This is a genomic window from Pseudomonas sp. fls2-241-R2A-110 (assembly GCF_030209165.1).
In the GTDB taxonomy this organism is placed as follows: Bacteria; Pseudomonadota; Gammaproteobacteria; order Pseudomonadales; family Pseudomonadaceae; genus Aquipseudomonas.
In genome coordinates, this window is the sequence record NZ_JARVSN010000026.1 from 1 (window position 1) to 57,671 (window position 57,671).

At 59.7% G+C, this 57,671-nt stretch carries 53 protein-coding genes (1 of these 53 running past the window's edge); 27 read left to right on the top strand and 26 right to left on the bottom strand.

The window, feature by feature from the left end:
- Window positions 1-193 precede the first annotated feature (193 nt).
- From QRN31_RS21935 to QRN31_RS21975, 9 genes are all read right to left on the bottom strand, one after another.
- Entirely contained in the window at window positions 194-3,790 is a 3,597-nt protein-coding gene (locus QRN31_RS21935; RefSeq protein WP_285434529.1) for a glycosyltransferase, read from the bottom strand.
- A gap of 116 nt (window positions 3,791-3,906) precedes the next feature.
- Window positions 3,907-5,484 (bottom strand): flagellar hook-associated protein 3, encoded by a 1,578-nt coding sequence (locus QRN31_RS21940; protein WP_285434531.1) that lies wholly within the window; start codon window positions 5,482-5,484, stop codon window positions 3,907-3,909.
- Between the two features lie 13 nt (window positions 5,485-5,497).
- A complete protein-coding gene (flgK, locus tag QRN31_RS21945) occupies window positions 5,498-7,537 on the bottom strand; it encodes a flagellar hook-associated protein FlgK (protein ID WP_285434532.1) in 2,040 nt (679 codons plus the stop codon).
- A 23-nt stretch (window positions 7,538-7,560) separates the two neighbouring features.
- Window positions 7,561-8,853 carry a flagellar assembly peptidoglycan hydrolase FlgJ gene (gene flgJ, locus QRN31_RS21950; protein WP_285434533.1) on the bottom strand — a complete coding sequence of 431 codons (1,293 nt, stop codon included), beginning with the start codon at window positions 8,851-8,853 and terminating at the stop codon, window positions 7,561-7,563.
- 11 nt (window positions 8,854-8,864) lie between these two features.
- Window positions 8,865-9,953, bottom strand: coding sequence for a flagellar basal body P-ring protein FlgI (locus QRN31_RS21955; RefSeq protein WP_167360535.1), 1,089 nt, complete (start codon window positions 9,951-9,953; stop codon window positions 8,865-8,867).
- A gap of 27 nt (window positions 9,954-9,980) precedes the next feature.
- On the bottom strand, window positions 9,981-10,676 hold the full coding sequence (flgH, locus tag QRN31_RS21960; protein ID WP_222585212.1) for a flagellar basal body L-ring protein FlgH: 696 nt from the start codon (window positions 10,674-10,676) through the stop codon (window positions 9,981-9,983).
- 51 nt (window positions 10,677-10,727) lie between these two features.
- The gene (gene flgG, locus QRN31_RS21965) at window positions 10,728-11,513 is read right to left on the bottom strand and encodes a flagellar basal-body rod protein FlgG (protein ID WP_222585211.1); all 786 of its coding nucleotides are present in this window, start codon (window positions 11,511-11,513) and stop codon (window positions 10,728-10,730) included.
- Between the two features lie 46 nt (window positions 11,514-11,559).
- A complete protein-coding gene (locus QRN31_RS21970; protein WP_222585210.1) occupies window positions 11,560-12,300 on the bottom strand; it encodes a flagellar basal body rod protein FlgF in 741 nt (246 codons plus the stop codon).
- A 227-nt stretch (window positions 12,301-12,527) separates the two neighbouring features.
- Entirely contained in the window at window positions 12,528-14,090 is a 1,563-nt protein-coding gene (locus QRN31_RS21975) for a sigma-54-dependent transcriptional regulator (protein WP_259151162.1), read from the bottom strand.
- Between the two features lie 311 nt (window positions 14,091-14,401).
- Here QRN31_RS21975 and phhA point away from each other — a divergent pair, with 311 nt between their 5' ends.
- The 7 genes from phhA (at window position 14,402) to QRN31_RS22010 (ending at window position 19,770) form a co-directional block, all read left to right on the top strand.
- Entirely contained in the window at window positions 14,402-15,187 is a 786-nt protein-coding gene (gene phhA / locus QRN31_RS21980; protein WP_222585208.1) for a phenylalanine 4-monooxygenase, read from the top strand.
- A 105-nt stretch (window positions 15,188-15,292) separates the two neighbouring features.
- On the top strand, window positions 15,293-15,649 hold the full coding sequence (locus QRN31_RS21985; protein ID WP_064679132.1) for a 4a-hydroxytetrahydrobiopterin dehydratase: 357 nt from the start codon (window positions 15,293-15,295) through the stop codon (window positions 15,647-15,649).
- Complete coding sequence (locus QRN31_RS21990) at window positions 15,649-16,842, top strand: amino acid aminotransferase (protein WP_502942517.1); 1,194 nt, start codon at window positions 15,649-15,651, stop codon at window positions 16,840-16,842. Before QRN31_RS21985 ends, QRN31_RS21990 begins: the two co-directional genes overlap by 1 nt.
- 553 nt (window positions 16,843-17,395) lie before the next feature.
- Window positions 17,396-17,779 carry a DUF6124 family protein gene (locus QRN31_RS21995; protein WP_285434538.1) on the top strand — a complete coding sequence of 128 codons (384 nt, stop codon included), beginning with the start codon at window positions 17,396-17,398 and terminating at the stop codon, window positions 17,777-17,779.
- 296 nt (window positions 17,780-18,075) lie between these two features.
- Window positions 18,076-18,207, top strand: coding sequence for a hypothetical protein (locus QRN31_RS22000; protein ID WP_010461912.1), 132 nt, complete (start codon window positions 18,076-18,078; stop codon window positions 18,205-18,207).
- A 76-nt stretch (window positions 18,208-18,283) separates the two neighbouring features.
- A complete protein-coding gene (locus QRN31_RS22005) occupies window positions 18,284-18,466 on the top strand; it encodes a hypothetical protein (protein WP_285434584.1) in 183 nt (60 codons plus the stop codon).
- 104 nt (window positions 18,467-18,570) lie between these two features.
- A complete protein-coding gene (locus tag QRN31_RS22010) occupies window positions 18,571-19,770 on the top strand; it encodes an MFS transporter (RefSeq protein ID WP_285434539.1) in 1,200 nt (399 codons plus the stop codon).
- Here QRN31_RS22010 and arfB read toward each other — a convergent pair.
- From arfB to QRN31_RS22025, 3 genes are all read right to left on the bottom strand, one after another.
- Entirely contained in the window at window positions 19,767-20,180 is a 414-nt protein-coding gene (arfB, locus tag QRN31_RS22015; RefSeq protein WP_090181465.1) for an alternative ribosome rescue aminoacyl-tRNA hydrolase ArfB, read from the bottom strand. The two genes, QRN31_RS22010 and arfB, sit on opposite strands and share 4 nt — an antisense overlap.
- 126 nt (window positions 20,181-20,306) lie before the next feature.
- Window positions 20,307-21,722: an amino acid permease gene (locus QRN31_RS22020; RefSeq protein WP_285434541.1), complete on the bottom strand. Its 1,416-nt coding sequence runs from the start codon at window positions 21,720-21,722 to the stop codon at window positions 20,307-20,309.
- 299 nt (window positions 21,723-22,021) lie between these two features.
- Window positions 22,022-22,159 carry a hypothetical protein gene (locus QRN31_RS22025; RefSeq protein WP_285434543.1) on the bottom strand — a complete coding sequence of 46 codons (138 nt, stop codon included), beginning with the start codon at window positions 22,157-22,159 and terminating at the stop codon, window positions 22,022-22,024.
- A 491-nt stretch (window positions 22,160-22,650) separates the two neighbouring features.
- On the opposite strand from QRN31_RS22025, the gene QRN31_RS22030 reads away from it, so the two are divergent.
- Both QRN31_RS22030 and QRN31_RS22035 read left to right on the top strand, forming a co-directional pair.
- Window positions 22,651-22,788, top strand: a complete 138-nt coding sequence (locus QRN31_RS22030) for a hypothetical protein (RefSeq protein ID WP_167360483.1) — start codon at window positions 22,651-22,653, stop codon at window positions 22,786-22,788.
- Between the two features lie 68 nt (window positions 22,789-22,856).
- Window positions 22,857-23,822, top strand: coding sequence for a M29 family metallopeptidase (locus QRN31_RS22035; RefSeq protein WP_285434544.1), 966 nt, complete (start codon window positions 22,857-22,859; stop codon window positions 23,820-23,822).
- Between the two features lie 200 nt (window positions 23,823-24,022).
- Here the strand turns inward: QRN31_RS22035 and rluB are convergent, their stop codons facing one another.
- The 6 genes from rluB to QRN31_RS22065 form a co-directional block, all read right to left on the bottom strand.
- Window positions 24,023-25,291, bottom strand: a complete 1,269-nt coding sequence (gene rluB / locus QRN31_RS22040; protein ID WP_285434545.1) for a 23S rRNA pseudouridine(2605) synthase RluB — start codon at window positions 25,289-25,291, stop codon at window positions 24,023-24,025.
- Between the two features lie 143 nt (window positions 25,292-25,434).
- Complete coding sequence (locus tag QRN31_RS22045) at window positions 25,435-25,626, bottom strand: DUF1289 domain-containing protein (RefSeq protein WP_285434546.1); 192 nt, start codon at window positions 25,624-25,626, stop codon at window positions 25,435-25,437.
- 131 nt (window positions 25,627-25,757) lie between these two features.
- Window positions 25,758-26,744, bottom strand: coding sequence for an SMC-Scp complex subunit ScpB (gene scpB / locus QRN31_RS22050; RefSeq protein WP_285434547.1), 987 nt, complete (start codon window positions 26,742-26,744; stop codon window positions 25,758-25,760).
- Between the two features lie 11 nt (window positions 26,745-26,755).
- Window positions 26,756-27,574 carry a segregation and condensation protein A gene (locus QRN31_RS22055; protein ID WP_090181454.1) on the bottom strand — a complete coding sequence of 273 codons (819 nt, stop codon included), beginning with the start codon at window positions 27,572-27,574 and terminating at the stop codon, window positions 26,756-26,758.
- The gene (locus tag QRN31_RS22060) at window positions 27,575-28,204 is read right to left on the bottom strand and encodes an L-threonylcarbamoyladenylate synthase (protein WP_285434549.1); all 630 of its coding nucleotides are present in this window, start codon (window positions 28,202-28,204) and stop codon (window positions 27,575-27,577) included.
- Window positions 28,205-28,217: 13 nt separating this feature from the next.
- Entirely contained in the window at window positions 28,218-29,081 is an 864-nt protein-coding gene (locus QRN31_RS22065; protein ID WP_222585199.1) for a PHP domain-containing protein, read from the bottom strand.
- 87 nt (window positions 29,082-29,168) lie between these two features.
- On the opposite strand from QRN31_RS22065, the gene QRN31_RS22070 reads away from it, so the two are divergent.
- From QRN31_RS22070 to QRN31_RS22095, 6 genes are all read left to right on the top strand, one after another.
- A complete protein-coding gene (locus QRN31_RS22070) occupies window positions 29,169-29,765 on the top strand; it encodes a septation protein A (RefSeq protein ID WP_090181450.1) in 597 nt (198 codons plus the stop codon).
- A gap of 1 nt (window position 29,766) precedes the next feature.
- On the top strand, window positions 29,767-30,066 hold the full coding sequence (locus tag QRN31_RS22075) for a YciI family protein (RefSeq protein WP_285434551.1): 300 nt from the start codon (window positions 29,767-29,769) through the stop codon (window positions 30,064-30,066).
- 109 nt (window positions 30,067-30,175) lie between these two features.
- Complete coding sequence (locus QRN31_RS22080) at window positions 30,176-30,589, top strand: translation initiation factor 2 (protein ID WP_285434552.1); 414 nt, start codon at window positions 30,176-30,178, stop codon at window positions 30,587-30,589.
- Between the two features lie 7 nt (window positions 30,590-30,596).
- Window positions 30,597-31,274 carry a response regulator transcription factor gene (locus tag QRN31_RS22085; protein ID WP_285434553.1) on the top strand — a complete coding sequence of 226 codons (678 nt, stop codon included), beginning with the start codon at window positions 30,597-30,599 and terminating at the stop codon, window positions 31,272-31,274.
- A 125-nt stretch (window positions 31,275-31,399) separates the two neighbouring features.
- On the top strand, window positions 31,400-31,858 hold the full coding sequence (locus tag QRN31_RS22090) for a Spy/CpxP family protein refolding chaperone (protein WP_285434554.1): 459 nt from the start codon (window positions 31,400-31,402) through the stop codon (window positions 31,856-31,858).
- Window positions 31,859-32,032: 174 nt separating this feature from the next.
- Window positions 32,033-33,367, top strand: a complete 1,335-nt coding sequence (locus QRN31_RS22095) for a sensor histidine kinase (protein ID WP_285434555.1) — start codon at window positions 32,033-32,035, stop codon at window positions 33,365-33,367.
- 132 nt (window positions 33,368-33,499) lie between these two features.
- On the opposite strand, the gene QRN31_RS22100 is transcribed toward QRN31_RS22095, so the two are convergent.
- Window positions 33,500-34,063, bottom strand: coding sequence for an NAD(P)H nitroreductase (locus QRN31_RS22100; RefSeq protein ID WP_285434556.1), 564 nt, complete (start codon window positions 34,061-34,063; stop codon window positions 33,500-33,502).
- Between the two features lie 122 nt (window positions 34,064-34,185).
- Here QRN31_RS22100 and QRN31_RS22105 point away from each other — a divergent pair, with 122 nt between their 5' ends.
- Window positions 34,186-35,640 (top strand): TrkH family potassium uptake protein, encoded by a 1,455-nt coding sequence (locus tag QRN31_RS22105; RefSeq protein WP_285434558.1) that lies wholly within the window; start codon window positions 34,186-34,188, stop codon window positions 35,638-35,640.
- On the opposite strand, the gene QRN31_RS22110 is transcribed toward QRN31_RS22105, so the two are convergent.
- Window positions 35,597-36,658, bottom strand: a complete 1,062-nt coding sequence (locus tag QRN31_RS22110; protein WP_285434559.1) for an AraC family transcriptional regulator — start codon at window positions 36,656-36,658, stop codon at window positions 35,597-35,599. The two genes, QRN31_RS22105 and QRN31_RS22110, sit on opposite strands and share 44 nt — an antisense overlap.
- A gap of 163 nt (window positions 36,659-36,821) precedes the next feature.
- Between QRN31_RS22110 and QRN31_RS22115 the strand changes: the two genes are divergently transcribed.
- Together QRN31_RS22115 and QRN31_RS22120 are read left to right on the top strand one after the other, a co-directional pair.
- Complete coding sequence (locus QRN31_RS22115) at window positions 36,822-37,133, top strand: Mpo1-like protein (protein ID WP_285434560.1); 312 nt, start codon at window positions 36,822-36,824, stop codon at window positions 37,131-37,133.
- A 99-nt stretch (window positions 37,134-37,232) separates the two neighbouring features.
- Window positions 37,233-37,823, top strand: coding sequence for an HD domain-containing protein (locus QRN31_RS22120; RefSeq protein WP_285434562.1), 591 nt, complete (start codon window positions 37,233-37,235; stop codon window positions 37,821-37,823).
- 146 nt (window positions 37,824-37,969) lie between these two features.
- On the opposite strand, the gene QRN31_RS22125 is transcribed toward QRN31_RS22120, so the two are convergent.
- The gene (locus QRN31_RS22125) at window positions 37,970-38,785 is read right to left on the bottom strand and encodes a UDP-2,3-diacylglucosamine diphosphatase (RefSeq protein ID WP_285434563.1); all 816 of its coding nucleotides are present in this window, start codon (window positions 38,783-38,785) and stop codon (window positions 37,970-37,972) included.
- A 129-nt stretch (window positions 38,786-38,914) separates the two neighbouring features.
- Between QRN31_RS22125 and QRN31_RS22130 the strand changes: the two genes are divergently transcribed.
- Window positions 38,915-39,679, top strand: a complete 765-nt coding sequence (locus QRN31_RS22130; RefSeq protein WP_285434564.1) for a helix-turn-helix transcriptional regulator — start codon at window positions 38,915-38,917, stop codon at window positions 39,677-39,679.
- Window positions 39,680-39,772: 93 nt separating this feature from the next.
- Complete coding sequence (locus tag QRN31_RS22135) at window positions 39,773-40,666, top strand: DMT family transporter (protein ID WP_285434565.1); 894 nt, start codon at window positions 39,773-39,775, stop codon at window positions 40,664-40,666.
- On the opposite strand, the gene QRN31_RS22140 is transcribed toward QRN31_RS22135, so the two are convergent.
- From QRN31_RS22140 to recQ, 4 genes are all read right to left on the bottom strand, one after another.
- Window positions 40,660-40,947, bottom strand: a complete 288-nt coding sequence (locus QRN31_RS22140; protein WP_285434566.1) for an Rdx family protein — start codon at window positions 40,945-40,947, stop codon at window positions 40,660-40,662. The two genes, QRN31_RS22135 and QRN31_RS22140, sit on opposite strands and share 7 nt — an antisense overlap.
- Before the next feature lie 44 nt (window positions 40,948-40,991).
- Complete coding sequence (locus QRN31_RS22145; protein ID WP_285434567.1) at window positions 40,992-42,761, bottom strand: motility hub landmark protein FimV; 1,770 nt, start codon at window positions 42,759-42,761, stop codon at window positions 40,992-40,994.
- Between the two features lie 128 nt (window positions 42,762-42,889).
- On the bottom strand, window positions 42,890-43,324 hold the full coding sequence (locus QRN31_RS22150) for a MarR family transcriptional regulator (RefSeq protein WP_285434569.1): 435 nt from the start codon (window positions 43,322-43,324) through the stop codon (window positions 42,890-42,892).
- Between the two features lie 119 nt (window positions 43,325-43,443).
- The gene (gene recQ / locus QRN31_RS22155; RefSeq protein ID WP_285434570.1) at window positions 43,444-45,570 is read right to left on the bottom strand and encodes a DNA helicase RecQ; all 2,127 of its coding nucleotides are present in this window, start codon (window positions 45,568-45,570) and stop codon (window positions 43,444-43,446) included.
- Between the two features lie 401 nt (window positions 45,571-45,971).
- Between recQ and QRN31_RS22160 the strand changes: the two genes are divergently transcribed.
- The 7 genes from QRN31_RS22160 (at window position 45,972) to QRN31_RS22190 (ending at window position 54,781) form a co-directional block, all read left to right on the top strand.
- The gene (locus tag QRN31_RS22160) at window positions 45,972-46,559 is read left to right on the top strand and encodes a UPF0149 family protein (protein WP_222585182.1); all 588 of its coding nucleotides are present in this window, start codon (window positions 45,972-45,974) and stop codon (window positions 46,557-46,559) included.
- A 10-nt stretch (window positions 46,560-46,569) separates the two neighbouring features.
- Complete coding sequence (locus QRN31_RS22165) at window positions 46,570-46,965, top strand: YbaN family protein (RefSeq protein ID WP_285434573.1); 396 nt, start codon at window positions 46,570-46,572, stop codon at window positions 46,963-46,965.
- Between the two features lie 120 nt (window positions 46,966-47,085).
- Window positions 47,086-47,793 carry a cysteine protease LapG gene (lapG, locus tag QRN31_RS22170; protein ID WP_285434574.1) on the top strand — a complete coding sequence of 236 codons (708 nt, stop codon included), beginning with the start codon at window positions 47,086-47,088 and terminating at the stop codon, window positions 47,791-47,793.
- A gap of 22 nt (window positions 47,794-47,815) precedes the next feature.
- Complete coding sequence (gene lapD / locus QRN31_RS22175) at window positions 47,816-49,756, top strand: cyclic di-GMP receptor LapD (RefSeq protein ID WP_285434576.1); 1,941 nt, start codon at window positions 47,816-47,818, stop codon at window positions 49,754-49,756.
- A gap of 129 nt (window positions 49,757-49,885) precedes the next feature.
- Window positions 49,886-52,954 (top strand): Ig-like domain-containing protein, encoded by a 3,069-nt coding sequence (locus QRN31_RS22180; RefSeq protein ID WP_285434577.1) that lies wholly within the window; start codon window positions 49,886-49,888, stop codon window positions 52,952-52,954.
- A 498-nt stretch (window positions 52,955-53,452) separates the two neighbouring features.
- Window positions 53,453-53,809, top strand: coding sequence for a DUF6124 family protein (locus QRN31_RS22185; protein WP_285434578.1), 357 nt, complete (start codon window positions 53,453-53,455; stop codon window positions 53,807-53,809).
- A 615-nt stretch (window positions 53,810-54,424) separates the two neighbouring features.
- Entirely contained in the window at window positions 54,425-54,781 is a 357-nt protein-coding gene (locus tag QRN31_RS22190) for a DUF6124 family protein (RefSeq protein ID WP_285434580.1), read from the top strand.
- Between the two features lie 195 nt (window positions 54,782-54,976).
- On the opposite strand, the gene QRN31_RS22195 is transcribed toward QRN31_RS22190, so the two are convergent.
- The coding region annotated (locus QRN31_RS22195; protein WP_285434581.1) for a beta strand repeat-containing protein crosses the window boundary (this coding region is incomplete at its 5' end): on the bottom strand, window positions 54,977-57,671 show 2,695 of its 4,738 nt. The annotated region continues 2,043 nt past the right edge of the window.

Genomic DNA, 57,671 nt, shown 5'->3' on the forward strand with positions numbered 1-57,671 from the left:
GGCCGATGGCGGCGGGCCCACGGAGCAGGACCGGAGTGAGGGAATGCCGAGCCTAGGCGAGGCACCGTACGTCAGGGGCGCAGGCGCTTGGTTACTTGGCGCTTCTCCAAGTGACCCGCCGTAAAGGCGGAACCAATAGCCGCCATGACCGCAGAAACGGATATGCACCCAACTGGCAGGGACCGGCCGATGATCAATCCGCCAACCAGCCATTTTCCCAGTAGCGCAGATTGTCACCGCGCAACACGTAGTCGCGCAGAACCACCTCGCGCAACTCATCGCCCATGCGGTAGCTGGCGTCCGGGTCGGCCAGGTGCATGCGGATCGCTTGCAGCCACTCATCGGTGGAGTTGGTTTTGATCCGGGTACAAGGCAGGTACCCGCGATAAGCCTCGGTGTCAGTGCAGATCACCGGGTAACCGCAAGCCCCGTACTCCAGCAGACGCAGGTTGCTCTTGCAGTCGTTGAAGATGTGGAACTCCAACGGTGCCAGCGCCAGGTCCAGGTTCAGACTGGCCAGCTTCGCCGGATAGACGTCCAGCCCGATCACACCATGGAACTCATGCATGTAGGGGCGCAAATCATCCGGACACATGCCGAAGAACACCCAGTCGACTTCGTTGGCCAGCTCGCGAACCACGTCGGCAATCACCGCCAGGTCGCCGTGGTGACTGGTGCCGCCGCCCCAGCCGACCCGAGGTTTTTTTGAAGTGCGGCGCTGGCTGCGCATGTCGCTCCACAAGTGCTTGGCCAGCATGTTTGGCACGACACGAATGTCGTCATGCATGTCCGACAATGCGTTACCCAGCGCGTCGGTGGAGACCACCACGCGGTCACACATGCCGATCGCGCGCCGTACCAATTTCTCCATCTCGTCCTTGCCCGGCATGTTGCGGATATGCGCATTGCGATGGGGGACGTTGATGACATAGTCATCCAGCTCGTAAATCCGTCGGGCGCTGGAATAGGTTATCAGGCCCGGAATCTCGTTGATCGGTCCTTCGGAGTAACGACCCTGCAGGATGATCACGTCAGGCGACTGACGCTCGACCTCAATGATCGACGGCAAGTTGTAGTGAATACGTCCGTGAGCCCTGCCCGCCGCTTCCAGTTCGATCAAGGGCTGCGTCACGCGGTAGTGACCGATGGCCGAGGCATTGACTGGCAGTGCAAGAATTGTCGGCAACTGAGATTTCGAGAACGGGCTCCAGCCGGCACGCAGGCCCGGCTCAAGGCTGAAGCTCGAACCGCCCAACCCGTGCAACGATAAATTGACGTTGTAGGCTGGATCGCGAGCCACGATCGGCAGCCAGCGCTTGTAAAACACTTGCTGTTCCTGAGTGCGCGAGGCCTGCTCGGCCTCCGACAACGTTACCGCCGGCTGAGCGCCCAAGGCCAGTTTGGCAAAAGGTGTCCAGACCACCAGATAACCGTCCTGACCCACACGCAGGCACAGGTCCACTTCGTTGAGGCTCTGGCCCAGGTTCTGCTCGTCCAGGCCACCAACCGCGTCAAATACGGCTTTGCGGATCATCAGGCAATCAGCGCCGACGGCGCTCAAGTCATGGGCTACCTGCAGGCGATACATATAGCCCGCGGCGTTCAGCGACTCGCCGTAAAACGGCACGCCGGCCGGCCCTTGCAAACCAAGAATCAGGCCCGCGTGCAGAACTCGTCCATCCGGGTTGAACACCTTCGCCCCCACCACGCCGACTTCCGATCGTTGTGCGTGATTGAGCAATTCATCCAGCCAGTCGCTCTGGGTGATCACGGTGTACGGGTTAAGCATCAGCACGTAGTCGCCAGCAGCCTGCTTCACGGCGAAGTTGCGCACCGCCGCGCCATTGCCTTGCTGTGGATACGTCAACACGCGAATCCGCTCGCTGCCCAACTGCGCCATACCCGCCAGCCACGCGAGGGCCTCGGCGCTTTCGCTACCGTTGTCGACAAGCAGCAACTCATAGTCGGTGTAGGCGGTTTTTTCCAGCAGGCTCTCGACACAGCGCTGCATGGCGATGGTCTGATCCTTGCCAACGATGACGATCGACACTAACGGACGATCCTCATGGTGATAGTCGACTCGGTTAAGCAGCGTCGAACCCGCATCGCGAATCACATGCGCGATGCCCATGCGGTCCAGGTGCGCTTGCAGCAACAGCGGATTGTTATTGACCACTTCGGGCTGGGACAGCCACTTGGCAAGATCGAACGGCGACTCCAGCAGGATTTCGGCAACGTGTCCGATCACTTGCGGGCCGTCATTTTCGACCAGACGCCAGAGCACATCATGAGGGGCCAGTTCGCCAAAGACGGAATCAAAACCGCCCAACGCCAGAAACGCTTCACGGTCAAACGCCAGCGCACGCCCCACATAAGGGTAGCTGCGCATCAAGTCCAGGTTAAAGTCTGGCTTGAACGCCGGCTCGGCCGACTCGCCCTGCCGCAGGCCACCTTCATCGCTGTACAGGCACTTCAGCGTGCGCGAGAGGGCAATCCGCTCAGCCATTACCAGCAAGGCCGGCGCCACCAGGCGATCGCCGGCACGCAGCAGGTAGAACCAGTCAGCCCCGTCCAGTTGCGGCAACAGTTCATTGATCTGCTGCTGCCAGTCATCTTGCAGCGGCAAACGGAAAATCCGCTCATCCAGCTCGGCTTCCATGCACGACGAGGACAACACCAGTGTCAGTTCAGGTGGATAGTCTTGCGCGGCAAGGGATTGCAACGTGTGGTCCAGCGCTGAGCGGCTGCCCTGCTCATCAATAATGATCGGGACGATTTTTGGCGTGCGCGGCCAGCTCACCAATGTTTCGGGCAACAATGTGCGCTGACCGTCGGTGAGGCAGCGGCACGCCAGCCACTGGGCGTACAGCTCGGAGAAACTGACACTGGCAATGCCGACATGCCAGTCCTGGGTGGTCTGCTTGGTGCCCAGGGTTCGGCTCAGCGGTAACTCTTCCCAAACCCGGGGCAACTCGTCGGCCTTGGTCAGCGGCAGGTAGCGAACCCAACCCGGCGCTGGCGCAGATTCGCCGCTGCGGGCCTTGAGCATCTGCAACAGCCATTGCCGCTCGGCCTCGACCGAATCCCTCATCGATTGTTGACTGCTCAAACGCTCCGGGTACAGGCGCTCGACACTCAACACATGATTGGATACCACCAGATTACCGCGCCGCAGCAGGCACATGTACAAGGCGAAATCCAGGGTCGCGACAAAACAATGACCTGGTTGAGTCAAGGCCGGCAACAGCTCCAGTACATCGGCACGACGGAACATGGCATTGCTGAAACCGCCGAGGATATTGACCGGGAAATTCTCGAAGATCGCCAGCAGGTCTTCACCCTTGAACAGCCCGCACACCGGGGAAAGCGGTGTGTTTTCAAGCCGCGAAGGCAAAGGCAAATCATCGGCATCCCAGAACAACCGCTGGGCCAGTACCAGATTCACATCTTCACGATCGATGAGCACTTGTGCCTGACGCTCGATGCACGTGGCGAACAATTGGTCATCATCGCAAAGAAACTTGATGAACTCGCCTTGCGCTTCTTCCAGGCAGACTTGCAGGTTTCCCACCAATCCGAGCGTGCGGGGATTGCGCACATAGTGCACGACGACATCCGTCTGCCCGCTCAACGAATTGACCATCTCTTCGATTTCAGTGCCACGGCTATCGTCGCAAACAATGACCTCGAGATTGCCATAGTCCTGGCTCACGGCACTGTGCAACGCCCGACCAAAAAAGCGCGGATTGAAGGCGGGAATGACGAGGCTGACAAGAGGGAGTGAATTCACGGCGGACTCGCAGGCGGCGAGAGCTCGCCCAGAAAAGCGAGCCCTTGGAACCGCGGAAAAAGACAGTAGATATGGGAGGGTCAGCGGTCACCGGACGCTTGCGCGCCCGGCTGCCGTCAGATCTTGTTGAACAGCCCCAGCGAAGTGATCTTGCTGAACGCCAGTTGCGCGGCTTGCAGCATGGTCTGCTGCAGGGTCAGGCGCGTCATGACTTCGGCAGGGTCGGAGTCACGAATCGACGACTGGGTCGCCGTATTCGCCAGGCTCAGGCTCTGGTTAGTCGTGGTCTGATCGTCCAGTGACTGACCGCGCGCACCGATCGACGTAATGGCCGAGCCCAACTGGTTACTGGCGCTATCCAGATTCGCGAGGCCCGATTCCATGGCCGCCTGGAATTGCTGCTTGGCGTTCGTGTTGCCATCGACTGGCAAGCTCATCGCGCTGATCATCTTGCCCAATGTGTCGAGCACGTTCTGGGTCTGGTGATTGTTGGACTGGACCGCGAACTGATCGTTGGCGGCGGGTGCACCACCGCCCAGGGTGAATGTCACGCCCGCAGCAGTGGCGGTGGACGGAGGACCGGCCACCACGGCGCCCGAAGACACTGGGCGACTGTCGACGGTCACCGGCGCAGCGTAGAGGTCGAAGGCTGTCGGACTGGTGAACTTGAGGACCGCCCCACCCGTCGGGAACGCAGCATTGTAGGCCGCCGGGTTAGTGATGGCGGAACCGGTGATGACAGCTGTGGACGCGTTGCCGGCGCTGCGCGTGGCGTTGAACGAGTCCTGCGAGGCCGACAGCTGGAAGGTGTGACCGGCAATCACTGTGTCCGGTACATCGCCCGGCTTGAGGTTGATGTTCAGGTTCAGGTCGACGCCACGAAAGTTGACCACCTGGTTGGCGCCGTTGCTGTTGCTGAACGCGCCGTTCTGGCTGGCCTCGGTCGTTACGTCGTTGCCCAGTCCATCGGTGATCTTCAGCTGGGTGCTGCTCAAGAAGGTGACCGTGTATGGCTGGCCGCTGGCGAACTTGGCGTCGTAGGTTGCGCTATTGCTGACCTGACCATTGGACAGGACCACGCGACCATCATCCACCGCCGGAGCGGTCATGGTGGCCTGGGTGCGGCTGGTATTGATGGTCTGCTGGAACGCGTCCCAGCCAGTGGTGTTGGACGCCACCGTCAACCCATCGCCGATGCCCAGGTTGATGCTGGTCTGGTCGCCGTTGTAGGTGTAGGTGCCGTCGGAATTCTGTGAGTAAGGCGGGGTGTCGGTTTTCGAACCGGAGAACAGGAAGTTGCCGGCGGCATCCTTGGAGTTCATCAGGCCCAGCACTTGTTGCTGGATCTGGCCCAGTTCCGAGGCATACGCTTTACGGTCGTCGTCGGTGGCGATGCCGTTGTTGGCACTGAGGGCGATTTCCTTGGCGCGCTGCAAGGCGGTGCCAATGGAATCCAGGGTGGTTTCCTGCAGGCTCAGTGAACTCTTGGTCGAACTGATGTTGGTGTTGTACTGATCCAGCATTGCGCTCTGCTGACCGAGCTGCAGCAAACGACCGGCACCGAGCGGATCATCAGCGGCAGTGTTGACGCGCGTCAGGCTGCTGGCTTCATTGCTGGTCGCGATCGCCTTGTTGAAGTTGCGCTGATAGTTGGCAGCGGTTGTCTCGTAATACTGGGCGGTAGAAATGCGCATGAATTACGACTCCTTAAAGGCTGTTGATCAGCGTGCTGAAAATTTCCTGCGCAGCCTTGATGATCTGCGAAGACGCGGTGTAGTACTGCTGGTATTTGACGAGGTTGCCGGTTTCCTCATCCAGGTCGACCCCGGACAGGGAGTCACGGGCGCCCTTGGCCTGGGTCAGGATCGCCGAGGTGGCGGCGCTGTCAGACTTGCCTTGCGCGGCTTTGGTGCCGACGTTGGTCACCAGCGTGTTGTAGGCGTCGGTCAGGCTGATGCCCTTGCTCGCCGAACCGGTGTCCACGGTCTGTTTGGTTTGCAAACCGACCAGCGCTTGAGCGTTGCGGTTGTCCGAGGATGCCGCACCGGTCAGGGAGATCGAGAAGCTTTCGCCGTTGGTGGGCGAACCACCCACCGTGGTTTGCACGGTGAACGTTTTCTGCACCGGCGGAGCGCCACCCATGATCGGGTTGCCGCTGGCATCGATCATGGGCACTGTCAGGTTCAAGGTGTTGTTCTGACCCGGAACAATGGTGCCGCTACCCAACGGGTTGCCTTGTGCATCACTCAGGCTGTAAGTCTGGCTGCCACCGCTCGGGGAACCGAACGTCAACTTGACCGGCGTCGAGTACTTGAGCCCGGTCTGCATGTCGGCCTGGGCCGTCGGGCTGTAGATATCCAGCGTGCTGGTCAGCGTCGGCTGGGTGTAAGTGCCCGTGGCTTTGGAGCTGGCCACACCGCTCAGTGGCGCTGCCGCCGCGATCTTTTTCGGGTCGGTCAGGACTGTCTGGATACTGGTTGCCGCGCCGCGAGTCGGGGTCACCTTGAAGGTATCGCCCGCGCTCAAGGCACCGCCGTTCAGGGACAGGCTGAAACCATCGATCACCGGAGGCGGCGTGGTCAAGGTGCTGAAGGCGCCCATGGCGGTGCCGTCAGAACGCTTGACGGTGTAGTCGGTGGGCGTGCTGAACGTCACCTGATAATCGCTGGTGGTCAGCTTGCCGGTGTCCTTGATTGTGACATCGAGGTTGCCCGAGCCGGCGCTATTGCCCGCCTGGCCGATACTGCGCTGACTGATCAGTGCGGCGCTGTTGATGTTGTTGAAAATCGCCGCGCCGAAATCACCGTTCTTGTCGATGCCCTGCGCCTGCTGACTGTTGATCTGGTCAGCCATCACCAGGGCCACACGCCCCAGCTCGTTGAGCGACGGGTCGAGCACTTCCTTGCGGTAAGTGAGCAGGCCGCCGATTTCGCCACCACTGACCACCGACGTGATGTCGATGGTGCTGGAGCCGCGATCCATTTGCAGCGCCATGCGCGACGGATCGTCTTTGCTCGGCACGGTGCCCAGGGTGTTGGTGGTGTTGCCGATCACCAACGGCTGGCCGCTGCCGACGTAAATGTCGTAGCTGGTGCCGCGCTCGACCACTTGGGCGCCGACCAGTTCGGACAGCTGACGTACCGCTTCGTTACGGTTGTCGAGCAAGTCGTTCGGCTGACCGCCGCTGGTGGAGACCTCACCGATTTTCTGGTTCAGCGACGCAATCGACGTGGCCAGCTTGTTCACCTTGGTCGCCATGTCGGACAGGCTGCCATTGAGGGTGGTGTTCTGGTCATTCAATTGCTTGGCGACGGTGTTGAAGCGATTGCTCAACGCCTGGGCACCGGTCAGCACCGACTGGCGCGACGTATCGTCGGTCGCCGATGACGAAACACCCTGCAGGGAGGTGAAGAACTTCTGCAGAACGCCGGTCAATCCGGTGTTGGTATCGGACAGCGTGGCGTCCAGTGGAGTGGCCTGAGCCTGGTACGCCGAGGCTTCGCTGTTGAGCGAGGTGGCGGTGCGCAACTGAGCATCGAGGTAGGAGTTGTAGACCCGGCGAACGTCCGCCAGGGTCGTCCCGGTGCCGATGAACACATTACCGAACTGCTGCGAAGCCTTGGTGCTCTGCACGGTTTGCTGACGCGAATAACCGGCGGTGTCGACGTTGGCAATGTTGTTGCCTGTCACAGACAAAGAGGATTGGCTAGCCGCCAGACCCGACATCCCGATATTGAGCAAACTCATGGTTCAGACCTTATGCCTTGTGCCTATAAAGGCGTGGTGGTAGCGCCCGCCGCAGCGTAGTTTTGGTAACTCGTCATCTGCTTGGCTATCTGCGAAATCTTGCTGGCGTAGGCCGGGTCGGTTGCATACCCGGCTTTCTGCAACTCGCGTACAAACTGTTCTGGGTTATCGGCAGACTTCACCACATCTTGATAGCGATTATTGGTCTGCAGCAAAGTCACCAGGTCATGGAAGCTGTCTTTGTACGAATCATAGGAACGGAACTCGGCCGTCTCCTTGACCATCTCGCCATTACGGAATTCGCTGGTGATCGCTCGCGCCGAATCACCCTTCCAGCTGCTGCCTGCCTTGATGCCGAACAGGTTGTGGCTGCTGCTGCCATCCTGGGCGCGCATGACCGATTTGCCCCAGCCGGTTTCCAGTGCGGCCTGAGCCACCAGGTAACGTGGATCGACGCCAATGCGGTCGGCGGCTTCCTTGGCCAGTGGCAACATCGTGTTGACGAATTCGTCGGCGGAGCTGAAGGCTTTTTTCGCGGGTGCCAAAGGAATCTGCGCCATGGCCCGACCATAAATCTGCATTTGCCCCTTTGACGATGTGTCCGTCTGCGAGGCCAGCCAATCGCCATTGAACAGCGGGCCGGCACCGGTCTTGCCGCTCTGCGGCAACTGGATCCTGGTCTGTGCGGTCGCGGCAGTGGCCGCGGTGTTGGAGACCGACGGCACCAGCCCGGCGAGCAAACGGTCCGCCAGTTTCGGCGGCAGCGCCAGGCGGCGCTGATTGAGCATCGCCACATCATTCGTGTGATCGGCGGTGTGCGCCGGCACCCTGCCCGAGCGCGACGTCCACAATGGACGCTGGCCATTGAGGCGCGACAACGGACCATTGGTGCCCGTCGTGCCTGCGTCTATCGGGGTTTGTACGGCTGCTTTCGCCGCCGCCTGTTTCGCCGCAGAGGCAGCCTCAGCCTCACCTGGCGCCAGCGGTTTGTTCTTCGACATCTGGCGCATCAGCACATCCGCCAGACCAATACCACCGCCTTCGCGGGACATGGAAATCGCCAATTGCTGGTCGTACATTTCCTGGTATTGCTTGGCGGCCGGCGTGTTGAGCGGGTTGTCCTTGCCCAGCGCTTCGGTGGCCGAACGCATGGACTTGAGCATTTCACCGAGAAACAGCGATTCGAACTCCTGCGCGACCTTGCGCATGTTGCCGTCGCTGTTCTTGTCGCCGACCTTGAGCTGGTTCAGGCGATTGAGGTCCGAATAGGACCCCGAATCGCTGGTACTGAGTGTGCCGGCCTTGCGCATGTCCATGGTCGCCGTCCTCAGATCACGATCAGGTCGGCTTGCAGCGCGCCGGCCTGTTTCAGTGCTTCGAGGATGGCCATCAAGTCACCCGGCGCCGCGCCGACCTGGTTCACCGCACGCACGATTTCGTCGAGGGTGGTGCCCGGGCCGAACTTGAACATCGGCTTGGCTTCCTGCTGGGCGTTGACCCGCGAGCGCGGCACGACGGCTGTCTGCCCGTTGGACAAAGGGCCGGGCTGGCTGACGATCGGGTCTTCGGTAATGGTCACGGTCAGGCTGCCGTGAGTGACGGCGGCCGGGGACACTTTCACGTTCTGGCCAATGACGATGGTGCCGGTACGGGAGTTGATGATGACTTTCGCCACCGCCTGGCCCGGATCGACTTCGAGGTTTTCAAGGATCGACAGATAGTCGACCCGCTGACTCGGGTCCAAAGGTGCCGTGACGCGAATCGAGCCGCCGTCGATGGCCTGGGCAACGCCAGGGCCGAGCATATCGTTGATCTTGTCGACCACGCGCTTGGCGGTGGTGAAGTCCGAACGGTTGAGGTTCAGGGTCAGGCTGTTGCCCTGGTTGAAACCGCTCGGCACTGAACGCTCGACCGACGCACCACCCGGGATACGACCCGCCGACGGAACGTTGACGGTGATCTTCGAACCGTCACGACCTTCAGCATCGAAACCGCCGACCACCAGGTTGCCCTGGGCGATGGCGTAGACGTTGCCATCGATACCCTTGAGCGGCGTCAGCAGCAAGGTGCCGCCGCGCAGGCTTTTGGAGTTACCGATGGAAGAAACGGTGATGTCGACCTGCTGACCCGGCTTGGCAAACGCCGGCAATTCGGCACTGATCGACACCGCGGCGACGTTCTTGAGCTGCACGTTGCCCGAACCTGGCGGCACCTTGATGCCGAACTGCGAGAGCATGTTGTTGAAGGTCTGCAGGGTGAACGGGGTCTGGGTCGTCTGGTCGCCGGTGCCGTTAAGCCCGACCACCAGGCCGTAACCGATCAATTGGTTGGTCCGCACGCCGGAAATGCTGGCGATATCCTTCAGGCGCTCAGCTTGAGCGTTGAAGGCTGCGGACAGCAACAGGGCGGCCACCATGAGACTTTTGAAGTTCAACGTAGCCACCTAGAAAGGGAACAGCGGGCTGAGGAAGAAACGGTCGAACCAGCCTGGCTGACTCGCATCGGCAAACGAACCGGTGCCCGAGTAGGTGATGCGTGCATCGGCAATGCGCGTCGACGAAACCGTGTTATCAGTGGCGATGTCATCGGCACGAACCAGGCCGGCAATCCGTACCAGCTCATCACCGGTATTGAGGGTCATCCACTTCTCGCCGCGCACCGCAATGATCCCGTTGGGCAACACGTCGGCGACGGTCACGGTGATCGAACCGGTGAGGCTGTTGCCCTGCCCGGCCTTGCTATCGCCCTTGGTTGCGCGGTCGCCGCTGTAGCTGGCATCCAGAGTCAGATCGCCGCTGCCGACCGGGTTATTCACGTTGGGCGTACTGCCAAACAGTGAGGACAGGCCAATGCTGGTCTTGCTGGTCTTGCCGACCTGGGAGTTGGCGTTCTTGCTGGCCTGGGTCTTCTCGTTCAGGGTGATGGTGATGATGTCACCGACCCGGAATGCCTTGCGGTCGCTGTACAGGTTCTGTTCGAAACCGGCCTGATAGATCGAGCCGTTGTTGGCGGCAGCCGGCAACGGCGTGCGCGGCAACACCGGGGCGTAATAAGGGTCATTGGGCTTGGGCGTCGGCGCGACGCAGCCTGCAAGCGAGACCACCCCACTCAGTGCCAGAACAGATACAAAGCGATTCATGACCCTACCTCACGGTGCTGCAGGCGGCTTCATGCCGCCTCATAGACTTGATTACAGATTCTGCGTTACGAACGAGAGCATCTGGTCGGCGGTGGAGATCACCTTGGAGTTCATCTCGTAAGCGCGCTGAGTGGTGATCATGTTGACCATCTCTTCAACGGTGCTGACGTTGGACCCTTCCAGGGTGTTCTGCAGCGTGGTACCGAAACCGTTCAGGCCCGGGGTGCCGACTTGTGGCGCGCCGCTGGCCGCGGTTTCCTGGAACAGGTTGTTACCGACCGCTTGCAGACCGGCCGGGTTAATGAAGTCGGCGGTTTGCAGGTTGCCGATCACCTGAGAGGCCGCGCTGCCGGGAACGGTGATGGACACCGTGCCGTCCGTACCGACCGTAAAGCTCTGGGCGTTGTTCGGAACGACGATCGCCGGTTCCAGGGCGAAACCGCTGGCATTCACGACCTGACCGTTGGAATCGAGGTGGAACGTGCCGTCACGGGTGTAGGACGTGGTGCCATCCGGCTGCAGGATCTGGAAGAACCCGCGACCGTTGACCGCCAGGTCGAGTGGCTGCTCAGTGGTCTGCAGGCTGCCGGCGGTGAAGTTTTTCTGGGTGCCGACAATGCGCACACCGGTACCCACTTGCAGACCGGTCGGCAGTGCGCTGTCCTGGGTCGACTGGGCGCCAGGCTGGCGTTTGATCTGGTACAGCAAGTCCTGGAACTCGGCGCGGTCACGTTTGAAACCCGTGGTCGATACGTTCGCCAGGTTGTTGGAAATGGTGGTCAGGTTGGTGTCCTGGGCGGACAGACCTGTTTTGGCAACCCATAGAGCCGGAAGCATTTCGATTCTCCTCGTGCGCCTGTTTTACGGCGCGACGTTCTGGTAATTAGCTGATCTGCAAGACCCGAGCCATGGCCTGGTCATCGTCTTTGGCGGTGTTCATCATCTTGATGTGCAGCTCGAATTGCTTCGACAAGGCCAGCACCGAGGTCATTTCTTCCACGGCATTGACGTTGCTCGACTGAAGGAACCCAGACACCAGCTTGACGCTCGCATCGGCTTGCGCCGGCTTGCCGTCCTTGGTGTGGATTGAACCATCCAGGCCTTTGGTCATGTTCTTCGGGTCAGGGTTGACCAGTTTGATACGGTCGACTTGAGCGATCACCCGTGGGCCTTCACCCATCGAACGAATACTGATGGTGCCGTCCTCGCCCACTTCGATTTTCTGCTCGGGCGGCACGGCGATCGGCCCGCCATTGCCCATCACCGGCATACCGTTGCCGGCCCGCAGCACGCCCAAGGCGTCAACGTCCAGGCTACCGGTGCGCACGTAACTTTCGCTGCCGTCAGGGCTTTGCACGGCAATCCAGCCATCGCCGGTCACTGCCACATCCAGATCACGGCCGGTTTCTACCATCGAACCTGACGAGAAGTCGGTGGCCGGACGCTCGGTCATGGCAAAGGCACGCGCCGGAAAGCTGTCACCAAACACCGGCATCGAACGAGCCTGCTCCAGGTCTTTCTGAAAACCGTTGGTGGAGATGTTTGCCAGGTTGTTGGCATGAGCCTTCTGCGCCAGTGCATTCTGGCTGGCGCCGGTCATTGCCACATAAAGGTACTTGTCCACAGTCTTTCCTCTGCATGCCGGACGTTTGCCGCCCACCGCTGTACTGTTGAGCGACAAGCAATTTGCAGACCAACTTTTTTCTGGCGGTGCCGGGCCCGGCAAACAAAGGACTTTAGGGGTTTCAGAGGGGAATGGAGGATTGTGTCAAAGTCGAAAAACCGGCGGTGTTATGCCGCCAAGAGGCAAGGATCGGCCTGAACACTGAAGACGCGCAGCGCTCTGATCGGTCAGGGGCCGGGCTCTTTGCCGACTTCGTACTCACGCAATTTATTGGCAATGGTGGTGTGCGAAACCCCCAACCGCTTGCCCAGTTGCCGGCTGCTCGGATGCTCGGAATACAGGCGCTCCAGCACGGCTTTCTCAAAGCGCCCGACAATCTCGTCCAGCCCGCCCTCAAGCGAAAAATCGCCGAGCGGCTGACGCACACCGTAGTCCGGCAGCCGAATATGTTCGGCCTTGACCGTCCCGCCCTCACACAACGAAACCGCCTGGAACAACACGTTTTCCAATTGCCGGACATTGCCCGGCCAGTGGTAATGACTAAGCCGCTCCATCGCCGCTGGCGCGAGCTTCGGCAGCGGACAACCAATCTGCCGGCTGGCCTGATCGAGGAAGTGTTCCACCAGCGGTGTCAGTCCATCGAGGCATTCACGCAGCGGAGGGATGTGCAACGAGAGCACGTTCAAACGGTGATACAAATCCTGGCGAAACTCACCGCGCGCGCACAACTCGGACAGGTCCACCTGCGTTGCGCAGATCACCCGCACATCCAGATAAACCTCTTCGTCGCTGCCCACACGACGGAAGCAACCGTCCTGCAGGAAACGCAGCAATTTCACCTGCAAGCGCGGGCTCATTTCCCCGACACCATCCAGAAACAGCGTGCCGCCCGCCGTCAATTCCAGCAGCCCAAGCTTGCCTTCGGCCCGTGCGCCTTCGAAAGCGCCGGGGCCGTAACCGAACAATTCAGTCTCGGCCATCGATTCCGGCAGACCAGCGCAATTGAGCGCCATCAAGGGTGACTGCCCTCGCGGACTGGCAAGGTGACAGGCCCGCGCCAACAACTCTTTGCCCGTGCCGGTTTCGCCTTCGATCAAGAGCGGCGCATCCAGTGGCGCCATGCGTCGTGCCTCGCGCACCACCGCCGCCATCACCCTGGAGCTTTGGAAGATGCTGTCGAACCCGCGCAACTCCTGCTTGCGCACGTTATAAATGCGCTCGCCGACGCGGTCGGCGCGGTGCAGCGTCAGCACCGCACCCGCCATCGCCTCGCTGTCGTCATGCTCCGATTGCAGTGGCGCGATATCGGCCAGAAACACATCGCCCTTGACCTTCACCCGTAAGCCATTGATCCGCGATTTGTTGGCGCGCACCAGTTCCGGCAAGTCGAAATCCTCGGCGTAACGCGACAGCGGAATTCCCGGCACCTCATCCACCCGTACTCCGAGTAGCTGCGCCGCCGCACGGTTGGCCGCGACAATCGAGCCGCCCATGTCGATCGACAACACCGGAAACTCCAAGGCACCAAGCAAGGCATTGAGCTCCATGTGCCGACGTTCGCTGGGCATCAGTCCTACGCGCTTGACGCCGAATACGCCGGCAATCGATTCAAATTTCGGACGCAGGGCCTGGAACTGAATGTTGATCAGGTTCGGGCAATGCAGGTAGATCGCGTTGCCGTGTTCACCACCGACCTCGCCGCGAGCGACGTTGATTCCGTACTCGACCAGCAAGTTGAGAATGTCGCGCAGAATGCCGATGCGGTTCTGGCAGTGGACTTTGATACGCATATAAAAGGCCCGAAAAAGCGGTGAATGAGGTTTTGTGCTGGACGCATAACCTGTGGGAGCGCTCTCGGCCCTAATTATTTGCCGAGCCACTCAGATAGTTGTCAAGATTATGTGACACCTGTGGGCCAATTCAACCCCGCAAATCGCAATACCTGCGCCATAGCGGACAAACCGTAACGAATTATTTACGGAAATTGACGAATTTTCCTACTCTCGACGTCCGGCACCTGCTGCAACGCGTTACACCTTGGGGTATTTCTAGGTCCATAGCAGGACATAACAAGAACGAAATCCCCTAGCAGGAGAGCAGCATGAAGCAGACGCAATACGTGGCTCGCGAGCCCGATGCGCAAGGTTTTATCGACTACCCCGCCGAAGAACATGCGGTGTGGAACACGCTGATCACTCGTCAACTGAAAGTGATCGAGGGTCGTGCGTGCCAGGAATACCTGGACGGTATCGAAAAACTCGGTCTGCCCCACGACCGCATTCCGCAACTTGGCGAGATCAACAAAGTCCTCGGCGAAACCACCGGGTGGCAAGTTGCCCGTGTGCCGGCGCTGATTCCCTTCCAGACCTTCTTCGAATTACTGGCCAACAAGCAGTTTCCGGTGGCGACGTTTATCCGCACCCGTGAAGAGCTGGACTACCTGCAAGAGCCGGACATTTTCCACGAGATCTTTGGCCACTGTCCGCTGCTGACCAACCCCTGGTTCGCCGAATTTACCCACACCTACGGCAAACTCGGCCTACAGGCTTCCAAGGAAGAACGCGTGTATCTGGCGCGCCTGTATTGGATGACCATCGAGTTCGGCCTGGTTGATACCGAGCAAGGCTTGCGTATCTACGGCGGCGGCATTCTTTCTTCGCCGAAAGAAACCGTTTACTGCCTGTCGGACGAGCCTGAACATCAAGCCTTCGATCCGCTGGAATGCATGCGTACGCCGTATCGCATCGACATTCTGCAACCGCTGTACTTTGTCTTGCCGAACCTCAAGCGCCTGTTCGATCTGGCCCATGAAGACATCATGGGCATGGTCAAGCAAGGCATGCAGTTGGGCCTGCACACCCCCAAATTTCCGCCCAAAGCTGCTTGATCCGCAGCTTTTAGAATCAAGTGAGTCTGTCAGGACCCGACGCTTTGGTTTAGCGTGGGGGTACTGACGGCCGAATTCCAATAATCAGATTTCAGGAATCTCATCATGTCCACTTTGAACCAAGCCCACTGCGAAGCCTGCCGCGCCGATGCCCCTCAGGTCAGCGACGAAGAATTGCCGGTGCTGATCAAGCAGATCCCCGACTGGAACATCGAAGTTCGCGACGGCGTCATGCAGCTGGAAAAAATCTTCCTGTTCAAGAACTTCAAACATGCGCTGGCGTTCACCAACGCGGTCGGCGAAATCTCCGAGGCCGAAGGTCACCACCCTGGCCTGCTGACCGAGTGGGGCAAAGTCACCGTGACCTGGTGGAGCCACTCCATCAAAGGTCTGCACCGCAACGATTTCATCATGGCCGCGCGCACTGACGAAGTGGCCAAAGACGCCGAGGGCCGCAAATAATGCATTTTGACGCCATAGGTCGAGTGCCCGGCGACCCGATTCTCGGCCTGATGGAGGCCTATGCGCAGGACCCTAATCCGCGCAAATTCGACCTTGGCGTGGGTGTCTATAAAGACGCCCAGGGCCTGACCCCGATTCCCCAGTCCGTGAAGCTCGCCGAGCAGCGCCTGGTGGATCGCCAGACCACCAAGACCTACATCGGCGGCCACGGTGAACCCGCCTTCGGCAAAGCGATCATTGAACTGGTGCTCGGCACCGATTCGCCGCTGATCGCTGAACAACGCGTTGGCGCCACCCAGACACCGGGTGGCACCGGCGCGCTGCGCCTGAGTGCGGACTTCATTGCCCACTGCCTGCCCGGCCGTGGCGTGTGGCTGAGCAACCCGACCTGGCCGATCCACGAAACCATTTTCGCGGCGGCCGGGGTCAAGGTCAGTCATTACCCGTACGTCGGCAGCGATAACCGCCTCGATGTCGACGCCATGCTGGCCGTCCTCAACGAAGCGCCGAAGGGCGATGTGGTGCTGCTGCACGCCTGCTGCCACAACCCGACCGGTTTCGACCTGTCCCATGACGACTGGCGCCGCGTGCTGGACGTGGTGCGCAGCCGCGACCTGGTGCCGCTGATCGACTTCGCTTACCAAGGCTTCGGCGATGGCCTGGAACAGGATGCCTGGTCGACCCGTCTGTTCGCCGACGCGTTGCCGGAAGTACTGATCACCAGTTCCTGCTCGAAGAACTTCGGCTTGTACCGCGACCGCACCGGTGCGCTGATTGTCTGTGCGAAAACCGCTGAGAAACTGGTGGATATCCGCAGCCAGTTGGCCAACATCGCCCGCAACCTGTGGTCGACGCCACCGGATCACGGCGCCGCTGTGGTCGCGACCATCCTTGGCGATCCGGAGCTGAAAAGCCTCTGGGCCGACGAGGTGGAAACCATGCGCTTGCGCATCGCCCAATTGCGCAGCGGTCTGCTGGAAGCGCTTGAACCGCACGGCTTGCGTGAGCGCTTTGCGCACATGGGCGTGCAGCGCGGGATGTTTTCCTACACTGGCTTGTCGCCGGCGCAGGTCAAACAGCTGCGTGATCACCACAGCGTTTATATGGTTGGCACCGGCCGGGCCAACGTCGCCGGAATCGATGCAACCCGCTTGGATCTGCTGGCCGAGGCAATCGCCGAAGTCTGCAAGTAACCCAAGCCATTGCACTTACCCTGTGGGAGCGAGCTTGCTCGCGATAGCGGTGAGTCAGTCGACAGATGTATCGACTGACTCACCGCTATCGCGAGCAGGCTCACTCCCACATTTGTTTTGTGTTGGCGCTTCCAACAAGCCAATCGCTGAAATCGCTCCCGACTACGTAAGACCTTTCTCAAAAAATCCAAATCCAATAAACACGATCAGCCACGGCTGTTTATCGACACGTCGTGATACGTCCCAAGGGCTACAAAACCTTGCGCCGTTGCCTACGGCTACGCCAGAATCCGCTGGCTTGTGCGCCTGGTGCTTGCTGGGTAATTTGATTGCGTCACTGATTCCAGTGATCGAGCTTAGCGGCTCGGCTAGTCGTCTACGGTTGCACATGTCGAATCCAGTCAGGCACTCGCCTGCACTTGATGGTGGCTGTGCGCATGGCACCTTCGGGTGCACCGGGTTTTAGGTGACTACCGGTCCGCTAACTTGCGCACAGCTGCCACCCCTTGCTTAGCGGCGAGAAGGTCGCAGCCTCATCAGAGGTTAGTCACCCATGTTCAAGGTAACGCCAAACCCGCCAGTCACCGAACCGGCCTCCATCACCGATCCAGCATCTCCCTACGAATGCCCTGACTCGAAAAAATTCAACGAAGCCGCCGAGCGCGCCCTCGACTATTATCTGGGTCCACCAACCGCCCGAATCATGGCGGCGCCCTATTGCCCCAATCGCCTCTACATGACCAATCCGAAGTCCAGCAACGAATCCCTGCTGGTCGACGCCAGCGAGATCCTCGGCTCAGCCAACGTCATGCTCAACGGCTTCGCCGCCCTGCTCGAAGGCACCCATCGCAAAACGCTGTTAGGGATCGCCCAGATCGTCATGTTGGGAGAGTTGGCGGTTAATCAGGTGCTGGATAACCTGGTACCGACTGAGTAATACCGGCTGGATCACGCCATTTTCCTAGTCTGCAAATAACGAAATGGGAGAGAGAGCCCGCTCGCGAATGCGCAGTGTCAGTCGACATCATCATTGACTGACACACCGCTATCGCGAGCAAGCTCGCTCCCACATTGTTTTTGCGTCACTGCTGTAGACCTGTCTAGACAATCCCATCCGTCGAAACAAATGGATATAAAAGTCTATTTGTCATTTCTCCTGCTGTATCCTGCCCAAGCTTTGTAAAAGCGCGGATCTACCAGATCTATCAACAGACTTTGCGAGGAGCGCGAAACATGCACGAGATCCCTAATCTCCCCTTCCCAAGCCTGCACGAAACTGAGCAGACAACCACGCAACAAGCCGGTGCCCAACAGCCCGAGCCGAAAGAAGCCACTGAACGCCGCCAGGCTGACAGCGAAGACTGAAACACCCGCAATGCCAGACCGTGTGGAAAGCGCTAACATGCGCTTTCCACACCGCCTGAACCGCGAGTTCGACACCATGAGCGATGATTTCACTGAAACCCAAGCCAGCGTCCTGATCGGCACCGCCGAGAAAATGATCGAGATCTGGAATCGCCTTTCCCCCGAGAAACAAGCCGCGTTGCTCGCCCGTTTCGGCAGCGAAGAAAACGCCTTGGCCGCCCTGGTCACGACACAACTGGTCGCCCCCGCCAAACCCTGACTTATGCCACCCGGCAAATAGTTTTACTTTTTCCACGCCCCTCGGCCGCCCGCGCCGGTATCATAAGCAGCCTATCTATCCTGCTTTCCCGTGGACCTTTACCCATGTCTGAAAACCAGCGCCCCCTGGCGGTCACGCTGCAAGTCGTTTCCATCGTCCTGTTCACCTTCATCGGCTACCTCAATATCGGCATTCCCCTGGCCGTATTGCCCGGCTACGTCCACAGCGACCTGGGCTTTGGCGCCGTGATCGCAGGGCTGGTGATCAGCGTGCAATACCTGGCCACCCTGCTGAGCCGGCCTTACGCCGGGAAAATCATCGACAACAAAGGCAGCAAGCTGGCGGTAATGTACGGCCTCGCCGGCTGCGGCTTGAGCGGTGTGTTCATGCTGATCTCCGCCTGGACCCAAAGCTTGCCGATGCTGAGCCTGATCAGCCTGTTGATCGGCCGACTGGTGCTCGGCAGCGCTGAAAGCCTGGTGGGTTCCGGTTCGATTGGCTGGGGGATTGGCCGGGTCGGCGCGGCGAACACCGCCAAGGTGATTTCCTGGAACGGTATCGCCAGCTACGGCGCGCTGGCGGTTGGCGCGCCGCTGGGGGTGTTGTTGGTCAGTCAGTTGGGCTTGTGGAGCATGGGGGTGAGCATTGTGCTGCTGGCCATTATCGGTCTGGTGCTGGCCTGGCCGAAAACCGCCGCGCCGATAGTGGTCGGCGAACGGCTGCCGTTCATGCACGTGCTCGGCCGCGTACTGCCACACGGTTGCGGCCTGGCACTGGGGTCGATTGGTTTCGGCACCATCGCCACTTTCATCACCTTGTATTACGCCACGCAACACTGGAACAACGCCGTGCTGTGCCTAAGCCTGTTCGGCGCCAGTTTCATTGGCGCGCGGCTGCTGTTCGGCAACCTGATCAACCGCCTCGGCGGCTTTCGCGTGGCAATTGCCTGTCTGTCGGTGGAAACCCTGGGCTTGCTGCTGTTGTGGCTCGCACCGGATGCGCATTGGGCGCTGGCCGGCGCGGCATTGAGCGGTTTCGGCTTCTCGCTGGTGTTTCCGGCGTTGGGGGTTGAAGCGGTCAACCTGGTGCCCGCCTCCAGCCGTGGCGCAGCGGTCGGTGCCTATTCGTTGTTCATCGATTTGTCGCTGGGGATCACCGGACCGCTGGCCGGTGCGATTGCCGCAGGCTTTGGTTTTGCCTCGATCTTCCTGTTCGCCGCGTTCGCTGCGTTGAGCGGATTGGCGCTCAGCGTGTACCTGTACCGGCAGGCGCCAAAATATCGGGAAGAACGCGACGCCCGCTAGAAATCCACCTTGCCGCGCCCGGCCTTGATGCTGCCGCGCTTGGTCTTGGATTCGAGCCGACGCTTCTTCGAACCGAGGGTCGGCTTGGTCGGACGACGTTTCTTTTCGACCTTGGTGGCGCTGAGAATCAACTCGACCAGCCGCTCCAGCGCATCCGCGCGATTGGCCTCCTGCGTGCGGTATTGCTGGGCCTTGATGATCAACACCCCGTCACTGGTGATGCGACTGTCACGCAGCGCCAGCAACCGCTCCTTGTAGAACTCGGGCAAGGACGATGCCGCAATGTCGAAGCGCAAGTGCATGGCGCTGGAGACCTTATTGACGTTCTGCCCACCGGCGCCCTGGGCGCGAATGGCCGTCAACTCGATCTCGGCATCCGGCAGATGCACATTGTTGGAAATCACCAGCATGGAAAAGCGTCCGTATTCAGAACGTGCAGGATACCGCGAATGGACTGAACGAATGCGGCCCTTGTGGGAGGACTGAAAACAACAAACCCGGCACATGGCCGGGTTTGTTGTTTCTATGTGCCGCGCTTACTTCGCGTTTGCCGCGTGCAGCGCATGTTGCGCACTGCGCTTGTTCTTGATGCCGTAGCAAACCCACATGAACGCCACCCACACCGGGATCGCGTACACAGAGATCTGAATCCCCGGGATCAACAGCATCACGCAGAGAATGAAGACCACGAACGCCAGGCAGATGTAGTTCCCGTACGGGTACCACAGGGCCTTGAACAGCGGCGTCTGCTGGGTCTTGTTCATGTGCTGGCGGAACTTGAAGTGCGAGAAGCTGATCATCGCCCAGTTGATCACCAGGGTTGCAACCACCAGCGACATCAACAGTTCCAGCGCGTTTTGCGGAATCAGGTAGTTGAGCAACACCGCAATCAGCGTCACCGCCGCCGACGCGAGGATCGAACGCACCGGCACGCCGCGCTTGTCGATTTTCGACAAGACTTTGGGCGCATCACCCTGCTCGGCCATGCCCAGCAGCATGCGGCTGTTGCAGTAGGTGCCGCTGTTGTAGACCGACAACGCCGCGGTCAGCACCACGAAGTTGAGGATGTGCGCGGCGGTGTTGCTGCCGAGCATCGAGAACACCTGAACGAACGGGCTGCCGCTGTAGGAGTCGCCGGACGCGTTCAAGGTAGCCAGCAGGCTGTCCCAAGGGGTCAGCGACAGCAGAATGACCAGCGCACCGATGTAGAAAATCAGGATCCGGTAGATCACCTGGTTGATGGCTTTGGGGATCACGGTTTTCGGTTTGTCGGCTTCGGCGGCGGTGAAACCGAGCATTTCCAAGCCACCGAAGGAGAACATGATGATCGCCATCGCCATCACCAGACCGCTGACGCCGTTCGGGAAGAAGCCGCCGTGGGACCACAGGTTACTCACCGAGGCTTGCGGGCCGCCATGGCCGCTGACCAGCAAGTAGCTGCCCAACGCAATCATGCCGACAATCGCCACGACCTTGATGATCGCGAACCAGAACTCGGCCTCGCCAAAGACTTTGACGTTGGCCAGGTTGATCAGGTTGATCAAGACGAAGAAGCCGGCTGCGGAGACCCAGGTCGGGATGTCCGGCGCCCAGTAGTGGATGTATTTGCCGACAGCAGTCAGCTCCGACATGCCCACCAGAATGTACAGGATCCAGCAGTTCCAGCCCGACAGAAAGCCGGCGAAACCACCCCAGTATTTGTGCGCAAAGTGGCTGAAGGAACCGGCCACGGGCTCTTCGACGATCATTTCGCCGAGCTGGCGCATGATCATGAACGCGATGAAGCCGCAGATGGCATAGCCGAGGATCATCGACGGGCCGGCGGATTTGAGTACGCCAGCCGAGCCGAGGAACAACCCCGTACCGATCGCGCCACCAAGGGCGATCAGTTGAATATGGCGATTTTTCAGGCCGCGTTTCAGCTCGCCTGAATGCGAGTTTTGTCCACTCATGAAAAGGGTCTCACGCAAGGTTTGATGATGTTCAGTCGACGTTGCTGCTCAGTTGCACTTTCAAGCAGCGCCGATCAAACCCCAGCGCAAGCACCAGGAGTTCAGCGTATTTACTAAGGTCATGCGTCACCTGTTTGTTTTTATCTGTGACGAAATCGAACCCGACACGCTCGTGACGCGACGGAGTGAACAAGGCGGATAGCCTCGAAATTTGCGCATTTGCGCAGGAGGTCACAGGTAAAACGCGGCGCATTGTACACCTGTAACCCCCTGCTGCCAGACACCACTGGATCAGCGTGTCATTTGCCGGGATTGCCTGTGTCCGCCCCGAGCTTCTCGGGCGGCTGCATACATAAGGTCTGACCTTTGCGGGTCATCGACGGGAGCAACGAAAAATCGCCCCACGGGGAGAGATGAAAATGCGTCACGGCGTTCATTGCGCCTCCTTCTTGTTATGCACCTGCACGACAGGCATGGGGCGCATCTCACCCTTCCAGCGCGCCTGAAACAAGCCAGCCAGAGCCCTGCCTTCGGGTTCAACGGTGTCAGGGCGGCAGGTTTTCCTTACAAGCTTGCCGTGCACGTCAATCCAAGGGGTTTGAAGGGCATTTTCGTAAGCTTTTCTTTACAACCCGTAACGTAAAAGTTCCAGACCAGATCTCTACGCAGGACGACTGCAAATTGACGGTAGGACGCTTCCTACGGAAAGGTCGAGTTAGTTTTTTGTTTTTTATTAATAAATCCGTCGTTTAAAAACAGAATAAAAAGTTCAAATAAATCTTATTTAATTATTTTTTTGCAATTTAAAAAACCCTGAACTAGGTTTTCAGCGACTTGCCGAGACGCATCAACCGGCAAGTTGGCGCGTTATTCAATGACTGAAAAATGCGCCGTTGCACTTACCGAAAAGTCATCTAGGAGATTCACAATGCAAGCACTTGAAAAAGACTTGGACACTGAACTGCAACTGGACGATTGGTTTGAAGCACCGACCCATGAAGCCGCCGTTGAAATGATGCAAGCCGATGCGGTTGTTCCGTTCGGCACGGCGATGTGGCCTTTGTAAGCCATCCTGGCGGGCATAATCCGGCCGGTTGTGCCCGCCACTTTTCTCGGTTTGTCAGGGAGGACTACATGGATAAGCAACGCGCCATTTCGCATTTCCTTTACTACCTCGAACATCACCCTGCCGTCGCCGGCCTTCATCCGGCGAAGGTCTTGCTGGGCCATACGGCTGATTACGAGGCGCTGACCGGCGCCATCGCCGAACAGGCCACTGGCAGCCAGCCCTTCCGTTTCAGCACCCTGCGACTGGACCTCGAACCGACAGAAAGTCTCGCCCAGGCGATTGTCGACAGCGACCTGTACATTTTCTTCTATGACTCCTCCACCCTGCCCAATCCACGGCCAGAAGGCCCGGAGTTTGTCCGCGCGCTGCAAGGCGTAATGGCCGAGAACTGGAAGAAGTCGCTGCTGTTCAAGGATTACGGCGATTACTTCTACGACACCTTCAGTGTCACGCCGCAACGTATTGCCGGGTTGAACAGCCACTTGATCCAGCGCATGTCGCAGGCGACAACCCTAAGTTTCAAAGATGATCGTGGCTCGTGGTTTGAAACACCGCTGAGCAGCATCAAGAAGTGGACCGATATTAACGGCGTCGGCAACTTTGACCTGGCCCCTGGTGAAATCGCAACGCACAGCGAAGCCATTAATGGCCGGGTAAAGTTTATGGGGACGTTCCTCAGCACCATTCCCTTTGCCCGCAAATACGGCGTATTGGATTCGCCGCTGGAGTTGTGGATCGAGAACTCGACCATCAGCAAGATCGCCACGGACGTGCCGGGGCTGGAACATGACTTCAACAAATACCTGCAAGCCAACCCATCGAATCGGCGGATCGAGGAGCTGGGGATTGGCACCAACGAAGGCGTGAAGGCGCTCTACGCGCGCAACGCCGGGTTTGAGGAGCGACATTGCGGGTTGCATCTGGGGTTGGGTGGCGGGGCCAAGGGCAGTCATCATCTGGACCTGATTTTTTCCAGCGGCGTGTTGGCGCTGGATGATGAGCCAGTGTTTGATGGACGATTTGTGTTTTAGCCACAAAGCAGGTGGTGCTACTACGGGCCTCATCGCGAGCAAGCTCGCTCCCACAGGTGACCGCGTTGTCTCATGGAAATGCGATCCACTGTGGGAGCGAGCTTGCTCGCGATGAGGCCCGAACAGTCACCACCTTACTTAAAGACAGACAAAAAAAACGCCAACCCGAAGGTTGGCGTTTTTTATGTGGCGCTTACCGATTACTCAGGCTTGCGACGACCAAAGCCCGGACGCTGGCCCGAACCGGCTGGTGCACCGCGACGCTTACCCGATGGCGCGTCCTTGTCGACCAGAACGATGCCTGGGCGTTTCTTCGGCGCTGGCTTGGCCGGGCGCTTGGTGTCCGAAGGACGCTCTGCCACAGGCGTACCGCGACCTGCTGGAGCACCGCGATCACTGCGACCACCGCTTGGCGCACCGCGGCCTTCGCCACGTTCAGTGCGACCATTGGCCGGACGCGGCGTGCGTGGACCGCGCTCGCCATCGGCACGCGGTGCCACTGGCTTGCGGGCCGGACGCTCGCCTTCAATCTTCGGCTCACGCGGAGAACGTGGACCGGCAGCCGGGGCGCCAGCCGCTGGGCGCAACGTACGCACGCGTTCGGTTTTGCCGACCGGACGGGACGATTTACGCTGCATACGCTCAAGCTTGTCTTTGCTCTTGGCGTTCATCTGCGGCATGGCCACTGGGGTCAGGCCCACTTCAGCACTCAGAATGTCGACTTCGTACTGGCTCATTTCGCGCCAGCGACCCATCGGCAGGTCGGAGTTGAGGAACACCGGACCGAAACGCACGCGCTTCAGACGGCTGACCACCAGGCCCTGGGATTCCCACAGGCGACGAACTTCGCGGTTGCGACCTTCCATCACCACGCAGTGATACCAGTGGTTGAAACCTTCGCCGCCTGGAGCTTGCTTGATGTCGGTGAACTTGGCCGGGCCGTCTTCGAGGACGACGCCTGCTTTCAGACGCTCGATCATCTCGTCATCGACTTCGCCACGTACACGCACCGCGTATTCACGGTCCATTTCGTAGGACGGGTGCATCAGGCGGTTAGCCAGCTCACCGTCGGTGGTGAACATCAGCAGACCGGTGGTATTGATGTCCAGGCGACCGATGTTGATCCAGCGACCTTCTTTCGGTTTCGGCATTTTGTCGAACACGGTCGGACGGCCTTCCGGGTCGTCACGGGTGCAGATTTCACCGTCGGGCTTGTTGTACATGATCACGCGGCGTACCGACTCGGCGGCTTCTTCGCGCTTGATCACCTTGCCATCAATGGTGATGGCGTCGTGCAGGTCGACGCGCAGGCCAAGGGTGGCGTCTTTGCCGTTGACCTTGATGCGGCCATGACTGATCCAGGCTTCTACGTCACGGCGCGAGCCGACGCCGATACGGGCGAGGACTTTCTGCAGCTTTTCGCCTGCGGGGCCGATTTCCTGGTCGTCTTTCTGGTCGTTGATACTCATCTGGGCACCTCCCGGTGTGGTCTGTTCAGGCCTTGCCTGAAGCGATGTAAAACTGAGTCCTGGGCGAAGGGATCGCTCGGGGGTCGCGAATCATACGCTCATGGAAGCATTCGCGCATCAGAGACTAGCTGAGGAATGGAGAGTTACTTGTTTTTCCGCCGACCGGTGGCGCCGAGTTTGATCAGTCGCAGGGAGGCTTCGGCGAGGATTGTGTGTTTGTCGGTCTTGTCGAGTTTCTTCCAGGCCCTGATCTCACGCTTGCTGCGGCCACAGCCGAGGCAGATGTCGTCGGTGAATTTGCAGAGGCTGATGCAAGGGTCTTTGGTTGAACTCATTACCAACTCCAGGAAACACCTCAAATCACCTGTGGGAGCGAGCCTGCTCGCGATTAGGGCTAAACATTCAACATCAAGGTGGCTGGCAGTCCGCTATCGCGAGCAGGCTCGCTCCCACAGGGGGGTAGGCGTCAGTCGTCGAATTCGCGGCGTTCGGCTTCGATTGCTTCGGCCAAGGCACGGGCTTCGGCTTCTTCGTCGCTCAGTTCGGGCTCGGGTTTGTGTTGCTCTAGTGCAGCGACGGCCGCCAGGAGTTTCTCTCGCGCTTGGGCGACACCGAGAACGTCGTCTTCCAGCTCTTCTTCCTGATCTTCTTCGATTGTGGCTTCAGGCTCAGGATGAAGTTCAACTTCAATTTCCGGCTCCGGCTGCTCCAGAACTTCTTCAGACTCAGTCAACGCGCCATCACGCAAAATGTCGTCGAAGTCGGTCTTGAGCCCCTCCTCCATGGTGTCCAGTTCCAGCAACAGCGTATGGAAACTGGTTTCTTCCTTGGGCTCTTCCGGCTCTGCACTGGCGTCGGCCAGTTCCTGCAAGCTGGCCGGGACTGGCGCGTCGTCGAAGTCGAGCACCGGATCAGGTTCCAGCTCACGCAAGTCAGCCAGTGGCGGCAAATCGTCGAGGTTTTTCAGGTTGAAGTGATCGAGAAAAGCCTTGGTGGTGGCGAACATCGCCGGTTTGCCGGGCACGTCACGGTAACCAACGATGCGAATCCACTCGCGCTCCAGCAGGGTCTTGACGATGTGACTGTTGACCGCCACGCCCCGCACGTCTTCGATCTCGCCCCGGGTGATCGGCTGGCGATAGGCGATCAGGGCGATGGTTTCGAGCATGGCGCGCGAATAACGCTGCGGGCGTTCTTCCCACAGTCGTCCGACCCACGGCGAAAATTTTTCGCGAATCTGCAGGCGATAGCCGGAGGCCACTTCCTTCAGCTCGAAGGCGCGACCGTCGCAGGACTTGGCCAGAATCGTCAGGGCTTTCTTGAAGACCGGCGGCTCCGGTCGCTCGCCCTCTTCGAAGAGTTCGAAGAGGCGTTCCAGCGATTGCGGTTTTCCCGAGGCCAACAGAAAGGCTTCAAGCAGTGGCGCCAGCTCGCGGGGTTCAGTCAGGTTCATGATTCAACTCGTTATTCGGCTCGGGCTCGCACGTGGATCGCCGCGAACGGCTCATTCTGCACCAGCTCGACCAAAGATTCCTTGACCAGTTCGAGGATCGCCATAAAGGTCACCACGACCCCCAGGCGTCCTTCTTCAGCGGTGAACAGCTCGACAAAAGGCACAAAACCACCGCCCTTGAGCCGGTCCAGCACGTCGCTCATGCGCTCGCGGGTGGACAGCGCCTCGCGGCTGACCTGGTGACTTTCGAACATGTCGCCACGGCGCAGGACTTCGGCCATGGACAACAACAGCTCTGACAGGCGCACGTCCGGCAACAGCTTGCGCGCCCGGGCTTCGGGGGCATCGAGCTTGGGCACGACCACGTCACGCCCGACCCGACTCAGGCCGTCGATGCCTTCGGCAGCGGCCTTGAAGCGTTCGTACTCCTGCAAGCGCCGGATCAGCTCCGCGCGCGGGTCGTCTTCTTCGTCTTCGATGGTTTCGGCACGCGGCAGCAACATCCGCGACTTGATCTCGGCCAGCATCGCGGCCATCACCAGGTATTCGGCGGCCAGCTCCAGGCGCACCGATTGCATCAACTCGACATACCCCATGTATTGACGGGTTATTTCCGCCACCGGGATGTCGAGGATGTTGATGTTCTGTTTGCGGATCAGGTACAGCAGCAGGTCGAGGGGACCTTCGAAGGCTTCGAGAAAAACCTCGAGTGCGTCCGGCGGGATGTACAGGTCCAGCGGCATTTCCATGACCGCCTGGCCATAGACCATGGCGAAGGGTAGCTCTTGCTGCGCGCCAGCCTGACTGTCAACGGGTTCTACTGCGGACATCTACGCCTCGGCCATGAACGGCGCAGGGTCGCCGCAACCGACACGGATCACTTCCGGCTCGCCGTCAGCGAGGTTGATCACGGTGGACGCCTTGATCCCGCCGAAACCGCCATCGATGATCAGGTCGACCTGATGCTCGAGCACCTGGCGCATTTCGTAAGGATCGGTCATCGGATCGGTTTCGCCGGGCAGGATCAGGGTCACGCTCATCAGCGGCTCACCGAGTTCTTCAAGCAGCGCCAAGGCTATCGGATGGCTTGGCACCCGCAGGCCGATGGTGCGTTTTTTCGGATGCAGCAACAGCCGCGGGACTTCGCGGGTGGCGTTCAGAATGAAGGTGTACGGTCCCGGCAGATGCGCCTTGAGCAAGCGAAACAGGCCGGTGTCGATCTTGGCGAACAGCCCCAACTGCGACAGGTCGCTGCAAATCAGCGCGAAGTTGTGCTTGTCGTCCAGCCCGCGCAACCGGCGCACGCGCTCCACGGCGTTCTTGTCGCCGATCTGGCAACCGATTGCGTAGGACGAGTCTGTGGGATAAATCACCACCCCGCCTTTGCGAATGATCTCGACAGCCTGCTTGATCAGGCGCGCTTGCGGGTTTTCCGGATGAATCTGGAAAAATTGACTCACATTCTCTACCTGTTCAGACGACGGCAATAATTGGGTCATGTTTGAATCGACACCACAGTGGTGGCAGATCCTCCGGGAGCGGGCGATATTCACCGATCTCGGACCAGCCTCCAGGGCCATGAAAATCACTGCCGGCGCTGACCAGCAGACCGAATTCACGGGCGAGAATCGCCAGGCTGCCCACTTGTTCGGCGGGCTGATGGCCATTGACCACTTCGATAGCGTGGCCCCCAGCTTGAATATAGTCAGAAATCAGCCGGCGACGCTTGCTGCGAGTGAAATCGTAGTGCCACGGATGCGCCAGGCTGACCCAGGCTTGTGCGGCTCTCAGGGTTTCGACCGTGTCTTCCAGGGTCGGCCAGTGTTGCTTGACGTCGCCCAGCTTGCCGGCGCCCAGCCATTTGCGGAACGCTTCGGCGCGATCCTTGACGAAACCTTCACGCACCATCCAGTCGGCGAAGTGCGGACGGGCCGGCGCATTGCCGCTGTCACCCAGCTCTTGTTGCATGGCCCGGGCACCGTCCAGCGCTCCCGGCATGCCTTTCAGCGCCAGTTTGCGGCTTATTTCTTCGGACCTTAGCCAGCGGCCATCGTGCAATTTGGCGATGGCCTCGACCAACGGGGCGGCATTGACATCAAACCCGTAGCCCAGCACATGAATGGTCGCACCGCCCCAAGTGCAGGATAATTCGACGCCATTGACCAGTTGCATTCCCAGTTCGGACGCAGCGGTGCGGGCCTCATCGAGGCCTTCCAGGGTGTCGTGATCGGTCAAGGCCAGGACTCGCACGCCTTTCTCGTACGCACGCGCTACCAGAACTGCCGGCGCGAGGGCGCCATCGGAAGCGGTGCTATGGCAGTGCAAATCGACATTCACGGGGATGTGTTACCTCAAATCAGCTGGCGCTATCGCGCGCCCATATGTTTGTTATTATGCCGCCACATCCTGCTTCTGGCTGCCACTGTGAAACAATTCATCGATTTCATCCCGCTTCTGCTGTTTTTCATCGTCTTCAAGATCGATCCACGGGTCGTCGACGTCGCCGGCCATGAAGTGACTGTAGGCGGTATTTACAGCGCCACCGCGATGCTGATCATCAGTTCCCTGGTGGTTTACGGCGCGCTGTTCATCAAACAGCGCAAGCTGGAGAAGAGCCAGTGGCTGACCCTCATCGCCTGCCTGGTGTTCGGTAGCCTGACATTGGCGTTCCACAGCGAGACCTTCCTTAAATGGAAAGCGCCGGTGGTCAACTGGCTGTTCGCCCTGGCCTTCATTGGCAGCCACTTCATCGGCGACCAACTGCTGATCAAGCGCATCATGGGCCACGCACTGACGCTGCCGGACCCGATCTGGACGCGTCTGAACATCGCCTGGATCGGGTTTTTCCTGTTTTGCGGTGCCGCCAACCTGTTCGTCGCGTTCACGTTCCAGAGCTACTGGGTCGACTTCAAGGTCTTCGGCAGCCTGGGCATGACGTTGCTGTTCCTGGTCGGCCAGGGCATTTACCTGTCCCGCCACCTGCATGACGCCGATACCACAACGCCAAAAACCGAGGACTGACATGCTTTACGCAATCATTGCCACAGACGTTGCCGACTCCCTCCCAGCCCGCCTGGCCGCACGGCCTGCACACCTTGAGCGCTTGCAAGTGCTCAAGGGCGAAGGGCGTATCGTGTTGGCCGGTCCACACCCGGCGGTCGACAGCAATGATCCGGGCGCTGCGGGTTTCACCGGCAGCCTGATCGTCGCCGAGTTCGATTCCCTGAGCGCGGCACAAGCCTGGGCCGATGCCGATCCTTACGTCGCCGCAGGCGTCTACGCCAACGTTTCGGTCAAGCCGTTCAAGCAAGTCCTGCCATAAAGTCCTGTCTCGCGGTGAACCTTGTCGGTTCATCGCGCTCTCAACGCTCATTATTCTCGTCTGACGGCCGACAACCTGCCCAATACTCGTATTGGAATCAGGAGTGGCGATGCGCAAAGGTCCGTTGTGTCTGATGTTGGTGACGTTGTCGATTGTGGCCCCTGTCCATGGTGAGGAACGCGCCGAGGGCGCCGGTTCGACGCCGTTGTCATTGAGCGCCGGCAGCCAGATCGCCGAGTTGCAACAACGCTTGAAAGCTAGCGAACAGCAACGAGAAGAACTGAGCAAACAACTGCAAAGTACCGATACTGAGCGTGAAAGCGCTCAACTGGCCCGGTTGCGCCAAGAGAATCAGCGCCTCAAGCTGCAACTCAAGGAAACCCAGGCCAGCAATCCGCTTCCACGCCTGCTGACCGATCAACAGCAGTGGTTCGTCATTGGCGCCGCAGTTGCGCTTTTGGCACTGCTCTGCGGTATCTTCGCCAGCGGTGCCACAAGAAAACGTAGGCAATGGCTAAATTGAGTGAGTCATGAGCGAGCTGTTATTAATTGATGATGACCAGGAGCTGTGTGAGCTCCTGAGCAGTTGGCTGAGCCAGGAAGGCTTTCAGGTCCGTGCCTGTCACGACGGCCATAGTGCCCGCCGTGCGCTGGCCGAAACGTCTCCGGCAGCCGTGGTGCTGGACGTGATGCTGCCCGATGGCAGTGGCCTGGAGCTGCTCAAGCAATTGCGCAGCGATCATCCCGACTTGCCGGTGCTGATGCTCTCCGCCCGCGGCGAGCCACTGGATCGCATCCTCGGCCTGGAACTGGGCGCCGACGACTACCTGGCCAAGCCGTGCGACCCGCGGGAACTGACAGCCCGTCTGCGCGCCGTATTGCGCCGCAGTCATCCGGCGGCCGCGTCGAGCCAGCTCGAACTGGGCGACCTGTGTTTCAGCCCGGTGCGCGGTGTGGTCAGCATCGACGAACAGGAATTCACCCTCACCGTTTCCGAAAGCCGCCTGCTCGAAGCCCTGCTCAAGCAACCTGGCGAGCCGCTGGACAAGCAGGAACTGGCGCAAATCGCCCTCGGCCGCAAACTGACCCTGTACGACCGCAGCCTGGACATGCACGTCAGCAACCTGCGTAAAAAGATCGGCCCACACCCCGACGGCCGTCCGCGCATCGTTGCCCTGCGTAGTCGCGGTTATTACTACAGCCTGTAAGATTTGTCAGGTCAGCACAAAATCGTCTTTACCCAAGCTTTACGCTCCGCTGACCGCCGCTTACCTTGATCCTCGTAATCTGTACTCATCCGGAACGTACCGGGAACGAGACAAGGAGATACACCATGCGCAAGACTCTTATCGCTCTGATGTTCGCTGCCGCCCTGCCGACCATTGCCATGGCTGCGCCTGAAGGTACCGGCCCGATGGGTGGCCCGATGGACGGTTCGCACCACGGCGGTCAGATGCACGGCATGCACGGCAAAGGCCCATACAGCCAGCTCGACCTGAGCCGTGAACAGCGCGACCAGATCCGCAAGATCATGGGCGAGCAGATGCACGAGCGTAAGCAACTGGTCGACAAATACCTGGAAAAACTCTCGCCAGCCGACCAGAAAGCCATGAAAGACGAAATGGCCGCCAACCACAAGAAAGCCGAAGCAGATGTACGTGCCCTGCTGAAACCGGATCAACAGAAGAAATTCGACGAGATCCAGAAAAAACAGGCTGAACGTCGCGCCGAATGGGCTGAGTTCAAGGCCTGGAAAGCGCAGCAACAGCAGCAACAGCCAAAAGCGCAATAATGCGCTAACCCCGGACCCGACGACTAAACCCGTCGGGTCTGTTTCTAATCAGTTCATTGTGGGAGTGAGCCTGCTCGCGATAGCGGTGCACCAGTCAATAAATGCTTGTCTGGCACACCGCTATCGCGAGCAGGCTCACTCCCACACTGATTTGTGATTGTTCGAGGATTTCCTGTGCGCTCATTGTTCTGGCGTATTCTGGCCAGCTTCTGGCTGGCCATCGCTCTGGTTGCAGGGCTGTCCATTTTGCTGGGGCACATGCTTAACCAGGATGCGTGGATACTCAGTCGCCATCCGGGCTTGAACAACTTGGCTGAACAGTGGACGCAAACCTATGAATCCCAGGGCGAGGAAGCGGCCCAGGACATTCTGGAACAGCGCAAACGCCAATATCACATCGACGTTCAAGTGCTCAACGAGAGCGGCGACCCAGTGGTGCGCGGCACGTTCCCCCGTCGTGCGGCCGCCTTCGAAGCACGGCAGAACAATGACGATAGGCGCCTGCCGTGGCGGCGTCTGACCGCGGAATACACCAGCGACAAAACCGGCGAAACCTACCTGCTGATCTACCGCATTCCACACCCGGAACTGGACGCCTGGCACCGCGAAAGCCTGCTCTGGCCGTTGAGCGCATTGGGTATTGCCCTGGTGGTGCTGACCCTTTTCAGCCTCTTCGTCACATTGTCCATCACGCGACCGCTGAGTCGCTTGCGCGGCGCGGTGCATGATCTGGGGCAAACCACCTATCAGCAGAACAGCCTGGTGAAACTGGCCAATCGCCGCGATGAATTCGGCGTGCTGGCCAACGATTTCAACCGCATGGGTGCACGCCTGCAAAGTCTGATCGGCAGCCAGCGGCAATTGCTGCGCGACGTGTCCCACGAATTGCGCTCCCCTCTCGCCCGACTGCGTATTGCGCTGGCGCTGGCCGAACGGGCAACGCCCGAGGAACGGGAAAAGCTTGCGCCGCGCCTGACGCGCGAGTGTGATCGGCTGGAAGCGTTGATCAGTGAAATCCTGGTGTTGGCGCGAGTCGATGCCGACAACGCGAGCGCCGAAGACGTTGATCTCAATGCGCTGCTCAACACCCTGCAAAAGGATGCTCAGCTGGGTTCGCCGGAGCAGAACGTACACCTCGAGGCCGAACCGCAGCTGAACCTCAAGGGTTGGCCGACGATGATCGAACGCGCCGTGGATAACCTGCTGCGCAATGCTCAGCGATTCAACCCGGTGGGGCAGGCGATTGAAATGCAGGCGGTGCGTCAGGGCGAACGGATCGTGGTCAGCGTGCGTGACCATGGGCCGGGAGTCGATGCCGGCCACTTGAGTCAGTTGGGCGAACCGTTCTACCGGGCACCCGGGCAAACAGCGCCCGGACATGGCCTGGGATTGGCGATTGCGCGCCGAGCGGCAGAACGACATGGCGGGGCCCTGGTGCTGGCCAACCACCCGGATGGCGGGTTTATCGCCAGCCTGGAATTACCGTTGGTGCCCGGAGTCACCTCTTAACTGATCGAGATAGAGAACGCGCTGATGATCGTTCCCACGCTCCGCGTGGGAATGCCTCAAGGGACGCTCCGCGTTCCAATGGGACGCAGAGCGTCCCGGGCTGCATTCCCACGCAAAGCGCGGGAACGATCTTTACTGACCAGGCCAGGCGCTGACGAATTCGGCCAGATCAACCTTCTCCGCCACGCGCGGCTCTTTCTGCGGCGTGCCGAGGTAGAGAAACGCGATGACCTGTTCACCCTCCGCCAATCCCAACCCTTTGGCCACATGCGCCGAATAGGCCAGATCACCTGTGCGCCAGACCGCGCCAATGCCTTGCGCATACGCGGCCAGCAAAATTCCGTGAGCCGCACATCCCGCTGCCAGTAATTGCTCGGACTTTGGATACTTGATGTGATCCTGCAACCGCGCGATCACCACGACCACCAACGGCGCGCGCAGTGGACCGTTACGCGCCTTGTCCAGCGCTGCTTCAGACACGTCGCTGTCCTGCAGCGTCGCCGCCTCAGCCAGCAACTCGCCCATCTGCTCACGCGCCGCGCCTTCGACTGTCAGGAAGCGCCAAGGCTGCAAGTGGCCGTGGTCGGGTGCGCGCATCGCGGCGGCGAACAGCGCTTCGCGTTGTTCAGCGGTGGGTGCCGGGTCGATCAGTCGTGGAACGGAAACACGGTTGAGCAAAGCGTCGAGAGCCTGCATCGGCCACCTCCTGTAAAAAATGTTTGGCTATTCTAGCGGTAACCACCTCAGGAGTGCCGGTTTACATAGCAGGCCCCACGGGTAGAATGGCGCCCTTCCCATTATCAGCCCGAGCGGACTTCATGGCGTTGCCGACCTTACGGACTATTGGTTTCATCATCGGCATCTTCCTGATCACGTTGGCCATCGCCATGGTTGTGCCCATGGCCACACTGGTGATTTTCGAACGCACCAGCGACCTGCCTTCGTTCCTTTGGGCGAGCATGATCACCTTTGTCGCCGGCCTCGCGCTGGTCATCCCCGGTCGCCCCGAACACGTGCACCTGCGCCCGCGCGACATGTACTTGCTGACCGTCAGCAGCTGGCTGGTGGTGTGCATTTTCGCCGCGCTTCCGTTCCTGCTGACCCAGCACATCAGCTACACCGACTCGTTTTTTGAAAGCATGTCCGGCATCACCGCCACGGGTTCCACGGTATTGACCGGCCTGGACACCATGTCCCCTGGCATCCTGATCTGGCGCTCGCTGCTGCACTGGATCGGCGGCATCGGCTTCATCGGCATGGCGGTTGCGATTCTGCCGTTGCTGCGAATCGGCGGCATGCGCCTGTTTCAGACAGAGTCGTCGGACCGATCCGAAAAAATCATGCCCCGTTCGCACATGGTGGCGCGCCTGATCGTGGCGGCCTACGTCGGCATTACCATCCTAGGCAGCCTGGCGTTCTGGTGGGCCGGGATGAGCCTGTTCGATGCGATCAACCACGCCATGTCAGCCATTTCCACCGGCGGATTCTCCACGTCCGATCAGTCACTGGCGAAGTGGACACAACCGGCGGTGCACTGGGTGGCGATTGTCATCATGATCCTCGGCAGCCTGCCGTTCACCCTGTACGTGGCGACCTTGCGCGGTAACCGTCGAGCACTGATCAAGGACCAGCAAGTTCAGGGTTTGCTCGGCATGTTGCTGGTGACCTGGCTGGTGCTCGGCACCTGGTATTGGTGGACCACCAAACTGCACTGGCTCGATGCCCTGCGCCATGTGGCACTGAACGTGACGTCGGTGGTGACGACCACCGGTTTTGCACTGGGGGATTACAGCCTCTGGGGAAATTTCTCGCTGATGCTGTTTTTCTATCTGGGTTTTGTCGGCGGTTGCTCGGGCTCGACGGCCGGCGGGATCAAGATTTTCCGCTTTCAGGTCGCCTATATCCTGCTCAAGGCCAACCTTAATCAGCTGATTCACCCGCGCGCGGTGATCAAGCAGAAGTACAACGGTCACCGTCTCGACGAAGAAATCGTGCGTTCGATCCTGACGTTTTCGTTCTTCTTCGCCATCACCATTTGCGTGATCGCATTGCTGCTGTCGCTGCTCGGCGTGGACTGGATGACCGCCCTGACCGGCGCGGCCAGTACCGTCTCCGGCGTCGGTCCGGGCCTGGGCGAAACCATCGGCCCGGCGGGCAACTTCGCCACCCTGCCGGACGCCGCCAAGTGGATTCTCTCGTTCGGCATGCTGCTGGGACGACTGGAGATCATTACGGTGTTTGTTCTGTGCATTCCTGCGTTCTGGCGCCACTGACAGTCGCGGGCGCTTCCATCAGCCGTGCCCGGTACTCGCCGGGCGTGGCGTCGAACCAGCGGCGGAAGGCGCGGAAGAAATTGCTCGGGTCGGCGAACCCCAACAGGTAGGCAATTTCCAGCAGGGTCATGGTTGGTTGCGCCAAGTATTGCTCGGCCAGTTCGCGCCGCGTGTCGTCCAGCAATGTCTGAAAACTCGTGCCTTCTTCCTGCAAGCGTCGCTGCAGGGTCCGTTGCGACAAGTGCAGCGTCTGCGCCACGGTATCGCGCTTGGGTTCGCCCTGGGGCAGCAAACGGCACAGCACCTGCCGCGCCTTATGGGTCACCCGACTCTCGGAAAACCGCGCCAGATACTCACCGGCAAACCGGTCATGCAGCAGCGCCATCGCCTCGTTGGCGGTCGGTAGCGGCGCCTCCATGTCGGCGCGTTCGAAGATCAACGCGTCATAAGGTGCGTTGAACACCAACGGTGCATGGAACGCTAGTTTGTAGGGTTCAAGATTGCTCGGCTGATCGCCCTGCACCAGCACTTTGCGCGGTTGCAGCGTGCGCCCGGTCAACCAGCCACACAGCGCCAGCGCACAAGCCAGCGAAGCTTCGGCACTTTGTCGGGTCGGCGGCAGGTGGTCGCCATGCACCGTCAGAATCAGCGCATACCCTTCATCCAGCAGCCGGAAGCTCAGGTCAGCACTTTCGGCAATGATCCGCTGATAGCGCACCAGCCGTTGAAAGCCTTCGGCCAGGGTCTGGCTGGACATCAGCGCGTAACCGGCGACATGAAAGGAGGCCGGGCGCACCACTTTGCCCATGTTCAGGCCGATAGCGGGGTTACCGGACAGCTCGACCGCACGCTGCCACAGCCGTGTCATGGAGTCTTGCGGGAAGCGCGCATCGGGGTCATCCAGTGCCGCGTAGTCGAGCCCCAGTTGCTTGAACAGAACCCGGCAATCCAGGCCGTCCATCTCCAGTGCTTTGACAATCCCCATCGCCCAGCTTGCAGAAGTCGTTCGTTCGCTCATGGCGTTTACTTACTACGTGGTGAGCCGTCTAACGCGGCAAGTTTTCAAAGGATACTAAAGTGGCGCCTATTGTCACTGGCTGACGCCATTGATCACTCTAGACTCAAATAAGCTACCGGCAGAACAACTTGCAATCAGAACAACAACCACAGAGATCGCAGTCGTGGAAAACATCAGACGTTTCAACAGTTTCGCTGAGTTTTACCCGTACTACCTCAGCGAACACAGCAACAGCACCTGTCGACGATTGCATTTTGTCGGTACCAGCCTGGTCATCTTCATTCTGGCGTTGGCCATCGGCAAAGGCGCATGGCTGATGTTGCTCGCCTTGCCGCTGGCCGGTTACAGCTTTGCCTGGGTCGGCCATTTCTTCTTCGAGAAGAACCGCCCGGCGACTTTCCAGCACCCGCTGTACAGCCTGCTCGGCGACTTCGTCATGTACCGCGACATGGTGCTGGGTCGCGTGCCGTTCTAGGCTCCCACAGTCACAAAAGCGCCCTGCGTAGCCTGTGCAAAATTGGATCCAAGTCCTACACTCAAAATGTCCCTTTCGCTTAGAACAAGAGGATAGCTGATGAATGCCAGTGCTCGTTTCACCCACATGCAGGATGGCACGCAGGAAGACTGGGCGATTATTGCCGCGGACTTCAGTGCCTATGCGAGGCAGCTGCCGACTCGGATTGTGGCGCACCTGAAATTACTGGAAGGTGATTTTGGCGGCTTCCCGGTGGATCGCCTGACCCATTCCCTGCAAACCGCCAGCCGTGCCTGGCGCGATGGCCGTAATGAAGAATATGTGGTCTGCGCACTGCTTCACGACATCGGCGACACGCTGGGCTCCTACAACCATCCGGACATTGCCGCGGCGATCCTCAAGCCGTTCGTCAGCGCCGAGAACCTGTGGATGGTGGAGAAGCATGGGATTTTCCAGGGCTATTATTTCTTCCACCACTTGGGGATGGACCGGCACCTGCGCGAGCAATTCAGCGAACATCCGCAGTATCAGGCGACCATCGAGTTCTGCGCCAAGTACGATGCGGCGGCGTTTGATCCGGCGTATGACACCCTGCCGTTGAGTTTTTTCGAGCCGATGATGGAGCGCTTGTTTGCGCAGCCTAAGCATTCGATCTACAAGGCGGCGATGGAAGAACACGCACCGGCCTGATGGATCCAGCGGGACCGCTGCGCGGTCCATCGCGAGCAGGCTCACTCCCACAGTGGATTTCCAGTGGACACATTATTTGTGACCACCTCAGTTCAAATGTGGGAGTGAGCCTGCTCGCGATGGGGCCAGCCCGGTCACCGCAAACTTCAAGCCGGTTCGGCAACCTTCAGCGCCTTCAATTCAGCCTCCCGCGCCTGCGCATCCGCCAACCGATACAACTCGATCGAACCGTCCCAATGCTCGATCAACGCCGTGCACGACTCCACCCAATCCCCGCAATTGAGGTAATCCACCCCGCCAACCTTGCGGATCTCGGCATGGTGAATGTGCCCGCACACCACGCCGTGCAATTCGCGCTTCACGCATTCGTGGGCAATGGCCTCTTCAAAATCGCTGATGAAGCTGACCGCCGTTTTCACCTTGTGCTTGAGGTACGCCGACAGTGACCAGTAGCCATAGCCATAACGGGCGCGCCAGTGATTCAGCCAACGGTTGAGGGTCAGGGTGAATTCGTAGGCCGAATCGCCAAGGAAGGCCAGCCAGCGGTGATAGCGGGTGATGACGTCAAACTGATCGCCGTGGATCACCAGCAGATGGCGGCCATCGGCGGTCACGTGCACCGCCTCGTCCACCAACTGGATATTGCCCAGCATCAGCTTCGAATAACGACGCAGGAATTCGTCGTGGTTACCGGTGACGTAGATCACCTCGGTGCCCCGCTTGCTCATGGTCAGCAGCCGGCGGATCACATTGGTGTGCGCCTGCGGCCAGTACATGCCGCTGCGCAGTTTCCAGCCGTCGATGATGTCGCCGACCAGGTAAATCTTGTCCGCGTGATAGCCCTTGAGAAACTGCGACAGGTGTTCAGCCTGGCAATCCCGGGTGCCCAGGTGCACATCGGAAATCCACAAGGTCCGCACACGTTGCTTACGGCTGGGTTTGGCGAGCTCGGCGCTGGTCATGGGTAACCCTCAGGACAGGTTTTGGCAAGCTTGCGCCGGTCGGGTTAATGGCCCATGACAGTGGCGAGTCAGTCCTGTGACAGCACCCTGGCGGTGTAGACTGGCCGCATCTTGCCCGGGAGACCTGCGATGAGACCGATCCTCACGCTACGCCAGTACACCGAAGACCTGATCGTCCACAGCCACGACCACGCGCAACTGGTGTTCGGGCTCTCGGGCGCGCTGGATTTTGAAGTCGGCGGGCGTGGCAGTCAGGTGGTGCAACAAAGTTTCGTGGTGGTGCCGTCCGGCTTCCATCACGCCTGCGGCAGCAGCAATGGCAGCCGCTGCCTGGTGCTGGATGTGCCGAGCGATCAATGGATTTCACAGTCCCTGGGCGATCACGCCGAGGCCAGTCGACGCCTGCTCGACAATGCCGGTCGCCTGCCGCTGGACGCCGGGCAAAGCCAGTTGGTGAGCTGGCTTGCGGCCAGTCAGGTCAGTGATCCGTTGATTGCCCAGCAAGGCGCGGTGCTGTTGCTGGCCAGCCTCAACAACGCCAGGCCCGACGTCGTGGGCGGTCGACGCTTGCCATATGCCGCCCTGAACGCGCACATCGATCAGTACGCGGCTTATCCGCTGCAGGTTGCCGATCTGGCGCGCATCGCCGGGTTGTCGAGCGCTCGGTTGCATGCACGGTTCGTCGCGGAATGCGGGCAGACGCCGATGGACTACATTCGCAGTCGACGCCTGCATATAGCGGTGGGATTGCTGCGGGACTCGCCGCTGCCTGTCGGCGAGATCGCCAGTCGGGTCGGTTACAGTTCCCAGAGCGCATTTGCTGCGGCGGTGTTGCGCGAGTTCGGTGCGACGCCGGGCGAGCTGCGCCGCGAGTCTGGCAACAAAGGACGATAGTCTGGCGACAGACATGGCCAGCATTGCGCGATTAAATAATGAGCAGCTGCCGATGTCTGTCGGCTTGGCTCACTACCGTTATCAAGGATTGCAATGACTCCGCGTACCGCCCTCGGCGCCCTGCATATCGGCGCACTGATGTTTGGCCTGACCGGTGTGTTCGGCAAACTCGCTGCCGCCTCCCCCTCGGTCATCGTTTTTGGTCGGGCCGCGTTTGCCGTACTGGCATTGGCATTCTTCGCACGGTTCGCCAGCAACACACGCTGGCAGAAACTCGAAGCGCAGGACTGGCGCCGCCTGCTGCTCAGCGGCTTGCTGCTGGCGGGGCATTGGGTGAGTTTTTTCATTGCGGTGAAAGTCGCGGGCGTGGCGATTGCGACCCTGGGGTTCGCCAGCTTCCCGGCGTTTACCGTGATTCTCGAAGGGCTGATTTTCCGTGAGCGGATTCGCGCCAACGAAATCCTCTTGGTCGTGCTGGTGAGTGTCGGGCTGGTGCTGGTCACGCCTGACTTCGATCTGGCGAGCGGTGCCACCGTGGGCCTGCTCTGGGCCGTCGGGTCAGGTTTGCTGTTCGCCCTGCTGTCGCTGACCAACCGCGCCAGCTCCGGGCGAATCCCGGCGGTGCAGGCCGCGCTGTGTCAGAACGTAGTGGTTGCTTTGTGCCTGCTGCCAATGGCAGCGCCGCAATTGAGCGAGGTGCGCGCTCTCGACTGGCTGTGGATCGGTCTGCTCGGCGTGTTCTGCACCGGGGTTGCCCACAGTTTGTTCGTCGCCAGCCTGGCGGTCATCAAGGCGCGCACCGCCGCCGTGGTGTTCGCCCTGGAGCCGGTCTACGGGATCACCATGGCGTGGCTGTTGTTCGATGAAAACCCGACGCTGCGCATGCTCATCGGCGGTGCATTGATCATCGTCGCGATTGTGGTTTCCAGCAGGCTGTCGGGCGGTTCCAGTAAAAAAACCGTGGCGGCCGAAGCCGCCTCTCACTGAGTCCGGTCGTTATGGCCGAGGTCGCGGTCGGGATCGATCTGATCGCGGACTCGCTGCTTGAGCACTTTGGCTTCCGGGAAACCTCCGTCGGCCTTGCGCTCCCAGAGCTGCACTTCGTCACAGAAAATGTGGAAGACACCGCCAGTGCCGGGCACCAGCGAGACTTTGCCCAGGTCATCGCCGAAAGTGCTGAGCAGTTCTTGCGCCAGCCAGGCAGCGCGCAACAGCCATTGGCATTGCGTGCAGTAGGTGATGACGATTTCCGGTTTTTGCGGGGTCATGATGGTCGAATTCCTGAACCTGAGTGCGCCGCCAGTTTAGTTGCTCAGCGGATGCCGGCCAACAGACTCCGGGCGGTCTGCTTGAGCGGCTCATCACCTTCCTTGAGCAACTCGTTGAGCAGCTCGATGGCGCTGTCCAGATCACCGTCGTCGATGCAGTTCTGGGCTTGTTCCAGCTTGCCGGCGCTGGTCGGCCTGGCCGGCTCAAGGTTGAGGGGTTCGAGTTCCAGCGATTGTCCGCTGTCGCTGAACGAGTCGAGAAAATCGTCATCCAGTGACTGTGAGTCAGGTTCGGGCACCCATTCGAGTACGGATTCGGGTTCGTCCAGGGTCGTCTCGTCGGGCATCTCGAACACATCGGGCAATACGTGCAGGTTTGAAGCGAACGCGGGCTCTGCTGCTTTGGCCGGTGCATTGCTGGATTTAGCCGTTTCGAAGGGGCTGACCAGATCCCAATTCGCATCCATCGACAGATCATCCAGGTTCAACTGGAATTCGTCGGCGGGCGCGCTTTCGGGCTTCATCGCAACGATGTTTGTCGCCACCGCAGGCACCGGCACCGCGCTCAGTTTCGGATGACGTTCGCGAATATCCTGAAGCGTTTGCGGGTCGAACCCGGCGTCACGCAAGCTGTTTTCCTGCGCCTCATAGGCGCGAACATCACCTTGCTTACCGAGGACTTCCAGCAGTTGCACCGCCAGGTCCGTGCGCTGTGGTTGCTTGGCCAAGGCGTCTCGCAACAAACCGGCTGCTTCGGAATATCGCCCATAGGCCAGGTAGATGCCAACGCCTTCCAGCACATCACCCGCCGCCGTTTCTTCACGAGGTATGGGAGGCGGCGCGGACGCTGGAGCGTATACCACCGCAGCAGCGGCTCGATCGAGCACCGGCTCGTGGCGCGACGGTAAAACGGCTGGATCCGGCGCCAATTCCTGACCAAGCTGTTGTCGGCGGCGAACAAACAGCCCCAGAAGCACCAGTGCTATCAATCCCAGCAAGCCGATGATCAGCGGCCAATGGCTGTCGGCCTCTTCGACAACGACCGGGGCAGCAGGCACTACCGCGACTGGCGTTACAGGCGGTGCCTGCTTGATCTCGGCCAGTTGGGTTTGCAGTTCGGATACCTGTTTTTTCTGGCCAGCCGCCTGCTCGTCCTGAGCCTTGAGCTTCGCGCTCAACTCATCGACGGTCTTTTGCAGTTGCTGGTTTTGCAAAATGCTGGCGGCCAGTTGTTCGGCAACGGGATCGCTCACAGGAGCCGCGACAGGTGGATCGACCTTGGGCGCCGTCGCTGACTTCTTCGCCACCGGTGCTGACGCAGTCGCCGGTTTTACGCTCGGGAAGGGAGAGTTTGGCTGGTCGGCGACGGGGACATCGTCGGCCGGCACAATCCCGGGTGAACCCGGTGGATCGATCAGTACCGTGTACTCGCGCAGCAAACGCCCGTTGGGCTGGTTGAGCTGCACCAGGAAATTCAGGAAGGGTTCGTTGACCGGTTTGCTGGAGGTCACCCGGATCAGGCTGCGGTTGCCCCGCAGCACCGGTGTGAACTTCAGGTCGTTGAGGAAGAACACCCGATCGACGCCGGCGCGGCCGAACTCATCCGCCGTCGCCAGGCTGACGGAGAGCTCGCCCTCCTCCAGACTGCCGACATCCACCAAGGCAATGTCGGCACGCAACGGCTGATTCAACGCGGAATGAAGGGTTATGTCACCCAGTCCCAGCGCAGGGGCCAATGCCGAGTAAGTGACAGCACCACCGACCAGAACCAGCCTGGCGCAACACCGCAAAACAACGTGCCAACTCTCGAGCATGTGCATCCCTTAGATAACCAGAACCAACCTGTACGTGTTCGCACATCCGGTACGAACACGATATTGCCTAGTAGTTCTTTATAGTCCGCTCAACGGGGTATCTCAAAAAGCTGATACGCGGTTATGCCTCAAGATTTTTCCAGGTTCGCCAGAATGTGCCCGTGAACGCGCATGCAGATCTTCAATTCCGCCTCATCCACGCCTTCGAACAGTTCGCGGCGCAGCTGATTGGCAATGGTTTCAATTTGTTCGATCAGGGGACGGGCCGGGGGACACAGGACGATCTTCTTCGCCCGACGGTCTTCCAGCACCGATTGGCGCTGGACAAGTCCCTGGCTTTCCAGGCTATCAAGCAATCGGGCCAGGGTCGGCCCTTCGACGCCGACGCTTTGCGCCAGTTCACGTTGGGTCGGTGCTTCGTCGAAACGGGCCAGGTGCAGCAGCACCAGCCAGCGCGCCTGGGACAATCCGAGGCCTGCCAGACGGCGGTCCAGTTCGGCACGCCAGCCACGCGACATCTGGGCCAGTTGCATGCCAAAACGGTGTTGATCGGTTAACGGCATAAAACACTCATGATCAGACTGAAATAGAGAAAAACTAATTATTAGTCAGCTAAGCATGACCATTGGTTTGAGGCAAGGACTGGTCTGTAGTGAATCGTTACATCACCCTGACAGATCACTTAAACCTCAAACTCAGATTGCAGCGCCGCCCGCACGCAATACAAAACCCCTTCCGGCACTCTCCCCGCAAACAACGCGGCGATCTCCGAGACCGGCGGCAATTCGCCCTCGCCGTCGAGGAATGCATCCTGGACTTCGCCCATCAATTCTTCCGGCAGGTCCAGCGCTTGTTCCAGCGACAGCTGCTGCTTGCCAATGGCCTCGGCGAGCATGGTGTAGACATTCTTTTCCGAGCATTGCAGCTGACCGGCAATCTGCAGCGGCGTCATGCCGGCCCGGGCCAGGGTAATCAGCTCGTGGCGTACGTCGGCCACCACTTTCGGCGCCTCGACCTGCCCGCCCAACACTTCGAGAAAGGCTTCGCCGTAACGCTCCAGCTTGCGCGCGCCGACGCCGCTGACCGTGGCCATTTCCGCCAGCGAGGTCGGTTGGCTGCGGAGCATTTCCAGCAAGGTCGAGTCGGGGAAAATGACGTAGGGCGGCACACCATGTTCTTCGGCGAGCTTGCGACGCAGGGCGCGCAAGGCTTCCCACTGTTCGCGCTCTTCGCCGCGCACCAGTTGGCTTGCCTGGCTCTTGCTGCTTTTGGCAGTGGTTTGCGGTTTGAGGTCGCGGCGCAATTCCAGGGTCACTTCGCCCTTGAGCAGCGGTCGGCAGGTGTCGCTCAGACGCAGGCCGCCGTAGCCTTCGAGGTCGATATCGGCCAGGCCACGGGCCACCAGCTGGCGAAACAGGGAGCGCCATTCACTCTCGCCCATCGCTTTGCCGACACCATAAACCGACAGATGCTGATGGCCGAAACTGCGGATCTTTTCGTTGTCCTTGCCCAGCAATACATCCACCAGATGCCCGACGCCATAACGCTGGCCGGTGCGGTAGATCGCCGAGAGTGCCTGACGGGCCGGCTCGGTGGCATCCCAGGTCTGCACGCCATCGACGCAGTTATCGCAATGGCCGCACGGCTCGGGCATGTCTTCGTCGAAGTAGGCCAGCAGGGTCTGGCGACGGCAGCGAGTTTCTTCGCACAGCGAGAGCATGGCGTCGAGCTTGTGCTGCTCCAGACGCTTGTGGCGCTCGTCGCCTTCAGAGTTTTGCAGCATCTGCTTGAGCATCACCACGTCTTGCAGGCCGTAGGCCATCCAGGCATCCGCCGGCAGGCCATCACGGCCACCGCGACCGGTTTCCTGGTAGTAAGCCTCAAGGGATTTCGGCAAGTCGAGGTGAGCGACAAAGCGCACGTTGGGTTTGTCGATGCCCATGCCGAACGCCACCGTGGCGACCATGATCAGGCCTTCCTCGTTGAGGAAGCGTTTCTGGTTATGGGCGCGGGTCTCGTTGGGCAAACCGGCGTGATACGGCAGCGCCGGGAAGCCTTGCTCGCTGAGAAACACTGCCACTTCGTCGACTTTCTTGCGCGACAGGCAATAGACGATGCCGGCATCGCTGCGACGCTCGGCGAGGAACGCCAGCAACTGCTTGCGCGGCTGCTCCTTGGGCACGATGCGGTAGAAAATGTTGGGGCGGTCAAAGCTCGACAGAAAGCGCTCGGCATTGTTCAGATGCAGCCGGTCGATGATTTCTTCACGGGTGCGTTTGTCTGCAGTGGCCGTCAGGGCAATACGCGGGACATTGGGGAACAACTCCGCCAACTGCCCCAGTTGCAGGTATTCGCGACGGAAATCGTGGCCCCATTGGGACACGCAGTGCGCTTCGTCGATGGCGAACAGGGAGATTTCAAGACTTTGCAGGAAGGCCAGCATCCGTGGCTGGACCAATCGTTCGGGCGCCAGATACAGCATCTTCACTTCGCCGCGCTTGATGCGCGCAGCGAGGTCGCGCTGCTGCTCGGCACTGAGCGTTGAGTTCAATGCGGCCGCGGCGACACCCAGTTCTTCGAGGGTGGCGACCTGATCGTCCATCAGTGCGATCAGCGGCGACACCACCACGGCCAGGCCATCACGCAGCAGCGCGGGCACTTGGAAACACAAGGATTTGCCGCCACCGGTAGGCATCAGCACCAAGGCGTCGCCGCCACTGGCCACGCGCTCAATGATTGCACCCTGACGGCCACGGAAACTGTCGTAGCCGAAGATGTCCTTGAGGACGCGTTGAGCCTGCTCGAGCATAAAAACTCCAAAAATCACCGAAACATCCCTGCAAGGCTGGTTCAGAACCACGAAGGCTGCACCGACAAATCGTAAGTGCGCATTGCATGACGCTTCACATTTCAGCCGCGACGCCAGCAGGGCATCACAAAACGCGCGAGTATACCCGAGGCCTCCTCTTCAAAGGGTGCCGCTGAGAAGACACACAAGGTCAAAACCGTGCGAGACCCTGTGGGAGCGAGCTTGCTCGCGATGAGGGGGTGTCAGGCAACAAAGATGCTGAATGTATAACCGCCATCGCGAGCAGGCTCGCTCCCACAGGGATTGTGGTGTTCCGGGGCGCAAATATGCCGCGCGGCTGGCCTGTGTGCTCAAGAAGGCCTAGAATTCCCGCATCTGTTAATTCCCAAGGTAGCCCTTTAATGTCCTTCGCTGAGCAACTAACCCGTTTGCAAGTCTTCCTCGACGCCGACGAACTGCATGACGAGGCGCTGGACTACGTGGCCGCCCACGGCTACCTCACCGCGCTGTCGATCTGCTCCGAAGTGGTTCCGGATCGTGAATGGATCGACGCTCTTTTCGCCGAAGAGCCGCATTACGCCGACGACACCGAGCGTGAAGCCATCGAATCCACCCTGCTCGCGCTAAAGGCACACATCGCTCGCCAGCTGGCCTCCGATGAAGAATTCGAGTTGCCGTGCGAGCTGGACCTGGGCGAAGAGCCGGACGATTCCGACCTGCGCGGCTGGTGCATCGGTTTCATGGAAGGCGTTTTCCTGCGTGAAGCGGCCTGGTTCGAAACCGCCGAAGACGAAGTCAGCGAAATGCTGCTGCCGATCATGGTCGGTTCGGGTCTGTTCGACGAACAGCCTGAGTTCGAAGACATCGCCAAAGACCCCAACCTGATGGACGACATGATCGTACAGATCCCGGAAGCCCTGACCGCGCTGTACCTGCTGTGCCAGGCGCCAGACGAAAAACCGGCGATCCTCAAGCCACGTCACCACTAAGGTTTTGCCTATGGACAACCCCATAGGCAACCGCTCCCTGATGTTGCGTTACGTGCTGCTGGCCATCGGCTGGCTGAGCGTAGCGCTGGGGGTGATCGGGATTTTCCTGCCGGTGTTGCCCACCACCCCGTTCCTGCTGCTGGCAGCCGCCTGCTTCGCCCGTAGTTCGCCACGTTTTTATAAGTGGCTGGTCGAGCATCCGCAGCTTGGCCCGTGGATTCGCGACTACCTCGACGGCAACGGTATCCCGCTCAAGGGCAAGGTCTACGCCATCGGGCTGATGTGGGCGAGCATCCTGTTTTCCTGTTATCTGGTGCCACTGCCGTGGGCCCGTGGATTCATGCTGACCAGCGCAGTGCTGGTGACGATCTACCTCCTCAAACAGAAAACCCTGCGCAAAACCTGAAAAATGATCGTTCCCACGCAGAGCGTGGAAACGATCAGCGCGCGAACCGACCCGACGATCAACCCTCCCTTTTAAAGAACTGCGCCTAGACTTCAGTCATCTGCACCCGAGCAGCCAGACATGTCCCGTCGCCGGCGTAGTCCAGGATGGCCAGCGCTCCGACTTCGGCTCGGCGGATGGCTGCTGCTGGCGAGTTTTCTGCTGGCGGGACTGGGTAACGTCGGGGCCAACTGGGAGTTTTCACAGATTTTGCAGATCGCCGAACAGCGCTACGGTCCGCTCGGCGCTGCCCAAGGAAGAATCGAGGCCTGGAGTCAAATGCTCAAAAGCGAAACCAACCAGCCCGAGCGCGAGCAACTGGACGCGGTCAATCGTTTTTTCAATCAACAACTGAGTTTCCAGGACGACACCCGCATCTGGCGTCAGACCGATTACTGGGCAACGCCAGAAGAATCACTGATCAAGGGCGCAGGTGACTGCGAAGACTACGCCCTGGCGAAGTATTTCAGCCTGCGCCAACTCGGGGTTCCCAGCGAAAAGCTGCGCATCACCTACGTCAAGGCCCTGACCCAGAACCAGGCGCACATGGTGCTGACCTTCTACAGCAACCCCGCGGCCGAACCGCTGGTACTGGACAACCTGATCGGCGACATCCGCCCCGCTTCCCAACGCAAAGACCTGTTGCCGGTGTACGCCTTCAATGCAGAAGGCCTGTATTTACCGGGGGCCAATGGCGGCAAGCGCAGCAGCGACTCGAAAAAGCTGTCGCGCTGGCAAGACGTGTTGAAAAAGATGCAGGCTGAAGGGTTCGCCGTGGGCGAAGGCTAGCGGCCATCGCAAGGAGCGTTGTATGTCACTGCGCAAACAGTTGTTCATCGCCATTTGCCTGTTCTTGCTGGTGGCGTTCAGCGGCAGTTTTTTTGTCAGCCTGGAAAGCTCACGCGAACAAATGCTCGGCCAGTTGCGCTCCCACGCCCAGGACGCTGCCACCGCACTGGGCTTGTCGCTGACGGAGCAGATCGATGATCCGGCAATGATCGAATTGATGGTCAGTTCGATCTTCGACAGTGGCTATTTTCGCAGCATTCGTGTGGTCAACATCGTCGATGGAGAGGTGCTGGTCGAGCGCAACGCAGCAACGCATATCGACGGCGTGCCCGGCTGGTTCGTGAGCCTGGTCAATCTGCGCCCGGAAGGCGGCGATGCGCTGGTCACGCGAGGCTGGGAACAGGTGGCGCGAGTCGAAGTGCTGAGCAACCCGCAGTTTGCCTTGGCCAAACTCTGGGACAGCACGCTCGGCAGCCTGATCTGGTTGCTGATCTGCGGACTGCTCAGCGCCGTGTTCGGTGGTTGGCTGCTACGCCGGCAATTGCGCCCGCTCGACAAAATGGTCAAACAAGCCCAAGCCATCAGTAAACGCGAGTTCCTGAGCCTGCCCAAGCTGCCGCGCACACCCGAATTGAAACGCGTGGTGCTGGCGATGAACCAGATGGTCGAAAAGCTCAAGGCGCTGTTCGCCGAAGAGGCCGCCCGCAGTGAAAAGCTGCGCGCCGAGTCCTATCAGGACGGCCTCACGGGACTGGCCAACCGGCGCTTGCTGGATGAGCAACTGGACGATCATTTACTGGTCGGCGAACAAAGCAGCGACGGCCATCTTCTGATGTTGCGGATCAACGATCTGATTGGTCTCAACCAACGCCTGGGCGGTCAGCGCACGGATGCGCTGATCAGGACCGTCGGCGAACTGCTCAAGCGTCTGACTCAGGTTCCGGCACGGCGCACCTGGCTGGCAGCGCGCAATCGGGGTGGCGAGTTCAGCTTGCTGACTCCCGGCCTGGACAGCACGGACGCCGCGCGCCTGGCTTCGGAAATCAGCGCCACCCTGGAAAACCTGCGCCTGACGGGCGCCAGCGACTGCATGCCCGTGGCGCACCTGGGCGTGGTCGCCTATCACCCCGGCGAACGGGCCAGCGACGTGTTCCTGCGCCTCGACCAGGCGCTGACTCAGGCCCAGCAGCATCCCGAACGCCCATGGATACACCTGGCTCACGCCGATACCGTGCCAAATCACGCTCAACACGACTGGCGCACCTGGATCGACGACGCCCTGACCGAAGGCAAGATGCAGTTGTATTTCCAACCCGTGGTGCAATGCGCCGACACCAGCCAGGTGCTGCACCACAAAGTCCTTGCACGTTTGCTTGACCCACAGGGCGAGGCAATTCCCGCCGGGCATTTCCTGCCGTGGATCGAGCGTCTTGGCTGGTCGGCGCGCTTCGATCTGGCGATGCTCGAAGCCACCCTCGAATACCTCGTCGTCAATCGTTGGCCGCTGGCATTAAGCCTGTCGGGCAACACCCTGCGTGATCAAACGCAGCTCAAACACATTATCGACATGCTCGAATCACTGCCTGAACTGGCGCCCCTGCTGATCCTGGAAATCGACGAACGCCAACTGCCGCCGCCGGAAGAATTACAGCGCCTGAGCCATAGTTTGCTCAACACCGGGTATCGCATCGGATTGCAGCATTTCGGTGGCAGCTTCAGCCAGATCGGCAATCTGACGCAGTTGGGCCTGGCGTACTTGAAAATCGATGGGGCCTATATCCGTCACATTGACGAGCAGCCTGACAAGCGGCTTTTCATTGACGCGATTTACAGGGCAACCAACAGCATCGATTTGCCATTGATTGCGGAAATGGTCGAGACCAAAGGGGAACTGGAGGTGATACGGGAGCTGGGATTGTTTGGGGTGATGGGACGGTTGATCGGGCCACCGGAGCCGATGTGAGGGGCATGACCGCTTGTCTTAAAGCAGCGAGGACCTGTCAGATCTGACAGTAGGCAGTCGTCCCAACCTGGTGTGTGATAAGCCCGCGTCCCAGAAGACTCAGGGCTTGTCACATCCCAGGAGAAAATGATGGATATCCAGTCCGCCGCGTTGATTGAACTGTTTGTGCTTTACCCCTTGAGCATCCTGGGCTGGGTCACCCCGGTGAAACCGGACGGCATCGCCCACGGCGGTATTCCCAAAGCCATTTACGACGGCCAGGCCCCAGGCCTTGAATGCCTGGTCGATCCCTGGACCGAGCTGCAGCTGAACTCCTGGATCATGGCTGTCGATGATCGCGTGGATTTGTATTGCAACGGCAATCTCGTCCCAGGCGCAGGCAAGACCGTCAAACCGGGGGAGGAAACGCTGCGCCAACGTTTGTACTTGCCACATGGCAATTTGACGCATGGCGTCAACCGCCTGCATTACGTGGTTACCCGTGTCGGGGGTAACTCCGAACCCTCTCGGGATCTGCTGGTGCTCTACCACCTACGGCCTGCGGACACCCAGGATCTGGTTATCCCGCCCGATGTGCTCAAGGACGGCGTCAGCGCCGCACGGGCGGCGCAAGGGGTGGAGTTCGGGTTTACCTATGCTAACCGGCGCAACTATGACCGCATCGAATTTCTGTTGGGCGACACCCAAGTCCGGTTCGATGTCCCCGACGGCACGGCACCGATCACCCACAAACTGTTCACCGACACGTTCCAGAAGGCAGGCGACAACCCGAGTGCGGTGGCCGAGTTCTATGTCGTCGACCAGTTGGGCAACCGGGTCAAATCCCCGGAGAAGCGGCTGGACATTCATCTTGACCGACTTGATCTGCCGGCCCCGACCGTCAAGGGCCAGACCGGCACCAATTTCAGTCCGACCCAGCCTGAAGTCCGGGTGCTGGTGCCGCAGGGCTCGCTGCTGCCCACCGACAAGCTGAGCGTCTTCTGGCGGGGCGCGGCCGGCACACCGCTGGCGGGCTCCTACACCAGCCCGCAGCGGCTGGTCAGCGCCGGCCTGGAGATCGCTGTGCCGCGTTCGGTGCTGGCCTACAACCTGGGAAAGCAGGCGACTGTCATCTACGACGTCGAACGCAACGGCAAAACCACCACCTCATTGCCTTTGCCGCTGAACATCCTGCCGCTGCCGGCGTCGGCGCTCATCACACCGAAGATCGTCGAGGCCGACGCCAACAACTTTCTGGACGTGATGGCACTGGGCAGCAAAAACGCGACCATTCACGCTCTGCTCCACACACTGATCGAAGCCGGCCAGCCATGCTGGCTGAGTCTGGAAGGCAAGAAGGCGAATGGCACGGCGCACAACCTAGCGCTGTGGAACGGTCTCCCGGAGCAGGTCAATGACACCTGGATCAGTCAGGGATTCTGGCCCGTCGCACTGGTCAGCAGCTACCTGACGCAACTCGGACACGGCACCACGCTAACCATCAAATTCAAGGTATCGCTGGACAAGAGCAACAACCCGGCCACGGCCACGGTGTTTCCGGATCGGCCCTATAACATCAAGGCGGTGGCGCTGGAGGTGCCGACGCTGGTCAATGTGCTGAATGCCAACAACGTCGAAGTACAGGAAGGTACCAGCACCACTAGTGACGTCTTGAAACTCAAGGGCAAGGCAAGCAACAGTCAAAATGTCGAAATCTTCGACGGCAGCGGTCCGAGCGCGGTGTCCAAGGGCATAGCGACCGCCCACATGACCACGGGAATCTGGGAGCGCACGATCACCGTGCCTGTGGGCATTCGCCGCTTGTATGCCAAGTCGCTGTATCACCCCTCCTCTGTTTACTCCAACGTGCGCAACTTGACAGTGGTGGCCGTGATCGTGCCAACGCTGGTCAATGTGCTGGATGCCAACAACGTCGAAGTGCAGGAGGGCACCAGAACCACCAGTATCACGTTGAAACTCAAGGGCGAGGCAAGCAACGGCCAACAGGTCGAAATCTTCGACGGCAGCGGTTCGAGCGCAGTGTCCAAGGGCATGGCGACCGCTAACAAAACCACGGGAATTTGGGAGCTCACGATCACCGTTTTGGCGGGCATTCGCCGCTTGTATGCCAAGTCGCTGTATCACCCCTCCCCTGTTTACTCCAACGTACGCAACTTGACGGTGGTGGCCACCAAACCAAGCATCACCGTAATAACGGACTCCATAGGTCAGGTCGCCCATAACGGAACGACCTACGACACCAAGGTCACGGTGACCGTCACTGCCGATCCGAACCAGAGTATCCAACTCTACGATGGAGCCAAGACCATTGGGGCGCCTATTCCACTTGATAGCAAAGGGAATGGGACTACGACGTTATCGGCGCTGGAGCAGAAGGTTTTTTCCCTCACTGCCAGAGCCGTTTATGGAAATCAGCTGGAATCCTCCGTGCGCATCTTTACACGCAAAGCCCACCTGGCAGTGACCCTGACGTCGGTCAAGCATTCGCGAGGAGAGCTGGGCGAGGGAGCCAGTACCGCCAGTGTCTCTGTCACACTGGAAGGACGGGTAACGCCTTTGTATAGCGTGCAGATCTATCACAACAACAGTGCCAAAAATATCGTGCAGAGCAACGCAAGCGGCTTCTGGACTACCCCCCTGCCCATCGGCGCTGGCCTCAACACGGTATACGCCAAAGCAGTAGCGACCGGGTTGAATTCCAACTCACGGAGTTTCACCAGAGTAGTGCCAATCACGTCTGAAAATTTCGATCAATACTCAACGAGACACGTATCGCCAGGTCTCAACATCCCACTAAACAGCATGACTATTTATTATTTAGGGGGCACCGGCTTTATCGGGATAGCTCCACTGGCTGACTTGTTCACTGGTCCCTATCCTCAGATACCGGGTAGAAGTTATGGACAGACTCTGGAGATGCATTGGAAAGGCCTTGGGACGTCACAACATATGCGTATTCGATTCAATTGGGGCTATTCCAGCGTCAGTTTTTTTGTCCGGTTCGCACAAACCCCTAATCTATGGATCAGATTTTTAGACATAAACAACAACATAATCCATCAATATACGCTCCCACTTAATTTCGATGCGCAACTTGTTAGTTACTCGCATCCCAGTATCGATATTTGGGGTGTAGAAGTCCAAACGTCGCAGATGGATTTAATTTCTATTGATTATTTCCAGATGGCTTACAGATAATTTAAAGGCTGAAATACTACTCCTATAAAACGGCCTTTCCAGGCCGTTTTTTGGGCAACGCTCAACCGCCAACCAACAGTTTGTCGGACGAAAAGGGGCGCATCTATTTTCCGTCCGATTCTGATGGTTAAGTCTGATTAAACAACGATGTTTAAAACACATCTCCAGACATTCACTCAGGCTACACATCCTTGCGTCGTTGCCTACGACTGCGCCAGAATCCGCCGGCTTGTGCGCCTTGTTTCGGGTCTCTATTGTTTCCCGGTCGCTGACAAATCAGCGATCGGGTTTAGCAGCTCGGAGAATATCAAGGCACGTCAGTGCCGCCCTCTGATCAACCGACAATGTTTTCGTCAGTTGGTCTGCATTATGGCGGCTTGCGTGGGGCACTTCGGTGCGCCGGGTTCCTTGATGCCTGGTCTGCTAACCCGCGTACAGCCGCCACCCACTTCGTTTAGCAGCGATGGATGAAGGCACCACTCATCAAGGAGTTTCACCATGCCCAAGATCACCCCCAACCCACCTGAAACCGACGACGTTTCCCCCTACGAATCCACCGATCCCAAAAAGCTCAACGAAGCCGCCGACCGCGCCCTCGATTACTACCTCAAACCGGTCATCTCCCAAGACCTGCCCCGCAAACCCAGCACCCTCTACCTCATCGCCCCCGACGCAAACGACGAAACACTGCTGGTCAATGCGTGTGAGTCCTTGGCGTCCGCGAGTGTGATGCTGAGCGATTTCGCCGGGTTGATGGAGGGCACGCATCGCAACACCTTGCTGGGGATTCAGCAGGTGGTGATGCTGGGTGAACTGGCGGTGAATCGGGTGCTCGACAGGATTGATCCGCAGTAATTGCGGCCATTGAAGAGTTGATTGATCGTTCCCACGCTCTGCGTGGGAATGCAGCAAGGGACGCTCTGCGTCCCAAAAGCGGACGCGGAGCGTCCGGGGAGGCATTCCCACGCAGAGCGTGGGAACGATCGAACGGACAACAAAAAACCCGCTATTCCCTGAACAGGAATGGCGGGTTTTGTCGTTTCAGGTCACACGGTATTCACTTTCAGAACTCAGCTAAGCGGACGTATTTATTTATCACTGGAGTGAGAATTAAACGGAGATGTTTAAAAGACATTTCCAGACACTCTCTCAGGCTACACATCCTTGCGCCGTTGCCTACGACTGCGCCAGAATCCGCCGGCTTGTGCGCCTTGTGCCGGGTCTCTATTGTTTCCCGGTCGCTGACTAATCAGCGATCGGGTTTAGCGACCCGAACCTATGTAGGCGCAACAGCACTCCAATCTCTCTTGCGGATTATTCATATCTGCAATTGATGTCATGGCGGCTGTGCGCGGGAGACCTTCGGGTCTGCCGGGCGCCTACACCCGGTTCGCTAACCTGCGTGCAGCCGCCACCTTTACTTGTTTAGCGACAGGTCTTGGTGGCTCCATTTCTTGTAGGAGTTTCACCATGCCCAAGATCACCCCCAACCCACCTGAAACCGACGACGTTTCCCCCTACGAATCCACCGATCCCAAAAAGCTCAACGAAGCCGCCGACCGCGCCCTCGATTACTACCTCAAACCGGTCATCTCCCAAGACCTGCCCCGCAAACCCAGCACTATCTACTTCATCGCCCCCGACGCAAACGACGAAACACTGCTGGTCAATGCGTGTGAATCCCTGGCGTCCGCGAGTGTGATGCTGAGCGATTTCGCCGGGTTGATGGAGGGCACGCATCGCAACACCTTGCTGGGGATTCAGCAGGTGGTGATGCTGGGTGAACTGGCGGTGAATCGGGTGCTGGATAATTTTGATCCGCAGTAATTGCGGCCATTGAAGAGTTGATTGATCGTTCCCACGCTCTGCGTGGGAATGCAGCAAGGGACGCTCTGCGTCCCAAAAGCGGACGCGGAGCGTCCGGGGAGGCATTCCCACGCAGAGCGTGGGAACGATCGAAGACAACAAAAAACCCGCCATTCCTAACCCAGGAATGGCGGGTTTTGTCGTTCAGACTTCAGGTCACACGGTATCCACCTTCAGCGAATGGTCGTTCAACATGCCATTGATGATGGTCGCGGTGTCATGTCCTCCTGCAATCACGCCGCCCGCCCCCGGCGTGACGCCGTAGTGGCTGGCCAGGTTCACGCCGGCCAGGTCGATGGTCTGGTTCGGGGCCGCGCCGGCCATGGCGCTGACGTCGATGCTGGTGACGACAGAAGCGCCGCTGCCGACAACTTTGAAGTGCAGATAGTCATCCAGCGACGCCGCCGTGCCGTTTTCGCCTTGCAGCAGTTGCGACAAGTCGAGTTTGTCGGTGCCCGGGGTGAAGTCGGTGACGACGTCGTGGCCACTGTTGCCTTTGAGCCATTGGAAGGTGTCGGCCCCTGGCCCGCCGGTGAGGGTGTTGTTGCCGAGACCGCCAATCAGGATGTCGTCGCCGCCACCACCATTGAGGATGTCGTCACCCAAACCGCCGTTGATGACGTTGTTATGGCTATCGCCCGTGAGGGAGTCGTTGAAGTTTGAGCCGACGAGGTTTTCGATCCCGGTCAGGGTATCGGTGCCAGCGCCTCCGGTGTTTTGCGCGGTCGTCAGACTCAGGTCGACCGTGACGCCCGCCGTAGCATGTGCGTAGCTCACGGTGTCGATGCCGGGGCCGCCGTCGAGCAGGTCGTTACCCGGGCCGCTGAACAGCAAGTCATTGCCGGCGCCGCCGTGCAGCTCGTTGTTGCCGGAACCGGCGGTCAGCACATCGTTGCCGTCGCCGGCATTGATCACGTTGTTGCCGGTGCCTGCCACCAACACGTCGTCGCCCGCAGTGCCAGTGAGGGTGTGGCCGTCCTGATAGCTGATGGTCACGCCGGCACTGTCGCTGCCGCCGTGGTTGTCGTTGGCGGTGTAGGTGCCGTGGGCATCCGGGGTGATGTCATGGGCGCCGGCGTAGTTGACGGTCATGGTCAGCTGGTAGTTTTCCGACCCCGACCCGCTGTTGCCCGGGCCATTGGGGATGTTGGTGATGTGGATCTGGTAGGTGCCGTCCGCCGCAGCCGTGATGGTCTGGCCGTCGGCGATGGGGGTCCATGCGCCGCCGTTGAGCGAGTACTCCATCGTGACGTGCCCGGCCGCCAGGTTGTGGTCCAGGTTGAGCGTTTCGCCCTGTTTGAGACTGACGGTGATGCGGTCCTCATCGTTGGTGCTGTTGTTGCTGACCGAACCGAGTGCCCCGCTGACCACCAAGACCGCGGTCATAGCGGCGGTGTTGGCGACGAAGGCGCTGCGGGCGATGGTCACCGCCTGGGCGTTGCTGCCGGTGAAGTTGAAGCTCTGATTGGTGCCGATGAAGTCTGCGCCCTTGGCCACCCAACCGGTGTTGAAAGTGGTCGGCGATGCGGTCATGGGATCCTTGTCCGCATCGGTGTCGTTGGCCAGCAGCAATTCGCCTGGCACCACGATATTGCCCGACAGCACGTTGGTGATGATGTGGTCATCGACCGCCACCGGCGCCGTATTCGGAATGACTTTGACCGTCAGCGTCGAGCTGGCCAGGTCGCCATCGTTGTCGCTGAGCGTGAAGCCGATGTTTTCGGTGATCACCACCGATGTGGTTTTTTGCGAGGTGTAGTTGTACTCGCCGGTGTCGAGGTTCACCACCAGGGTGCCGCCATTGTTGGTGGCGATGCTGAGGGTGTTGTTCACGGTGTTGAACGTGCCGTGGTTGGCGCCGCCGCTGAAGTTCAGCGCGCCCTGGTTGCTGTTGCCTTTAGGGTCGTAGGTGTATGTCGTGCCGTCGACCACAAGGGTTTTGATGAAGCCGCCATCGGCACCGAATGTTCCGCCCTCCAGCAAGGTGCCCGTCACAGGCGCGCCCATCACCGTGCCCGAGAGCACCGAGTTGAGTTGGTTGAGGTCAGTCACCACCACCGCGTTGGTGTTGGTGTGGGAGCTGCCGTCATAGGCCAGCGGATCGAGGTAGGTGTTGCTCACGCCACTGCCCAGGCCGATCGCATAGTTCTTGATGCCGTTGGCGTCGAGGAAGGCTTTGAGCGCGGCCTCATCCGCGCTGCCGATGTCGCCTTCGTTGGGTTTGCCGTCGGAGAAGAAGTAGCCGACGTTCTGCGCGCCGGTCAGTTTGCCCGCGGTGTCGAACGCGGTTTGCATCGTCGCGACCGCTGCATCGTAGTTGGTGCCACCGCCGGCAGTCAGGCCGGAAATAATCGACTTGGCCGTCGCCACATCGACCCAGATCGAAGTTTTGTCGGTGGCATTGCTGCTGAACGTGACGATCTGCACTTTCACATCGCCCAGGTCGTCATATTTGTCGAGCAAGGCACTGATCGCCTGCTTGGCCAGTTCGAGGCGCGAAAACCCCGGCACACCCGAGGGGTCGACCATGCTGCCGGAGACGTCGATCACCAGCAGCAGGTTGGAATCGATCTCCACCGCCGCGACCGAACGTTCGGCGCCAACCGCCTTGGGCACGTCATCGACGATGTTGACCACGATGGTGCTGGTGGTGCTGTTGCCCAGCGCATCGGTGGCCTTGTAGGTGAAGCTTTCGGTCAGCGTATTGGCGCCGTCGTTGGCATGCGGCGTGGTGGTCGCCGGCGAGGTCAGAGTGTAGGTGTAGGTGCCATTGGGGTTGAGCAGGATTTGTCCGTACGTCCCGGTGGCGCTGCTGACCAGGGTGTACGTGATAGCCCCAGTCGCACCGGTG

Bases quoted from the DNA above. Each gene is read 5' to 3' on its own strand.
- QRN31_RS21940 (WP_285434531.1), bottom strand. From the start codon at position 5,484: ATGCGCATTTCTACCGCCCAGTATTACGAGACAACCGCTGCCAACTAT.
- flgK (WP_285434532.1), bottom strand. From the start codon at position 7,537: ATGAGTTTGCTCAATATCGGGATGTCGGGTCTGGCGGCTAGCCAATCC.
- flgJ (WP_285434533.1), bottom strand. From the start codon at position 8,853: ATGGACATGCGCAAGGCCGGCACACTCAGTACCAGCGATTCGGGGTCC.
- QRN31_RS21955 (WP_167360535.1), bottom strand. From the start codon at position 9,953: ATGGTGGCCGCCCTGTTGCTGTCCGCAGCCTTCAACGCTCAAGCTGAG.
- flgH (WP_222585212.1), bottom strand. From the start codon at position 10,676: ATGAATCGCTTTGTATCTGTTCTGGCACTGAGTGGGGTGGTCTCGCTT.
- flgG (WP_222585211.1), bottom strand. From the start codon at position 11,513: ATGCTTCCGGCTCTATGGGTTGCCAAAACAGGTCTGTCCGCCCAGGAC.
- QRN31_RS21975 (WP_259151162.1), bottom strand. From the start codon at position 14,090: ATGCGTATCAAAGTCCACTGCCAGAACCGCATCGGCATTCTGCGCGAC.
- phhA (WP_222585208.1), top strand. From the start codon at position 14,402: ATGAAGCAGACGCAATACGTGGCTCGCGAGCCCGATGCGCAAGGTTTT.
- QRN31_RS21985 (WP_064679132.1), top strand. From the start codon at position 15,293: ATGTCCACTTTGAACCAAGCCCACTGCGAAGCCTGCCGCGCCGATGCC.
- QRN31_RS21990 (WP_502942517.1), top strand. From the start codon at position 15,649: ATGCATTTTGACGCCATAGGTCGAGTGCCCGGCGACCCGATTCTCGGC.
- QRN31_RS21995 (WP_285434538.1), top strand. From the start codon at position 17,396: ATGTTCAAGGTAACGCCAAACCCGCCAGTCACCGAACCGGCCTCCATC.
- QRN31_RS22000 (WP_010461912.1), top strand. From the start codon at position 18,076: ATGCACGAGATCCCTAATCTCCCCTTCCCAAGCCTGCACGAAACTGAG.
- QRN31_RS22005 (WP_285434584.1), top strand. From the start codon at position 18,284: ATGAGCGATGATTTCACTGAAACCCAAGCCAGCGTCCTGATCGGCACC.
- QRN31_RS22010 (WP_285434539.1), top strand. From the start codon at position 18,571: ATGTCTGAAAACCAGCGCCCCCTGGCGGTCACGCTGCAAGTCGTTTCC.
- arfB (WP_090181465.1), bottom strand. From the start codon at position 20,180: ATGCTGGTGATTTCCAACAATGTGCATCTGCCGGATGCCGAGATCGAG.
- QRN31_RS22020 (WP_285434541.1), bottom strand. From the start codon at position 21,722: ATGAGTGGACAAAACTCGCATTCAGGCGAGCTGAAACGCGGCCTGAAA.
- QRN31_RS22025 (WP_285434543.1), bottom strand. From the start codon at position 22,159: ATGAACGCCGTGACGCATTTTCATCTCTCCCCGTGGGGCGATTTTTCG.
- QRN31_RS22030 (WP_167360483.1), top strand. From the start codon at position 22,651: ATGCAAGCACTTGAAAAAGACTTGGACACTGAACTGCAACTGGACGAT.
- QRN31_RS22035 (WP_285434544.1), top strand. From the start codon at position 22,857: ATGGATAAGCAACGCGCCATTTCGCATTTCCTTTACTACCTCGAACAT.
- rluB (WP_285434545.1), bottom strand. From the start codon at position 25,291: ATGAGTATCAACGACCAGAAAGACGACCAGGAAATCGGCCCCGCAGGC.
- QRN31_RS22045 (WP_285434546.1), bottom strand. From the start codon at position 25,626: ATGAGTTCAACCAAAGACCCTTGCATCAGCCTCTGCAAATTCACCGAC.
- scpB (WP_285434547.1), bottom strand. From the start codon at position 26,744: ATGAACCTGACTGAACCCCGCGAGCTGGCGCCACTGCTTGAAGCCTTT.
- QRN31_RS22055 (WP_090181454.1), bottom strand. From the start codon at position 27,574: ATGTCCGCAGTAGAACCCGTTGACAGTCAGGCTGGCGCGCAGCAAGAG.
- QRN31_RS22075 (WP_285434551.1), top strand. From the start codon at position 29,767: ATGCTTTACGCAATCATTGCCACAGACGTTGCCGACTCCCTCCCAGCC.
- QRN31_RS22080 (WP_285434552.1), top strand. From the start codon at position 30,176: ATGCGCAAAGGTCCGTTGTGTCTGATGTTGGTGACGTTGTCGATTGTG.
- QRN31_RS22085 (WP_285434553.1), top strand. From the start codon at position 30,597: ATGAGCGAGCTGTTATTAATTGATGATGACCAGGAGCTGTGTGAGCTC.
- QRN31_RS22090 (WP_285434554.1), top strand. From the start codon at position 31,400: ATGCGCAAGACTCTTATCGCTCTGATGTTCGCTGCCGCCCTGCCGACC.
- QRN31_RS22100 (WP_285434556.1), bottom strand. From the start codon at position 34,063: ATGCAGGCTCTCGACGCTTTGCTCAACCGTGTTTCCGTTCCACGACTG.
- QRN31_RS22105 (WP_285434558.1), top strand. From the start codon at position 34,186: ATGGCGTTGCCGACCTTACGGACTATTGGTTTCATCATCGGCATCTTC.
- QRN31_RS22110 (WP_285434559.1), bottom strand. From the start codon at position 36,658: ATGAGCGAACGAACGACTTCTGCAAGCTGGGCGATGGGGATTGTCAAA.
- QRN31_RS22120 (WP_285434562.1), top strand. From the start codon at position 37,233: ATGAATGCCAGTGCTCGTTTCACCCACATGCAGGATGGCACGCAGGAA.
- QRN31_RS22125 (WP_285434563.1), bottom strand. From the start codon at position 38,785: ATGACCAGCGCCGAGCTCGCCAAACCCAGCCGTAAGCAACGTGTGCGG.
- QRN31_RS22130 (WP_285434564.1), top strand. From the start codon at position 38,915: ATGAGACCGATCCTCACGCTACGCCAGTACACCGAAGACCTGATCGTC.
- QRN31_RS22135 (WP_285434565.1), top strand. From the start codon at position 39,773: ATGACTCCGCGTACCGCCCTCGGCGCCCTGCATATCGGCGCACTGATG.
- QRN31_RS22140 (WP_285434566.1), bottom strand. From the start codon at position 40,947: ATGACCCCGCAAAAACCGGAAATCGTCATCACCTACTGCACGCAATGC.
- QRN31_RS22145 (WP_285434567.1), bottom strand. From the start codon at position 42,761: ATGCTCGAGAGTTGGCACGTTGTTTTGCGGTGTTGCGCCAGGCTGGTT.
- QRN31_RS22150 (WP_285434569.1), bottom strand. From the start codon at position 43,324: ATGCCGTTAACCGATCAACACCGTTTTGGCATGCAACTGGCCCAGATG.
- recQ (WP_285434570.1), bottom strand. From the start codon at position 45,570: ATGCTCGAGCAGGCTCAACGCGTCCTCAAGGACATCTTCGGCTACGAC.
- QRN31_RS22160 (WP_222585182.1), top strand. From the start codon at position 45,972: ATGTCCTTCGCTGAGCAACTAACCCGTTTGCAAGTCTTCCTCGACGCC.
- QRN31_RS22165 (WP_285434573.1), top strand. From the start codon at position 46,570: ATGGACAACCCCATAGGCAACCGCTCCCTGATGTTGCGTTACGTGCTG.
- lapG (WP_285434574.1), top strand. From the start codon at position 47,086: ATGTCCCGTCGCCGGCGTAGTCCAGGATGGCCAGCGCTCCGACTTCGG.
- lapD (WP_285434576.1), top strand. From the start codon at position 47,816: ATGTCACTGCGCAAACAGTTGTTCATCGCCATTTGCCTGTTCTTGCTG.
- QRN31_RS22180 (WP_285434577.1), top strand. From the start codon at position 49,886: ATGGATATCCAGTCCGCCGCGTTGATTGAACTGTTTGTGCTTTACCCC.
- QRN31_RS22185 (WP_285434578.1), top strand. From the start codon at position 53,453: ATGCCCAAGATCACCCCCAACCCACCTGAAACCGACGACGTTTCCCCC.
- QRN31_RS22190 (WP_285434580.1), top strand. From the start codon at position 54,425: ATGCCCAAGATCACCCCCAACCCACCTGAAACCGACGACGTTTCCCCC.